The sequence below is a fragment of the Pantoea sp. B9002 genome (assembly GCF_013385945.1).
Lineage (GTDB): Bacteria > Pseudomonadota > Gammaproteobacteria > Enterobacterales > Enterobacteriaceae > Pantoea.
In genome coordinates, this window is sequence record NZ_JACAPA010000036.1 from 113,964 (window position 1) to 171,634 (window position 57,671).

The window sequence follows — 57,671 nt, forward strand, 5'->3', positions numbered from 1 at the left end:
ATGAACGCCACCACGCCCCAGAACAGCGCGAACTTCACGCCGAGCAGCAGCAGTGACAGCCAAACGGCCACGCCGGTAATCAAACTCACCAATGTTTTCAGTGCCAGATAGTGCGTCACACCTTTCAGCGCGCGGTGCAGACCGGCGATACGGATCTGCGGATTGACCATCGCATTGCGCATCTTGTACGGCAGATGACGCACCTCAAACAGCATAAACACCACGGTGAGAATCAGCAGCAGCACGTTGGTCATCGCGCCAGACAACTGTTTCAGTACCGATGTTGCCATGTCCATCACCACGTTGGGATCGAGGCGCGCCGCCAGCGCTTCGGTAGAGATGTTGATATGAAAACGCGCGGCAAAATGTTGCACCACCGCCAGTTTCTGCTCCAGCATGGCGCGGATTTGCGGATAGGTATCGCTGAAGTCACTGGCCGAGCTGGCGAGTACAGCAATGAGTAATAGCACGACGATAAAAATCACGGTGATCACCAGCGTAATCGCCAGGCCGCGCTTGACGCCGCGTCGCATCAGCATCGTGACCAGCGGATTGAGCACAATGGCTAAAAAGCTGGCGAGTAAGAAGGGCACCAGAATGTCCGAGGCGGCGCGAATGCCCGCCAGAATAATCACCAGCATCGCCAGTTTTACCAGGATGTTCTGGCCAATTTTTTCCTGAAGCAGGTTATTCATTCTCTCTCCTGAGACAAAATTTCTCAGGAGAGTGTAGCTGATGAAAATTAACCTTATGTTTTTTAAGATAAAGAGAAGTCCTGGTCGTAGGGTCGCCATTTATGGCGACCGTGATTATCATCACCGGGCCTGACGCCGCATCAGCGTGCTGGCCGCTAACATCAAACTCAAACTGGCGAGCAGCGTCAGCGTGGCCATCGCCATGCCTTGTCCCACCGAGCCCTGTTCGAACTGACGCCAGATAAAGATCGCCACGGTTTGCGTGCCTGCCGGAGCCAGCAGCAGCGATGTCACCAGCTCGCGCGACGCCACGGCAAACACCATCATCATCGCCGCCAGCAAGCTCGGTGCTACCAGCGGCAGCACAATCAGACGCAGCGCCTGCAAACGTGATGCGCCGTGCACGCGCGCTGCCGGTTCCAGCGTCGGTGCCAGCTGGCGCAGCGCGCTACTGACATAGCGCACCGGCCACGGCAGCAGCAAACAGCTGTACGACAACAGCAGAATAAACATCGTGTTATAGGGCGAAACCGGCCAGAAACCGCGATTCCACAGCAGAATTAATCCCACGCCCACCACCACGCCGGGCATCGCCGCAGGCAGCAGCGCCAGGCCATCCATCATCGCCAGCAAACGGGTTTTCCCTTCCGACACGCGCCAGGCAATCAGAAAACCCAGCGCGCCGGTCAGCAGCGCCGCACCGAGCGCCAGGCCAATGCTGGTGGAGAAAGCCGCCAGCGCATCGCCTTGCTGGCTGAACAGCGCGCCGAAGTGGCGTAGCGTCAGATTACTCAGATGCAATCCGCCGGAGAGCGTATTCAGCAAGCCGCTCAAGGTCATCGCACCCAGCGGCAGCACCACGGCCAGCAGCACGGTGAGAGCAAACGGCAGCAGCATCAGGTTTTGTAAGCGTCCGGCATGCGCCAGTTCCTGACTCACCGGTTTGCCACCAACCGCCGTCACATCGCTGCTGCCGGTCAGTTTGCGCTGCAGCAGCCATGCCGTGAGCGCCACCAGGCTCAGCATCAGTGACAGCGACGCTGCGCCAGGCAGATCGATCGGCCAGTCGGCGAGTTTGGTTTCAATGCCGACGGTCATCAGCGTCAGATTCGCCTGCGCACCGAGCGCCGCAGGCACGCCGTACTCCTCAATCGCCAGCGTAAACGCCAGCAGCACGCCACCCGCCAATGCCGGTAAGGTGAGCGGCAAGGTAATGTGCCAGAAACCGCGCCACGCCGATGCGCCATGCACGCGCGCCACCCAGGCAAGGCGTTGCCCGCTGGCCAGCAGCGAACGCGACACCGCGAAATAGACCACCGGGAAGATGTTCAGCGTCATCACGCCAATCATGCCGCTGCTGCTAAACAGCAGGCTGTCGAAGTTGATGCCGGTGAGTTGTTCGATATAGCCGTTGCGTTGCAGCGCCAGCGTCCATGACAGCGCCACAATATAGGGCGGCGTCAGGAAGGGGATCAGAAACAGCAGATCCCACAACGCCGCGCCCGGCAGGCGGAACAGGCCGCGCAGTGCGCCGAGAGGTAAGCCCAGCAGCAAACTGCACAGCGCCACGCCGCCGCCGATTTTCAGCGTGCCCAGCCACATCGCTGTCAGCTGCGGATCGTCCAGCAGCGCCGGGAAAGCACTAAAAGCGCCGCGCCAGCTGCCTTCGCCGAAGTAGGGAAACAGCGCTTGCAGCACGATAAACAGCAGCGGCAGCGCCACCAGCAGCAATAACGCCAGCAGAATCACGCCATTCAGGGCACGCGACATCGCTTACTGTCCGAACAGGGCGCCAAAGCGCTTCAGCACCGCCGAACGTTCGCTGCTGCCATCCTGATTAGTCGGCAATAGCTTGATCTCGGTGAACAGCGGGCGTTGCGCTTTGATATCGGTACGCGCTGGCATCAGCCAGGCTTTCGCCACTTGTTCCTGACCTTCATCCGACAGCACGTAATCGACGAATTTCTTCGCATCATCTGCGTGCTGGCTGCTTTTCAGGATCATCATCGGCCGCGGCGCGACCACGGTGCCGTTTTCCGGGAAGATCACCTTCACGCTCTCGCCCTGCGCGATGTTGTTATAGGTGACGTAATCGACCGCACCAAACACCGCCGCTTTCGCGCCCTGCAGCACCGGCGTCACCGCCTGCGCGTTGGGGCCGCTCATCACCATGCCGTTGGCTTTCAGCTGGTCAAACAGCTGCCAGGCTTTTTCGCCTTCGCTGTTTTGCAGGCCAATCAGCAGATCGAGTGACGCGCCAGACAGCGCCGGATCCGGCGTGGTGACTTTATCTTTGAAGGCGGGCGCGGTGAGATCCTGCCAGGTTTTTGGCTCTGGCGTGTTGCTTTGCGTATTCCACACGATGCCGAGTGCGGAAATACCCTGCGCGACATAGTTGGCGGTTTTGAACTGATCCGGCACCTTGGCAGCATTAGCACTTTCGAAAGGTTGCAACCAGCCGCGCTGTTGCAGATCTTCGGCGGTATCCCACGAAGCCGAGATCAGCACATCGGCCTGCGGATTGGCCTGTTCCGCTTCCAGACGCGCCATCACTTTGCCGGTGGTGGCCTGGAAAATATTCACTTTGATGCCGGTCTGTTTTTCAAATCCGGCGGCAAGACTTTTCGATAGCGAACCCGGACCGGCGGTGTACACCGTCAGCGCCTGGGCGTCGTTGATCATGATGGCGGAAGTCAAAATCATCGCGCTGATGGCTCCTGTTTTAACTGACTTGAGAGATGGCATTGCGGTCCCCTGAGAGGTGAGTAACGGAAACAATCTGGCCCTGCGCCAGGTGAATGATGCGGTCGGCCAGCGTGTTGGCTTCGTCGCGATCGTGCGTAACGTAAACAGCGGTGATGCCCGCCGCGCGCAGCAAATCCGCCATGGTGTGAACCAGGGTTTCACGCAGATCGCGGTCGAGGTTGGAGAGCGGTTCGTCGAACAGCAGAATGGCCGGTTTCGCCACCAGCGCCCGCGCCAGTGCTACGCGCTGCTGCTGGCCGCCGGAGAGCAATGCCGGTTTACGATTGCCAAAATCAGCCAGGCCAACTTGTGCCAGTGCCGCATCCGCTTGTTCACGAGCAGCGGCTTTTTTGACGCCGCGCATGCGCAGCGGGAAGGCGACGTTTTGCGCCACCGACATGTGCGGCCACAGCGCGTAATCCTGGAACACCATGCCGAGATTGCGTTTTTCAGGTGCGTCGCAATGGCGTGCCGATGCCACGCAGCGTTGGCCGATCCACAGTTCGCCTGCGGTTGGCTGCAGCAAACCCGCCAGCAGTTTCAGCAGCGTGCTTTTGCCACAGCCGCTCGGGCCGAGCAGCGCAAGGATTTCGCCTGCGGGAATGGTCAGGGAGAGATCGTGCAGAATAGTCAGGTTACCCACCGACCATCTGAGATTTTTCAGTTCAATAGGCAGCGCGGCATGCGTCATCGGCCACCTCCCGCGAAGGAGTGAGCGTTACGCACGCGCGCCTGAGAAATCAGGGGCGTCATCAGATTGTTATCCTCTTTGGGATTTGATTGTGGGCGAGTCTACGAGCGCGATATGACGAAATGATGACCGTAAAAATGGGCATTTCACTGATGCGGATAAAACCAAAAGGCGTATAGTTATCCTCTTGTTATAAAAATTCCGTCACCCACGAGCGCAATCACTCATGCCTGACTCGCCTGCCGCCGCACCTGAACACGGCCGTTTTCGCCTCAATTTACTGATCCTTTCCATCGTGAAGTTCAACTTTGCCAGCTATCTCACCATCGGCTTGCCGCTGGCGGTGCTGCCCGGCTATGTGCATGACGGATTGGGCTATAACGCTTTTTGGGCCGGATTGGTCATTAGCCTGCAATACATCGCCACGCTGCTGAGTCGTCCGCACGCCGGGCGTTATGCCGATGTGTGGGGACCGAAAAAAGTGGTGGTGCTTGGGCTAGTGGGCTGCTTGCTGAGCGGCATCTGTATTCTGCTGTCGGCGCTCAGCGATGGGCAGGGCGTGCTGAGTCTGGTGCTGCTGTGTCTGGGGCGCGTGATTCTCGGTGTTGGGCAGAGTTTCTCCGGCACCGGCACCTCGCTGTGGGGCGTGGCGCGCGTGGGGTCGCTGCATATTGGTCGGGTGATTTCATGGAACGGCATTGTGACCTACGGTGCGATGGCGATTGGTGCGCCACTCGGCGTAGTGATTTTCCGCAGCGGCGGCTTGCTGTTGCTCTCCAGCATCATCATCGCCATTTGTGTGCTGGCGATTGCGCTGGCACTGCCGCGCGCGCCAGTCAAAGGCAGTAAAGCCAAGCCGCTGCCGTTCCGTGATGTGCTGAGCAAGGTGTACGGTTTCGGCCTGATTCTGGCGATGGGTTCCGCCGGATTTGGCGTGATCGCCACCTTTATCACGCTGTTTTATCAGGATAAGGGTTGGGATGGCGCCGCCTTCGCGCTGACCATGTTCAGCGCCGCGTTCGTCGGCACGCGCCTGCTGTTCCCGAATGCCATCAATAAGCTTGGCGGTTTGCGCGTGGCGAGTATCTGCTTTGCGGTAGAAGCGATTGGCCTGTTTCTGGTGGCCGGTTCGTTCGATCCGTGGATGGCGAAGATGGGTGCGTTCCTTACCGGCGCGGGTTTCTCGCTGGTGTTCCCGGCGATTGGCGTGGTGGCGGTGAAAGTGGTGCCGCAGCAGAATCAGGGCAGTGCACTCGCGACTTATACCGCGTTTATGGATTTATCGCTGGGCATCACCGGGCCGATCGCCGGTTTCATCATGAGTTATGCCGGCGTGTCGCTGGTCTATTTCCTTACCGCGCTGCTGGTGTGTTTAGCGCTGTTCTGCACGCTGCGCATGATTAAGCGGATGCCGGACGATCCGGTGGTGGAGGTTAGGGAGAATGCGTAGTTGTTGGCGGTCGCCATAAATGGCGACCCTACGAATAAAAAAAGCCACGCGCCTGACGACGCGTGGCTTTTTCATTTATAGGGATGAAGATTAAATCAGTTCGGTTTTAACACCCTGCTGGACCAGCAGTTCAGCGTCTTCGCCGTGGCTGTAAACCTGATACTCCACGCCTGCAACCGTGACGGTGCCGTCCATATGTTGCCATTCGCTGATGTGGCCGCCTTCAGGCAGGATATCTGCCAGCTGCACCACGTCACCTTCGTTGCCTTTGACCACCATCTGCGTTTTACCGTCTTCGATAAACAGATCCTTCTCGCCGTGCTGTAACAGCGCGTTGAGATCGATACGCAGCGTGTTATCGCCGGTGCCAGTGAGGTCAATAATGTTGACGTCAGCAACCTTATTTTGAGCGAGGGTCACATCGATAATCTGATTTTTACCGGTAAGAGTTAAGGTATCGGCAAATTCTCCGGACTGGTTATTTTCCGATGAGATGTCAGCTTTGGTTTGGGTTAATTCATAACGTGAATCTGGATCATTCTCATCAATCATGAGTGAGGCTGTTTTTCCAGTACCATCAGCATTTACACTTTTATCCACCCAAGGTATCTGATATTCCGGAACGGTTGTACTGTAATGCATATAGCTAATGAAAGTGTTATGAGTAGCAGCCGCTGCAGGGGTTAAGCCCCAGCCAATAACGGTCTGGTTTCCAATTTTGAAGTCATTCAGTGGTGCTGATGAGGGAATTTGGTAGGTCCAATCCCCGTTGCCATTCGTTGTAACATACCCAAGATGGTGTGCTTCAGCGCCATTATTAGCGAAATGAATGTAGAAGCCTGAATTTGGGAGATATGTTCCTGCTAGTAGAGGTGTACTATCATTGGTCACGGTCTGTGAATTCCACACTTTCCAGCCGATGTTGGGACCGACACTGTCGTAATAACGCGTAGCCTGAACAGTAAGCGTGCCAACATAGTCAACCTTGAGGTTAAAGTCATCACCGAAGGAGTCTTTTGTTTCACCAACAGCAAATGTCCATTCTCCCTTAGCAAGCTGAGGTGGCGTCCAGCTCCATGTCCCGTCTGCTTTCGTTTTTAAACTGGCATTACTGTAATTGCCGCCGTCTAACTTGTAGCGGATGAAAATCAACGTGTCAGATGGACCGGAGCCCTGCAATGTTGGCGTCGTGTCGTCAGTAGTATCGCCGCTATGCAGCGGGTCACGCACCGTACCTACATTATCATCGGCATAATCAATCGTCGGTTTGCGGTCAAATTCCGAATCGATTATCAGATCAAAGCTGTTCCAGTCTGTTTGCCCCGCTTTTTGTACCTCAAAAGCCCATGATCCATTGGACAGTTCAGCATCCGGCGTCCAGCTCCAGTTTCCGCCGCTGTCGGCATCAATCTGCACTGAGTCATAGCTGCCACTATCAGTGCGATAGCGCAGAGTCAGCTGGCTGTTGGCTTCGGCCCGACCATATAGAGTGGGTGTGGTGTCATCGGTTGTGTCGCCGTTTGCCAGGTTCTGGGTTGTACCCACGTCATCGTAAGCATGGGTAATTATCGGAGCAAAGCCACCGCCAGCAGCATCAGCAATATTCAGGACAAAGTCGCTGGTCCAGCCGTCCTGGCCCTGTGCTTTAACCGCAAAGCCCCACGTGCCGCCCGGCAGGTCTGAACCCGGCGTCCAGCTCCACTTACCGGCGCTGTCGGCGTCAACCACTACCGAGGCGGCAACGTTGCCAACCTGAGTATAACGGATAACGACTTTACTGTTGGCTTCAGCGCTGCCGCGGAAGGTTGGCGTGGCATCGTCGGTAATCGCACCGCTTGCCAGCAAGCCGGTGGCGGTGCCGAAATCGTCTTCTACCGCATCAATGCGGGTACGGCTGATGATATCGGCCGCAGAGGCGATATCGAGGGTGAACAAGGCAGACGATTTGTCCGCGATAGCCGCCTGAAACTCATACACGCCAGTAGGAAGCGCGCTATCTGGCGTCCAGCTCCAGCTTTCGCCAGTCACGGTGGCGGTAGCGCTCCCGGCCCAGGTGTTACTGCCGGCCAGGCGATAGAAAACTGTGACCACGCTGTTAGCGGAGACGCTGCCACTCAGGGTTGGCGTGGTGTCATCTGTCAACGCACCATTGCTTAGCGGGCCGGTAGCCGTGCCGGCATCGTCAAACGCCTGCGTGATGGTGATGGTGTCAGGTGGCAGGACGCCAGCATCCGGCGCGACATTAATGACAAACTCCATCGGCGTGCCGACACGATCGGCTTTAGCGAAGTTTTCCACCGCCACCAGCGTCAGGTTGTTCTCACCATCTTTCAGCTCGACGGTTGGAGTTATCACCCATTCACCGGTCTCTTTATCGGCGACGGCTGAACCGATAGTCTCGCCTTTATCATTTTTCAGGTATACGGTGCTGCCCCGTTGAGCATTACCGGTCAGCGTCGGGGTTTTGTCATCGCTGGTGCCACCCGGTAGAAAGAGGCTTTCTTTTCCCTGGTCATCGTAGATGCTGTACAGCCTTGGCGCTTCTGGCGGCGTGGTATCAATAACAAAAGTCGCCAGGCCAGCCTGAGAGTGGTTGCCCGCGCGGTCAACGATAACCAGCGAGAAGCTGTAGCTGCCGTCTTCCACCGCTTCCGGTGCGGTCCAGTTGAGCGTGCCTGTAGCCGGGTCGAGTTCAACGCGGTAAGGCTTGCTGCCAAAAGTGATAAGTGCATAACTGCCTGCTTTGCCGATCTCTCCTTTATCGGTATAGGTAAAGGTTGGAATGCTGGTGTCAAACTCGTATATGGCGACTTTTTTAAAATCATTGATGTTCATCATTCTTTTTTTCCTGATGTAAAAGAGAGGGGGTTGTTTGTAGCAATGAGCACGAAAGTGGCACGCCCGGGCAACGGGCTGAGAAGTCAGATTTTTCTCGTCGCGGGAAAATACCTGAAACGCTAACGCGGGGGTCATAAGGCCTGTCCCAAACTCTTTGAGTAAAGGGATGGCGCAGATAGCGTGAGAAGTGATGAGGAAAGGGAATAAAAAAACCACGCTCCTTTCGAAGCGTAGTTTGTTGACTGAAAAGTGTGAAGATTTACACCAGTTCGGTTTTTACGCCTTGCTGGACCAGCAGTTCAGCGTCTTCGCCGTGGCTGTAAACCTGATACTCCACGCCTGCAACCGTGACGGTGCCGTCCATATGTTGCCATTCGCTGATGTGGCCGCCTTCAGGCAGGATATCTGCCAGCTGCACCACGTCACCTTCGTTGCCTTTGACCACCATCTGCGTTTTACCGTCTTCGATAAACAGATCTTTCTCGCCGTGCTGTAACAGCGCGTTGAGATCGATACGCAGCGTGTTATCACCGGTGCCAGTGAGATCGATAATTTCAATTGAGTCAATGTAATCAGGATTAGCCGACAGATCTAATAAATGCGCTTTGCCGGTGAGTTCCAGGGTATCAATTCGTTCTTCACTACCAACGAGCGCGTGAGATGCCAGATCTTCAACATCAGAGATAGCACGTATACTGTCATCTACAACCGAGAAGGGTTGAACATAGTCAGGTTGTTCATCTATGTAGCGGACGTTCAATGCCTTAACTCCAGTTTGATCTCCGCGTACTGAGGATGCATTGGTGTTGGTAACGATAAAATAGCTGATAGCTTCACCTTCAGGGGCAAAAAACGTTGTAACGTTCATACCATTATTACCGCGTCCTATTTCTACGCCATCTGCATTATAGAATGTGACAAAACTAGAGCTATTTAACTGGTGGGTTACAAGGTGAACGTAATTACTCTCTTTTGGCAGCGAGAACTGTAAGTTCTGCTCGCCATGCAGATAAATGAAATCATTAACTGTACTTCCACTGTAATACATTGCACCCAGATCTGATGTTAGCGTTACACCATCTAAAATTTTCTCGCGGTAGTAATGATTTTCTTCAAATTTGAGTTCGATACTGGTCTCTATTGTACGCAATGAGTCGGGGGCAGATTTCCACTTTAAATTATCCAAAAAGGCATGAGATTTTGTCCCAACGGCTACTCTTCCAATTATTTCACCATTCGACGCAGAGTAGGTGAATGTTTCACGCGTATTCTTTTTATCAATCGGATAAGCCACTTCTTCAATGAGATTATTGTGAACGTCATAAATTGCAACGTTGACAACAGTGCCAGCATCTTCATTACTTAAGTCAAATGAGAACTTCTCTGCGCCACGAAAATCAAATTCCAGGTTGGTATTACCGAATAAATTAAGAGATTGGCTCCCCATGCCAGAAGTCTTAGCATTACTAGTAGACACATCTATACTGGCGATCGCAGTTGCTCTATCACCAATGTCGGTCATGTAAGCACCAATTTGTTTACTGACCTGGGAATCAGCGACCTCTCCCCAGCTTCGCTCATTTTCCATTCCCGAATCTAAGCCTTTCCACTGCACGCGATTCAGGAAGATGCTATCCGAAAGGCCAATGTTGCTGGCGATTTTAAATCCACCAATTAAATCATCGCTGTTTGTTTTGTACACATATTTAAAGGATTGATCGACAATAACCTCTACGGTCTCCATCTCAACACCTGCCGTGTTATATACGGTAACAAAGAGGGTGCCCGTTTTCAATTGACGAATTAAATCCAGACTAAAGGATTCACTGGGTGGAATTTCAAATTGTGGCTTAGTGTTTTCGTAAATCCTTACATTACCATGACCGATTGATCCGGCCAGAAGACCATTAGAGTAATCATATATAATTTTTAAACCATTATCGGTAACGTAAGAACTGATTCCACCATTGGCTATTGAACCCTGCGCAAAATACACGTCAGAAAAATCTTCCTCTTTTTCCTGGAACTCATATTCCAACACATTCAGCGCATAAGTTTTACTCCACGCACCAGCGCTGCTGGTTTTAGCCTTGAATATCCAGCGCCCCAGCTCAAGTTCCGGTGGTGTGAATTCCCAGTTGCCGTCTTTACCGACCTGAACTGTGGCACTGTAATTTTTGCCCGCACTGCTATATTCCACAATCACATGGCTGTTAGCTTCTGCAATGCCGCGTAGGGTTGGTGTGGTGTCATCAGTGTAGCCATTTTTAATCAGTCCCTTATAGCTCCCGGCGTCATCCCATGCACCGGTTATAACCGGCACGTTGCTGCCTGGATCAATCAGCGTCAGTCCAAAGGTAGAGCCCGGCGCGTTCACATCGTTAGTCGCAGTTGCCTTAAATTCTACCTTGCCATTCGCCAGCTCATTTGGGGTGATTTTCCATTGACCATCAGCACCTGCGGTGGCTGTGCCCATAGCGGTCCAGATATCACTATTTGCGGCGCGATAAAACAGATACACCGTACCGTTCGCTTCGGCACGGCCATGCAGTTCTGGCGTGGAGTCATCGGTGATCGCGCCGTGGGCCAGTTCACCAATGTAGAGACCCGCATCATCGAAAGCGTGAGTGATGTTAACGAGGGTTTCTGGGGAACCGCTGATATTCAACGTGAAAAGTTCTGATGATTTACCATCAGCGAGAGCCCTGAACTCCCACTCACCTAATGCCAGCGCCTGGCTTGGCGTCCATGACCATGCTTTGCCGCTGGTGGTAGCGGTTGCAGTCATCCAGATGCTGGTGCCGGTCTGACGGTACTGAATAGTCACTTCCTGATCGGTACTTACCGTACCGCGCAGAGTTGGTGTGTCATCGTCAGTGGTAGCGCCGCTCTTCACGGAACCTTTGCTGTTACCGACGTTATCGTCGGCATCAACAATTTTCAGATCGACTGGAGTTTTATCCACATCCGCCGCCACGTTAATCACAAACGGCTGCGTGGGCACGCCTTCACGGAATGCACCGGCAAACTTTTCTACCGCCACCAGCGTCAGGCTGTTAGCGCCATCCTGCAGCTCAACGGTTGGGGTAATTTCCCACACGCCGGAATCTTTATCGGCTACAGCAGTGCCGATGGTTTCGCCTTTATCATTTTTTAGGAAAACGGTGCTGCCTTTCTGGGCAATACCGGTCAGCGTTGGGGTTTTGTCATCGCTGGTGCCGCCGGACTGGAAATAACTTTCTGTGCCTTCATTATCATGAATGCTGAGGATTTTTGGCGCTTCAGGTGGCGTGGTGTCGACAACAAAGGTCGCCAGGCCAGCCTGAGAGTGGTTACCCGCACGGTCGACGATAACCAGCGAGAAGCTGTAGCTACCGTCTTTTACCGCTTCGGGTGCGGTCCAGTTGAGCGTGCCTGTAGCCGGGTCGAGTTCAACACGGTAAGGTTTGCCGCCAAAGGTGATCAGGGCATAACTGCCTGCTTTGCCGATCTCTCCTTTATCGGTATAGGTAAAGGTTGGAATGCTGGTGTCAAACTCGTATATGGCGACTTTTTTAAAATCATTGATGTTCATCATTCAATTTTTCCTGATGTAAAAGAGAGGGTGTTGTTTGTAGCAATGAGCACGAAAGTGGCACGCCCAGGCAACGGGGTGAGAAGTCAGATTTTTCTCGTCGCGGGAAAATACCTGAAACGCTAACGCGGGGGTCATAAGGTCTGTCCCAAACTCTTTGAGCCGATGGGATTGTGCTTAAGCGGGGAATGTCGTCAGGAAAAAAGCATAAAAAAAGGCCTCCGACCGAGGCCCAACACTAACAAAAAGTGTCTTGTTTTAGACACAGATAAGGGTTCGTTTAGGCTTGCAGCAACGCAATGCTGTAGCGAATTTGGCGTTCAATCTCGGCTGTGTTCCACGTCTCCAGCGATGAAGCAAAGGGTTCAAATGCATAAACGCCTTTGTAGCCCAGCATCTCCAGACGTTTCACCTGCGCCACGCTGTTCAGCACATCGCGCTCGCTGAGCATGATGCGTTCTTCATCGGTCAGCTGCGCCGTCGGGCGGGTATCTTCCACGCCAGACAAATGCACCAAGCCAATATGGTTGATATCAATCTCCTGCGGGAACTCGTTTTCGGCGTTCTCATACAGATGATGATGGAAAGTATCGAGCAGCACTTTGAACGGCACGTTGGCTTGTTGAATCAGCTTTTGTGTTTGCACCGCCGATCGCAGCGAGCTGACCGGGAAGCCCAGCGGTTCCACCAATCCCTGAATGCCATATTCGGCAAAGCGTGGGGCCAGCACTTTTAGCGCGGCCAGCGTTTGCTCCGGCGTAATTTCAATGCCTTCATTCAGCGGACACATCACCAGCGCCTTTGCGCCAATCGCTTTTGCTTCCTGTAACAGCGCGTCAGCTTTAGCCAGTAGCGCCTCATCAATACGATTAAACGGATACAGCGCGTTAATCGTGACGATCTCAATATGGTACTTATCCGTTAGCGTCCGCAGTTCTGCCACGCTCAACTCATCGCGTACCTTGCCGCTCTGCATGTCATTACGCAGTTCAACCTTGCTCAATCCCAGACGCTGCACCAGCTGAAAGAAGGCTTCCAGCGACAGTCTGGGCGCAATTTTGCGGTTAATACAGAAACGGGTTGGATCGATGGCCATGTGCGGCTCCTGTAAACGGATACGGATGAGGTGCTGCAAAGAGAACATTTATTTCATTATTATTGAATTATGAAATATCAGATATTGGATCTGCCTCGCAAAAATTTCATATTTCGTTTCGCGTTGCATGTGGAAGCTGGATTTAAGACACAAATTCTGTGCTCGCAACGGCTTAGCGGCAGAGCAGTTTGGCAAGCCATTAGCGCCAGCAGTGAAGCGCTACGAGCTGATTTGCACCCGGCTGTCAGCGCAGGCGGAAAAAATGCGATCTATGCCGCTAAAAGGAAATTTTCTAAAAATAAGTATTTGAAAAATTTATTTCATTGCTATAGCTTCATAGCACGCTTTAAGTATTGCCTGCACACGCAGCGTCGCGGTTCGAACGGGCTATCTGCAGGGAACTTCACATCTAAGAGGCAACGACATGACTATCGTAGGAAACTTTATCGGCGGCAAAATTACTCACAGCGCCAGCAATGAAACCATTCCCGTGTACGATCCGGCGACCGGCAAAGTCGCGCGTGAGCTGACGCAGAGCACCGCTGCTGAAGTGGAAAAAGCGATTGAAGTCGCGCATGCCGCGTTCCCGGAATGGTCGAAAACCGCGCCGTTGCGTCGTGCCCGTGTGATGTTCAACTTTAAAGCGCTGATGGAAAAACACCGTGAAGAGCTGGCGGCACTGATCGTCTCTGAGCACGGTAAAGTGTGGTCCGATGCGCTGGGTGAACTGACGCGCGGTATCGAAGTGATCGAGTATGCCTGCGGTATTCCACATCTGATTAAAGGTGAAAACTCACCGAGCGTGGGCACCGGCGTTGACAGCTATTCGCTGATGCAGCCGGTCGGCGTGGTGGCGGGTATTACGCCATTCAACTTCCCAGCGATGGTGCCACTGTGGATGTTCCCTATCGCGCTGGCGTGCGGTAACACCTTTATCCTCAAGCCACCGGCGCTGGATCCTTCAGCCTCAGTGCGCATGGCCGAGTTGCTGAAAGAAGCGGGCCTGCCAGATGGCGTGTTCAACGTGGTGCACTCGTCTAATGAAGACGCTGAACAACTGTACAAAGATCCGCGTATTGCGGCGGTGAGTTTCGTCGGTTCTTCTGGCGTGGCAGAGCACATCTACAAAACGGCCAGCGCGCACGGCAAACGTGTTCAGGCGTTCGGCGCCGCGAAAAACCACGCCATCGTGATGCCCGATGCGGATCTCGATGCCACCGTGAACGCCATTATGGGCGGCGCGTTTGGTTCGGCGGGCGAGCGCTGCATGGCGCTGCCGGTGGTGGTTGCGGTCGGCGACGACACCGCAGATAAACTGATTGCCCGTCTGACGCCGCTGATCAAAGCGCTGCGTGTCGGTCCTGGCATCCAGAAAGGTGCGGAAGAGAATGAAATGGGGCCGGTGGTATCTGCCGCGCACCAGAAGAAAGTGCTGGGCTACATCGACAAAGGTGAGCAAGAAGGCGCGAAACTGGTGGTGGATGGTCGCGGCATTCAGGTGGCGGGCCATGCAGAAGGTTACTACGTCGGTGGTACGCTGTTCGACAACGTGACGTCAGACATGACCATCTGGCGCGAAGAGATCTTCGGACCGGTGCTGAGCATCATGCGTTCCAGCGATTACGACAGCGCACTGCAGCTGGTTAACAGCCACGAATTCGGTAACGGCAGCGCCATCTTCACCAGCAACGGCCACACCGCGCGTGAGTTCGTGCAGAACGTCGAAGCCGGCATGGTTGGCGTCAACGTGCCGGTTCCGGTTCCGATGGCGTTCCACAGCTTCGGCGGCTGGAAGCGTTCAGTGTTTGGTGCGTTGAACGTGCACGGTCCAGACGGCGTGCGTTTCTACACCCGCATGAAAACCGCCACAGTGCGTTGGCCGAGCGGCCAGCAGACCGTGTCTGAGTTCAGCATGCCGACGCTGGGCTAATTTCGCTCAACAAGGAGGAACAGGATGTCTCTGATTTCGAAAGCGCAAAAACCTGACAGCAAAGGCCGCATCCAGCACGTCACGCCGGAAAGCGCGGGCTGGGAATATGTCGGCTTCGACGCTTATCTGCTGAAAAAAGGGCAGAGTCTGAAGCTGAGCAGCGGCGACAAAGAGTTGTGTCTGGTGCTGGTGGCGGGCTTCGCTTCGGTGAAAACCCGTCATGCCGAGTTCCCGAATCTGGGTAAGCGTCTGTCGCCGTTTGAACGCACTCCACCTTACTCAGTCTACGTACCGCATAACGATGAAGTGGAAGTGTATGCGGATAGCGACCTAGAGCTGGCGGTGTGTAATGCACCGAGCAGCGGCAACCTGCCGGCGCGACTGATTGCGCCGGAAGATGTTGGCGTTGAGCAGCGTGGTAAAGGGCGTAATCAGCGTCTGGTGCACAACATTCTGCCGGACAACAAAGAGGCCGACAGCCTGCTGGTGGTGGAAGTGTATACCGACGAAGGCGCGACCAGTTCGTACCCCAGCCACAAGCACGACCAGAAAAACAGCCCGGACGAAACCTATCTGGAAGAGACTTACTATCACCGTTTCGATCCTGAGCCAGGTTTCGCCATGCAGCGCGTGTATACCGACGACCGTTCACTCGACGAGTGCATGGCGCCGTATAACCGCGATGTGGTGACGGTGCCGCGTGGCTATCATCCGGTGGCAACCATTGCCGGTTACGACAACTACTATCTCAACGTGATGGCGGGTCCAAAACGTCTGTGGAAATTTACCTGGGAGAAAGATCACGCCTGGGTAAACAGCGACCAATATCCGCGTAGTTAAAGGGTTTTGTAGGGTGGGCATTTATGCCCACCAACAAAAAGGGCAGCCAAGTGGCTGCCCTTTTTGCTTGCTGGTCGCCATGAATGGCGACCCTACGGAGTAGTTATTCGCTGGTGACGTTGTTGTTCAGCGCTAACGACACGGCGAGAGTCTGCGCCAGACACAGCGAAGCGACCTGCGAACGGAAGCCATCCACCTGCGCTTCACGCACCACAAAGCACACATCACTGAAAGCGGCCAGCGGGCTGACCTGGCTGTCGGTGATGGCGATTAGATGCGCACCACGTTTGGCACCCAGCTCAACCAACTCCACCGCTTCACGCGCGTATGGCGAATAGCTGATGGCGATCACCACATCTTTCGGGTTCACCATGCTCAGCTGCTCGGTGAACATGCCGCCGAGGCCGTCGATCAGGAACGCACGACGCTCCAGATGACGCAGCGCATACACCAGATACGACGCCACGCTGAATGAGCGACGCAGGCCGATGATGTAGATGTTCTCGGCTTCATCGAGCATTTTCACCGCGCGATTCAGCTGGTCCGGATTGACCTGCATCGCCAGCTGTTGCAGCGCCTGGCTGTTGACCATGGTGAAGACGTTGAGGATTTCAGCTGGGCTTTCAGGTGAAGTGGCGCTGTCGTCGGTGGCGGTCTGGCGGAACAGACGCGCGCGCTCGGTGTAGTTAACGGTCTCTTCCATCAGGTGCTGACGGAAAACCTGTTTCATTTCGTTGAAGCCGCTGAAGCCAAATGCATTGGCAAAGCGGATCAGCGTCGAGGGCGGCACATCGGCATGTTGCGCGATAGAGGCAACGGTATCGAAAGCGATGCTGTTACTGTTATCAAGGATATAACGAGCCACCTGCTTCAGGCGTTTGCTCAGCGTCTCATAGCGACGACGGATCTCGTCCTGTAACAAGGTTAATTGCGTTGGATTATTGGTCATTACTTCGGCCCGCTAGAAAAGAAAATATGGCTGGATAATGAGCGCTATAGTACCAGATGGATGGAAAATTTCATTTGTTTGACATCATCGTGACGCTTATTTCATCGGTTTATGAAATGCTTCACAAAAAGAGGGGCAAAGAGGGCGGGAGTTATACCTTTGCCCGGTCGCCATAAATGGCGACCCTACAAATACACACGTAGGGTCGCCATTTATGGCGACCTGGCCAGGATGCACATTTCAGAACAAAAAAACGGCCCATCCGGGCCGTTCCAACAACTTCTAACGCATCATTAACCGCGCACAGCGCGCCAGTAACCGATCAGTCGCAGGTAATTGCCTTTCACGGTTTCAATCAGCGCCTTGTCATCCAGCTCGCCTTGCAGCCACTGGCGTGACGGCTGGCCGAAGATGGTGCGGCCTACCGCGAAACCCTTCACCCACGGCGCTTGCGCTGCGGCGGCGAAACCGGCTTTCAGCGTCTCTTCCGGGGCATCGAGGCCAAGCAGCAGAATGCCGCGGCAGTGCGGATCGTTCTGCTCGATCAACCCGCTGATCGCCTGCCAGCTTTCGGCAGACAGCGGCGGCAGTTTCCACCAGTCTGGCTGAATGCCAAGGCTGTAGAAGTGGCTCAGCATGTCGTAATAGTAAGATTCGTTACGGTCCGGATTGCTCTCCGGCAGAATCAGTTCCAGCAGCAGTTCGTGCCCGCTCTTGTTACAGCCATTCCACACATCCAGCACCAAATCATCCTGCTCTTTACGCAGCTCGGCGCTGTCGTGCGGATGGTAGAACACCAGACATTTAACCACGTGCTCGGCCGGCCAGTCGACCAGCTGTGAGCCGATGTTGCCGTGCTCAAGGCGCAGCGGACGCGAACTTGGCAGTTCAATTGGACGGCCAATCCACCAGTTTTTGCCGGTAATCGCGTTCAGCGCTTTCTGGCCGTAAGTGGTATCCGCGAGGATGCCGCTCTTCTCATTCAGGCCGGCTTCGTTGGCCGCTTCTTCCGCGGCACGCAGCAGCAGCAGTTTCAATTCTGGGATGCGCTCTTCGCTGACGCCCGCTTCGCGCGCCATATCAGCCAGCTGTTTGCGATGGTCGAAGGCGAACACATTCAGCTCTGGCCACTGCTGTTTACGCGTGGTGACGCGATGCAGGTGATTGAGACGCGCATCGAGATCCGGACGTTTCACCTCATTATCGCGGCTGAGGAAATCATCCAGCTCTTCTTTGGTTGGCATCGCCGGTGCGCAGCCGTGGCGCGAAACCACCAGCGCGCCACAGGCGTTCGCGTAACGGCACGCTTGCTCCCAGCTTTCATCATTCAGCCAGCCGCGCAGCAGGCCAGACATAAAGGCATCGCCCGCGCCCAGCACGTTCAGCACTTCTACGCGCACGCCGCTCTGCAGTTTGGTCTGTTCCCAGCTATCCGGGATCTCGCCCTCAAACACCACGCAACCCAGCGGACCGCGTTTGCACACTAATGTGGCCTGGCTCGATTTACGCACATTTTTCAGCGCGGTCAGCGTGTCGGTGCTGCCACCGGCAATATGGAACTCTTCTTCCGTTCCGACCACCAAATCGAAATAGTGCAGCACTTCCTGCAGCTGTTGCGTCACTTCGCCCGATTCAATGAAACGCGTTTCGCCGTCGCCGAGTGAGGTCAATCCCCACAGCACCGGACGATAATCGATATCCAGCGCGGTGCGCAGGCCGTTGCGTTTGGCGATATCCAGCGCTTTCAGCACGGCGGCGCGGGTTTGTGGATGCGACAGGTGCGTGCCGGTGACGGCGACCGCACGTGAAGAGGTGATGAACGCTTCGTTAATATCTTCCGGCACCAGCCCCATATCGGCGCAGTTGTCGCGGTAGAAGATCAGCGGGAAGCTCTCTTCATCTTTGATCCCGAGGATCACCAGCCCGGTCAGGCGATGCTTATCGGTAATCAGGCCATCGGTATTGCAGCCCGCACGTTGCAGCTCTTCACGCAAAAAGCGGCCGTTATGCTCGTCACCTACGCGCGCCAGCATCGCCGACTTCAGGCCCTGAATCGCCGTACCATAGGCCACGTTGCCGGAAGATCCGCCGAGATATTTGTTGAAGCTGGTCATATCTTCCAGGCGTGATCCAATTTGCTGACCGTAGAGGTCGACGGCGATGCGTCCGATACAAATCACATCAAGCCGCTTCTGTTGTGTACTCATACCTATTGTTTCCTTCTGTGATAAGCAGACACTGCGGGCGCTGCCGCCCAACGTCGAGCGCTTTGCTTCCGGGTTCTCAAGGTGCCTGATTGGCTTTGGTCGCAGTATGAGGAATAAAAATTCCAAATTCAATATGAAATGAAACATCCATCACGATTTTGTGAGCCAGGTAAAACTCTGACCAGCGTGCCATAAAGGTGGGCTACGCTATCGCTGTTTCAGGGAGATTCAGCCTTGTGAGCCAGGTCTCAGGAAACCAGCCGCGAATAAAGGAAGCTACTGAAGTGAAATGAAATTTCGTTATGACGGATAAATGGTATTTCGCTGTTCCACTTTCCCCCGTTTCTCCGCTCTCTTCGCCCACGTTTCATCGCTGAATTTGATCTCCATCGCAAAATGAAATGTTTCTTCTGTAATCGTATTTAATGAAAAAAATATTTGTTTATAATCGCCTCACGTTTCACTTAATCCGCGGGCGCCGTGAGCGGCAGTTTTTACCCGAACCGCGTTGTACCTCACCGCAGGTACCAGCATGTAAAGGAAGAAGCATATGGGCACAATCAGACTTACTACGGCGCAGGCGCTGGTGAAATTTCTGGATAACCAGTATCTGAACGTTGACGGCGTTGAAACCAAATTTGTGAAAGGCATTTTTGCCATTTTCGGTCACGGCAACGTGCTGGGATTGGGGCAGGCGCTGGAACAAGACAGCGGCGATTTGGTGGTGCATCAGGGCCGTAACGAGCAGGGCATGGCGCATGCGGCCATTGGGTTTGCCAAGCAATCGCTGCGTCGTCAGATTATTGCCTGTACTTCTTCTGTCGGACCGGGCGCGGCCAACATGATCACCGCCGCCGCGACGGCCACCGCTAACCGCATTCCTTTACTGCTGCTGCCCGGCGATGTGTTCGCCACGCGCCAGCCCGATCCGGTATTGCAGCAGATCGAACAGAGCCACGATCTCAGCATCAGCACCAACGACGCTTTCCGTGCCGTCAGCAAATACTGGGATCGCGTCAGCCGCCCAGAACAGCTGATGACCGCCTGCATCAACGCATTGCGCGTCCTGACCGATCCGGCCGAAACCGGCGCAGTAACCATTGCGCTGCCGCAGGACGTGCAGGGCGAAGCCTGGGATTTCCCGGAATATTTCTTCCAGAAACGCGTACACCGTTTGGATCGCCGTTTGCCAACTGCCGCGCAGTTAGAAGATGCGCTGGCGCTGATTGCGCGTAAACACAAGCCGCTGATCATCGTCGGTGGCGGTTTGAAATATTCGGATGCTGGCGATGCGCTGCTGAAATTTGCCGAGCGCTTCAACATTCCGTTTGCCGAAACTCAGGCCGGCAAAGGCACCATCGTTTCCGACCATCCGCTGAACGTCGGCGGCGTGGGCGAAACCGGCTGTCTGGCGGCAAACCTGCTGGCGAAAGAGGCCGATCTGGTGATTGGTATCGGCACGCGTTACACCGATTTCACCACCGCGTCGAAATGGATTTTCCAGAACCCAGAGGTCAGCTATCTCAACCTTAACGTCAGCAATTTCGACAGCTACAAGCTGGATGCCGTGCAGTTGCTGGCCGATGCGCGTGAAGGTTTGACGGCGCTGGAAAGCGGGCTGAAAGGTTTCGAAAACCATTGGGGCGGCCAGATTGAGCTGTCGCAAAGCAAGCTGCTGAAAGAGACGCAGCGCGTGTATGCCGCGACCTATAACACCGACGACTTCATTCCAGAAATCGCCGACCACGCCGATCGTGAAGCGCTGTTTGCGGAGTTCGAGCGCCTGACCCAATCGGTGCTGACGCAAAGCAGCGTGCTGGGCACCTTAAACGAGCAGCTCCCAAAGGATGCGGTGATTGTCGCGGCAGCGGGCAGTCTGCCGGGCGACCTGCAACGCGTGTGGCGCACCAAAGATTACAACTCGTACCACGTTGAGTACGGCTATTCGTGTATGGGCTACGAAGTGAATGCCGCGCTGGGCGTGAAGCTGGCGCAGCCGCAGCGTGAAGTCTACGTGATGGTGGGCGACGGCTCGTTCATGATGCTGCACTCCGAGCTGGTCACCTCGATTCAGGAAGGGGCGAAAATCAACGTGGTGCTGCTGGATAACATGACCAACGGTTGTATCAACAACCTGCAGATGGAACACGGTATGGACAGCTTCACCACCGAGTTCCGCTTCCGTAATCCGGAGGGTGGCAAGCTGGATGGCGGCTTTGTGCCGGTGGACTTCGCGGCGATCGCCGGCGGTTACGGCTGCAAAACCTACCGCATCACCACGCTGGAGCAGCTGGAAGCCGCGCTGATCGATGCGCAGAAGCAGACCGTTTCCGTGCTGTTCGACATCAAAGTGCTGCCAAAAACCATGGTGCACAAATATTTCAGCTGGTGGCACGTCGGCGTGGCGCAAACCTCGACGTCCACGCGTACGCAGGAAGTGGCCGACAACCTTAACGTGCATATCGAACAAGCACGTAAGTATTAAAACCTCTTTTAGGCCGGAGCTTTCCGGCCTTGTTTAACCCTAACTTATCCGACTCTACAGATTCGACTCTACAGGTGTAATTATGACGCTCAAACTCGGTGTAATTGGTACCGGTGCAATTGGTCAGGAACATATTCGTCGCTGCAATAACGTCTTGCAGGGTGCGAAAGTGGTGGCGGTTTCTGATATCAACGTTGAAGGGGCGCGCGCGGCGCTGCAACGTTTGAATATTGAAGCCGAGGTGTATCAGGATGGTCATCAGGTGATCAACTCGCCGGAAGTCGATGCCATTCTGGTGACGTCTTGGGATCCGACCCACGAAGAGTTCACGCTGGCGGCCATCGCGGCTGGCAAACCGGTGTTCTGTGAAAAGCCGCTGGCGCTGAGCGCCGAAGGTTGCCGTCGCATTGTCGATGCCGAGATCAAACACGGTAAACGTCTGGTGCAGGTGGGCTTTATGCGCCCGTACGATTCCGGCTATCGCGCGTTGAAAAAAGTGATCACCGACGGTGAAATCGGCGAACCGCTGATGCTGCACTGCGCGCACCGCAACCAGAGCGTCGGCGAGAATTACACCACCGACATGGCGATCACCAACACCCTGATTCACGAGCTGGACGTGCTGCGCTGGCTGACCGAAGACGACTACAAAACCGTGCAGGTAGTGTTCCCGCGTACCACCTCGAAGTCTCATGCCAATTTGAAAGATCCGCAGATCGTGCTGTTCGAAACGCAGAAAGGCATCCGCATTGATGTGGAGATCTTCGTTAACTGCGCGTACGGCTACGACATTCAGTGTGAAGTGGTGGGCGAAGAGGGCATCGCTAAGCTGCCGGAGCCTTCGGCGATCCAAACGCGCAAAAACGCGCGTCTCGGCGTGCCGCTGCTGACCGACTGGAAAGACCGTTTCATCGATGCGTATGACGTTGAACTGCAAGCGTTTATTAATGACGTGAAAGACGGCCAACTGACCGGACCTTCTGCCTGGGATGGATTCGCTGCCTCTGTGGCCGCCGATGCCTGCCATAAAGCGCAGAACAGCGGCGCGATTGAGCCGGTAACCATGCCGCCGCGTCCGGATTTCTACGCCAAATAACTGAGCTGTGCGCTAAATACTCCTCGGCGGCTCAGCGGCCGCCTCTGTGAATCAGGGACAAAAAGATGAACAAAGACAACGTTAAACTGGCGATTGCGCCAATCGGCTGGACCAACGACGACATGCCAGAGCTGGGCAGCGAAAACACCTTCCAGCAAACCGTGAGTGAAATGGCACTGGCGGGTTTTACCGGCAGCGAAGTGGGCAGCAAATACCCGCGCGATCCGGCGATTCTCAAGCCGATGCTGGATATTCGTGGCATTCAGATCTGCAACGCATGGTTCAGCACCTTCTTCGCCAACGGCGACAAAGCGAAAACCATCGACGAATTCACCAATCACATGAATTTCCTGCATGCGATGGGCGCGCGCGTGATTGGCTGCTCCGAGCAGAGCAAAAGTATTCAGGGCACCACGCTGGCGGTGCTGGAGCAGAAGCCGATTTTCAGCGATGAAGAGTGGCGCTTGACCGCGGAAGGCTACAACGAGCTGGCGGAGATCGCCGCGAAAAAAGGCATGCGTTTGACGCTGCATCATCACATGGGCACCGGCATTCAGACGCCAGCCGAGATTGATCGCTTTATGGAATCGACCAATGAGAATGTTGGCCTGCTGTACGATACCGGCCACATCTACTATTCCGAAGGTTCACAGCAGGCGATGTTGGATGTGCTGACCAAATATCTGCCGCGTATTTTCCACGTGCATCTGAAAGACGTGCGCGACAGCGTGGTAGCCGAAGTGCGCGAGAAATCGCTGTCGTTTCTTGATGGCGTGAAGAAGGGCACCTTCACCGTGCCGGGCGATGGCGTGATCGATTTCAAACCGGTGTTCAAAATCCTCGACGATTACGGCTATAAAGGCTGGATGGTGGTGGAAGCGGAACAGGATCCGGCGCTGGCCAATCCGTTCGAATATGCGGTGAAAGCGCGTAAGTACATCCGTGAGAATGCGGGGTTATAAGGTCAAATTCGCGCAATAAATTGCGCCGCTACAGTGTGTGCACGCATTCGTAGCGGCGCGATTTATCGCGCTGTTTTCCATTAAAAAGGCCGTTATCCAATCGAGATAACGGCCTTTTATTTGGCTGGGATTATGACGCTAACGACAGCGCCGGTTTCTGTGCGTTAACCGCCAGCCACTCGGCAATGCGCGCCTGCTCGGCTTCGCTCAGCCACATACCTTGTTTGGTACGACGCCAAATCGCATCATCCAGCTCGCGTACCCATTCGTTTTTCACCAGGTAACGCAGCTCGGCTTCGTAGAACTCGTGACCGAAGTTCTCACCCAGATCGTCAATGCTCTTCGCGCCTGCCAGCAGCTCTTCGGTGCGGCTGCCGTAAGTCCGCGCAAAGTGACGCGCCATACCTTCGCTGATAAACGGATAACGACGACGCAGGCTGGCGGTGTAATCATCGCGTGAACCGGAGAAATCCCCGCCCGGCAATACCGCGTTCTTCGTCCACGCCGGGCCGATATTCGGGTAATACTTGGTCAGTTTCTCCAGCGCATGTTCCGCCAGTTTGCGATAGGTGGTCAGCTTGCCGCCGAACACTGACAGCAGCGGCGCCTGGCCGTTGTCGTCATGCACATCCAGCGTGTAATCGCGGGTGATGGCCTGCGGCGAATCCGATTCGTCATCGCACAGCGGACGCACGCCCGAGTAAGTCCAGACGATGTCATCTTTGCTCAGCTGCTGTTTGAAGTGTCCGTTGAACACCTTCAGCAGGTAGCTGATTTCGTTGTCATCGATCTTCACGTCTTTCGGATCGCCTTTGTACTCCACGTCGGTGGTGCCGATGATGGAGAACTCATCCATCCACGGAATCACAAACACGATACGGTTATCTTCGTTCTGCAGGATATACGCCTGCTTTTCGCGATGGACGCGCGGCACCACGATGTGGCTGCCTTTGATCAGACGAATGCCGTACGGCGATTTCAGCTTCAGGCCATCGTCGAAGAACTCTTTTACCCACGGACCGGCCGCATTGACCAGACCTTTAGCACGCCAGGTGTAGGTTTTGCCGCTGTCGATATCTTCGGCTTCCACCATCCACAAACCGGCTTCACGCCAGGCGCGGGTCACGCGAGTGCGGGTGCGTACTTCGCCGCCCTGTTTTTCCACTTCCTGCGCGTTGAGTACCACCATGCGCGCATCATCAACCCAGCAGTCAGAATATTCGAATCCGCGCGTGATCTCCGGCTTGAGGGCCGAATCCGCGCCAAAACGCAGGCTCTTACTGCCCGGCAGCGTGGTGCGTTTGCCAAGGCGATCGTACATAAACAGGCCCATGCGGATCATCCACGCCGGACGCAGATGCGGGCGGTGCGGCAGACGGAAGCGCATCGGGAAGGCGATATGCGGCGCCATTTTCAGCAGCACTTCACGTTCTGCTAACGCTTCGCCCACCAGGCGGAATTCATAGTGTTCAAGGTAGCGCAGGCCGCCGTGAATCAATTTCGAGCTGTTGGAGGAGGTTGCACAGGCCAAATCCCGCGCCTCCAGCATTAGCACCGACAGTCCGCGTCCTGCAGCGTCCACTGCAATGCCGGCTCCGTTAATGCCGCCGCCGATCACGATCAGGTCTTTGGTTTCCACGTCATCTCCTCCGATGTTCGGAATAGTTCTAAAATGTTCGTTTTCGAGCGTAATAATAATCGGAAACCAACATCGATGCCAGCGGTTAACTGAATAAAAACATTTTTGCGTGATATAGCTAACATTCCGACAGGAAAAAAAACACATAGCCCTAAAATCTGTCAGGTTATTGCGGCGGGTTATCAAGGTAAACTAGGCGCAAATTGTGACGAAGTAATGAGAGACACCATGGAAAACTTTGAGTGTATTAATGTCCTGCAGGCGCAAGAGCATCTGGCACAAGGTGCGCAGCTGGTTGATATCCGCGATCCGCAGAGCTTTATGATGGGCCACGCCGCGGGCGCGCAGCATCTGACCAATGACAACCTGGCGGATTTCATCGCCAACGCGAATCAGGCATTGCCGGTGCTGGTGATGTGCTATCACGGCAACAGCAGCAAAGGCGCGGCGCAGTTCCTGTTGGGTCAGGGATTCAGCGCGGCGTACAGCATTGACGGCGGATTTGACGCCTGGCGCGCGGCATTCCCGGCGCAGGTTGCCCTCGGCGACGCCTAAGCCCATCGCATAAGGAAGGAGAGCACCGCATGATGCGCATCACCCAGTTCAACAATCCGCGCATGGCGCAGGCGTTTGTCGACTACATGGCGACACGCGGCGTGACGCTACGCATTGAGCGCGAAAGCCACTTTGTCATTATGTTGGATGACGAAAGTAAGCTGGAGATGGTCGAAAACGAACTCGCGCAGTTCGTGCGCGATCCCAACCATCCGCGCTATCAGGCGGCCAGCTGGCATAGCGGTAGCACCGAAAGTGGCTTGCGCTACGAGCGCACCAACATCTGGGCGAGCATTCGCGAACGCGCAGGTCCGCTCACCATGACCATCATGATCGCCTGCATCGCGGTGTTTATCCTGATGCAGATCGTCGGTGATGATGTGGCGCTGGATTGGCTGGCGTGGCCGGCGGATTCCTCGCAATATTTCCAGGTGTGGCGCTGGTTTAGCCATGCGCTGCTGCACTTCTCGCTGCTGCACATCCTGTTTAACCTGATGTGGTGGTGGTATCTCGGCGGTGCCGTCGAGAAACGTCTCGGCAGCGGCAAGCTGTTTGTGATTATGCTGATCTCGGCGCTGCTGACCGGCTGGATGCAAGCCAAGTTCAGCGGCGTGCTGTTTGGCGGCTTGTCGGGTGTAGTCTACGCGTTGATGGGATACTGCTGGCTGCGCGGCGAGCGCGATCCCGAAAGTGGTATTTATCTCGAGCGCGGCCTGATTGGTTTCGCGGTCGTATGGTTGGTGATTGGCTGGTACGGCGCATTTGGCTTGTCGATCGCCAACGCCGCGCACGTCACCGGCTTGCTGGTGGGTTTAGCGATGGCATTTGTTGATACGCGTAAGATTACGCGTCGTTAGCAGCACCAATAAAAGAAGCGGCTACGAGCCGAGGAGAGAGATGTGAAGCAGACGCAACGTCATGACGCCATTATCGATCTGGTCCGGCGTCAGGGATATGTCAGTACCGAAGAGCTGGTGGATCACTTTGAAGTCAGCCCGCAAACCATTCGGCGTGACCTGAACGACCTGGCCGATCAGAACAAAATCATGCGCCATCACGGCGGGGCGGCGCTGCCGTCCAGCTCAGAAAACACCGCATGGCAGGATCGTAAGATGATGTGGTCGGCGGAGAAAGCGCGCATCGCCGAGCGCGTGGCGAGCCAGATCCCCGATGGCGCCACGCTGTTTATTGATATCGGCACCACGCCGGAAGCGGTGGCGCATGCGCTGCTCAATCACAACAATCTGCGTGTGGTGACCAACAACCTCAACGTGGCGATTCTGCTGATGGCGAAACCGGATTTCCGAGTGATTATCGCCGGCGGCGAAGTGCGCACGCGCGATGGCGGCATCATGGGCGAAGCGACGCTGGACTTCATTTCGCAGTTCCGCCTCGATTACGGCATTCTCGGCATCAGCGGCATTGATATGGATGGTTCACTGCTGGAGTTCGATTATCACGAAGTGCGCACCAAACGCGCCATTATCGAAAATTCGCGCTGCGTGATGCTGGTGGTGGATCACTCGAAGTTTGGCCGTAATGCGATGGTCAACCTCGGCAATATGAGCCTGATTGATTACATGTATACCGATCAAAGCCCGCCGGCCAGCGTGCTGAAAGTGATTGAACAGCACGAAGTTCACCTCGAACTTTGCTAATGCCGTAGCGGCGCAATTTATTGCGCGATAAATCGCGCCGCTACAAAAATCAGCACCAATTTTTTTCACCGCACCTGCATTTCCCTGTCGCTTTTTTCTGCGCCCCCAGCTTTACTTATCCATTCACCTCTTGCGCTCGCCCGGCTTTACCGTTAACGGACTCGAAGGGATTGATATGTCGCAGCAAAAATTCAATAAAACACGTTTCGACGCCGCGCTCACCCGCCAATGGCAGCATCTTGGACTCACTTCCGCCCAGCAAATGACACCGCACCAATGGTGGCAAGCGCTGAGCAGCGTGCTGGCAGAAATGCTGGCGACGCAGCCACCTGCGCTGCCCAAACAAGGGCAGCGCCACGTCAACTATCTGTCGATGGAGTTTCTGCTGGGGCGTTTGACCGGCAACAATCTGCTCAATCTTGGCTGGTACAACGAGGTGCAAGCCGCGCTGGCGGAACATCAGGTTGAGCTGAGCGAACTGCTGGAAGAGGAAGTTGATCCGGCACTCGGCAACGGCGGATTGGGGCGCCTGGCCGCCTGCTATATGGATTCGATGGCGACCGTTGGCCAGGCTGCGATGGGCCACGGCCTCAACTATCAATACGGCCTGTTTCGCCAGACGTTTGCCGACGGACAGCAGCAGGAAGCGCCGGATGACTGGCAGCGCGATTGCTATCCGTGGTTCCGCCATAACGCCGCGCTGGATGTGCAGGTTGGCCTCGGCGGCAAGGTAAAAGAGAACCACGATGGCAGCCTTAGCTGGCGACCTAAAATTCACCTCAAAGGTGAAGCCTGGGATCTGCCGGTGGTGGGCTATCGCAATGGCATCACGCTGCCGCTGCGCCTGTGGAAAGCCAGCAGCGCGCAGCCGTTCGATCTCACCGCGTTTAACAACGGCCAGTTCCTGCAGGCCGAGCAGCAAGGCATTGCAGCCGACAAACTGACCAAAGTGCTCTATCCCAATGATAATCATGCCGAAGGTAAGCGGCTGCGCCTGATGCAGCAGTATTTCCAGTGCGCCTGCGCGGTCGGCGATATTCTGCGGCGTCATCATCTCGCTGGTCGCGCCATCCGCACCTTGCCTGATTTCGAAGTGATCCAGCTTAACGACACGCATCCGACCATCGCCATTCCGGAGATGCTGCGCGTGCTGCTGGATGAGCATCAATTGAGTTGGGACGATGCGTGGCACATCACCAGCCGCACCTTTGCCTACACCAATCACACGCTGATGCCGGAAGCGCTGGAGCGCTGGGATGAGAAGCTGGTGCGCGAGCTGCTGCCGCGCCATATGTTGATCATCCGTGAGATTAATCGCCGCCTGAAAAAGGTTGTGAAGCAGCAGTGGCCAGACGATAAAGCGACCTGGCACAAGCTGGCGGTGGTGGCTGATGGTCAGGTGCGCATGGCGAATCTGTGCGTGGTGAGCTGTTTTGCCGTCAACGGCGTGGCGGCGCTGCACTCCGAGCTGGTGGTGAAAGATCTGTTCCCGGAATATCACCTGCTGTGGCCGAACAAATTCCATAACGTCACCAACGGCATTACGCCGCGCCGCTGGTTGAAACAGTGTAATCCGCTGCTGTCGACGCTAATTGATGACAGCCTGCAGGTTGAGTGGGCCAACGATCTCGATGCGCTGGCGTGGCTGGCGCCTTTCGCCCGTAAGAAGGCGTTTCGTCAGCAGTTCCGCGACATCAAGCAGCAGAACAAGCAGCGCTTAACGCTCTACATCAAGCGCGTCACCGGCATTGATATCAATCCCGATGCGCTGTTTGACGTGCAGATTAAGCGGCTGCACGAGTACAAACGTCAGCACCTTAGCTTGCTGCATATGCTGCACTGCTATCGCCAGCTGCGCGACAACCCGGATAACCCCGACTTTGTGCCGCGCGTGTTCCTGTTTGGTGCCAAAGCCGCGCCCGGCTATTACCTCGCCAAAAACATCATCTATGCCATCAACAAAGTGGCGGAGGTGATCAACAACGATCCCCTCGTCGGCGATCGCCTCAAAGTGGTGTTTATCCCGGATTATCGCATCACCGCCGCAGAGCTGATGATTCCGGCCGCCGATCTCTCCGAGCAGATTTCCACCGCCGGTTATGAGGCTTCCGGCACCGGCAATATGAAGCTGGCGCTGAACGGCGCGCTCACCATTGGCACGCTGGACGGCGCCAATGTGGAGATTGCCGAAGCGGTGGGCGCGAAGAACATCTTTATCTTCGGCAACAGCGTGGACGAGGTCAAAGCGCTGAAGGCGGGCGGCTACAGCCCGAAAAAGCTGCGCAAACAGAATCCTTATCTGGATGGTTTGCTGAAGGAGCTGGAGAAGGGCAAGTTCAGCGATGGCGATAAGCACGCGTTTGATTTGATGCTGCAAAGCCTGACCAAAAATGGCGATCCCTGGCTGGTGCTGGCCGACTTTGATGCCTACATCGCCGCGCAGCAGCAGGTGGAAGCGTTGTGGAAAAATCAGGACGCCTGGACGCGCGCAGCGATCCTCAATACCGCCCACACCGGGCGCTTCAGTTCTGACCGTTCGATTCGCGATTATCAGCAGCGGATTTGGCAGGCGGCCCGATAAAGACACGATTGATGATTTTGGAGACACGATGACGCTTAACAAGCTGGATCAGGCGGCACAGGATGCCGGCATTTCGCTGCGCTTTATTAATGCTCACGGCGAGCCGGAAACCATCAGCGATGACACCAAACGCGCGTTGCTGGCGGTCATGGAAACGCCCACCGGCAAAGCGCCACCGCTGCCGCCGGTGCAGGTATTTGCCGCTCGCAGCAAGCGCCAACTGACGCCACAAGGCAGCGGCACCTTTTCCTGGCAGCTACAAACCGAACAGGGCAAAAGCTTCAGCGGCGAAGTGCCGGGAGGCGAACTGCTTACGCTGCCGCCGCGTTTGTCGCAGGGTTATCACCAGCTTACGCTGCGTAAAGGTCGTCAGCAGTGGCAAACGCGCATCATCATTGCGCCACGTCGCTGTTTTATCCCTGAGTCTGTCGAGCAAGGAGAGAAACTGTGGGGCGCGTTGGTGCAGCTTTACACGCTGCGATCGGATGACAATTGGGGCATCGGTGACTTCGGCGATTTAGCGCAAATGCTGGAGAATGTGGCCGATAATGGCGGTGATTTCGTTGGCCTCAATCCGTTGCATGCGCTTTATCCGGCACAGCCAGAAAATGCCAGTCCTTACAGCCCAACCTCGCGCCGCTGGCTCAACGTGCTGTATATCGACGTTAATCGGCTGGAGGATTTTCAGCGCAGCGAAGCAGCGCAGCGTTGGTGGCAAAGTGCGAAAACACGTAAAGCGCTGGAGCAAGCGCGCGCGGCCGAGTTTGTCGATTACCGCGCGGTGGCCGAACTGAAATTAGCCGCGCTGCGCTTTGCCTGGCAGCGCTTTCAGCCGCGCGCCGCTGAAGATGCCGGGTTCCAGCAATTTATCGTTGAGGGCGGCGATCATCTGCGTTATCAGGCGGCGTTTGATGGCATCCTCGCCGAACGCAGCCAGCAGCATCCCGATGAATGGGGTTGGAGCAACTGGCCGGAAGGCTGGCGCAACGCCTTGCTGCCGGAGGTACAGCAATGGTGTGCGGAACACGAAGATGAGATTCAGTTCTGGAGTTGGTTGCAGTGGGTAGCGCAAGAGCAGTTTGCTATCTGCTGTCAAATCAGCCAGCAGCTTGGCATGGAAATCGGATTATATCGCGACTTAGCGGTCGGCGTGGCGCAGGGCAGCGCGGAAACCTGGCAGGATCCGGAACTGTATAAACTCGGTGCATCCGTTGGCGCGCCGCCTGATCGTCTCGGGCCGCAGGGACAAAACTGGAGCTTGCCGCCGCTCGATCCACATGTGATGCGCGCACGTGGCTATCAGCCGTTTATCGAGCTGCTGCGCGCCAATATGCGCGATTGCGGCGCACTGCGTATCGATCACGTCATGGCGCTGCTGCGCTTGTGGTGGATTCCCTACGGCGAAAGCGCGGGTAAAGGCGCTTACGTGGCATATCCGGTGCAGGATCTGCTGGCGATCCTCGCGCTGGAGAGTCAACGCCATCGCTGCATGGTGATCGGCGAAGATCTGGGGACGGTGCCGAAAGAGATCGTCAGCCTGCTGCGCAACAGCGGTATTTTCTCGTGGAAAGTGTTGTTCTTCGAGCAGCACGGCGATGGCAGCTATCGTCAGCCGCACGAGTATCCCGCGCAGTCGATTGCCAGCGCCAGTACGCATGATTTGCCGACGCTGGCGGGATTCTGGGGATTTAAGGATCTTTCTCTGGGGCACAAACTGGGTTTGTACCAAGAGAGCGTGTTGTTGCCCTTGCTGGGACAAAGGGATAAGCAAAAACAGGCGCTATTGGATGCGCTGCATCAGATGAATACGTTGCCTACGCGCCACAGCAAAGTGGCCAGCCGATTGTCCTTCACGCCGGTGCTCAATCGCGGCTTCCACCGCTATCTGGCGCGGACTAACAGCGCCTTGCTGGGGCTGCAACCGGAAGATTGGCTTGCTATGTCTTCACCGGTCAACGTGCCGGGCACGGTAGATGAATATCCAAACTGGCGGCGCAAGTTAAGCGTCACAATCGAAGAGATGTTTAGGGGAAAAGTGCAGCACTTGTTGAATGCGGTTAATACCGGGCGCAGGAAGCGTTAGAGAACGCGCGGCAGCGTCGGGTCGCTGCCGCGTGCTTAATCAGTAGTACGAGTGTTCGCCGCGCTGATGCTCGGTCAAATCACGCACGCCTTTCAGCTCAGGGAAGGCTGCCAGCAGCTCTTTCTCGATGCCATCTTTCAGTGTGACGTCGATCATCGAACAACCGTTACAGCCACCGCCGAATTGCAGAATGGCAATGCCGTCATCGGTGATTTCCATCAGCGATACACGACCGCCGTGGCCAGCCAGCTGCGGGTTGATCTGCGCTTGCAGCAGATATTCCACGCGTTCCACCATCGGCGCATCGTCAGAGACTTTACGCATTTTGGCGTTTGGCGCTTTCAGCGTCAGCTGCGAACCGAGGTTGTCGGTAACAAAGTCGATTTCCGCGTCATCGAGGTACGGTGCGCTCAGCTCATCAACAAAGGCTGACAGTTTTTCGAACTTAAATTCGGTATCAGTCGCTTCTACTGCATCAGGTGGGCAGTAAGAAACACCGCATTCTGCGGTTGGCGTACCCGGATTAATGACGAATACGCGAATCTGAGTGCCATCTTCTTGTTTGGACAGCAATTTTGAGAAGTGCTCTTGCGCAGCATCAGTAATAACGATCATGGCGATTGCTCAATAGTTGACTAATTTACTTGGTTATAATACGCCCAACACCGACGCTCTACAAGGTACGGCACAGGCAACCAATGTGTACGCTGGCCGCGCCTTGCGCCAGCAGGATGCGGCTAATTTCCGCCACGGTACTTCCGGTCGTCACAACATCGTCGATAAGCAGGATATGGCGTCCGCGCACCGGCATTTCAAGGCGAAACGCGCCGCGCAGGTTCTTTTTGCGCGCGCTGGCGCTCAATGAATGCTGAACCGCGCCCTGTCGCACACGCTTTACCCCTTCGCGATATTCACAGCCCAGCCAGCGAGCCAGCGGTTTTGCCAGTAGCGCCGCCTGATTATAGCCGCGTTGCCAGGCGCGCCGACGATGCAGCGGTACGCTCAGCACCAAATCTACACGCGGCAGCCGGTAATCACGACGCATTGTTAATAATTTTAACAAAATCAGCCGCGCCAGCATCACCCTGAGTGCGGTTACGCGAGAAAACTTCAGCTGCTGCACCCAATCGCTCAGCGGCGGCAGGTAATCGCTTACGCAGCTCAGGCTCTGCCACGGCGGCGGGCGGCGCAGGCAGCGCCCGCAGGGTTGCGTTCCGCTGGCCGGTAAACCGCAGCACGGACAGAGTTCCGGCAGGCGCGGAATTTGCTGCACGCAGCGGCTGCACAAACCGTGGCTGGCAATCTGCAACGGCAGGCGGCATAGCCAACACAGTGCCGGGATTGGTAGCATAGCGACCTCCTTTTCACTTTTCCGGAGTGTAACCGATGAGTTCGCTTTACTGGCACACCACAGGCACGGGGGATCGCGATCTTGTGCTGCTGCACGGCTGGGGTTTGAACGCCGAAGTGTGGCAAAACATCGTTCCGCGACTCAGCTCGCATTTTCGCCTGCATCTGGTGGATCTGCCGGGCTTTGGCCGCAGCCAGGGTTTTGCGCCGCTGACCTTAGCGGAAATGGCGCAACAGTTGTTGCCGCAGTTACCCGATCGCGCAGTGTTGCTCGGCTGGTCGCTGGGTGGGTTAGTGGCTAGCCAGCTGGCGTTAACTCAGCCAGAGCGCGTTGCAGCGCTGATCACCGTCGCCTCATCGCCGTGTTTTACCGCGCGTGATCAATGGCCGGGCATCAAGCCCGAAACGCTGCAAAATTTTCAGCAGCAGCTGAGCACGGATTTCCAGCGCACCGTGGAGCGCTTTTTGGCGCTGCAAACCATGGGCACGGAGAATGCGCGACAGGATGCACGTCAGTTGAAAGAGGTGGTTTTATCCCAGCCGATGCCGTCGGTTGCGGTGCTGGAAGGTGGATTAGAGATTTTGCGTCAGGATGATCTGCGTGCCGCACTCGACGATCTGCCGCTGCCGTTCCTGCGTATTTACGGCTATCTCGATGGGCTGGTGCCGCGTCGTATCGCAGAAGAACTGGATGCACGCTGGCCAGCTTCATCCTCGGTGGTGATGGAGAAAGCCGCGCATGCGCCTTTCATCTCTCACCCGGATGAATTTACGCAGCTGATCATCAAGTTTACCGCAGCCACATAAACTGCCACGCAGCCAGCGTTAACGGCTGGCTGCCATCCAGCTTCACACCGCTAATCACATCCTGCATATGCCGCGCCAGCGGTAACTGCGTCGTCACCTCATGATGGCTGAGATTAAACACGCACAGCAAACCCTCTTCGCTATCCGGCTGATGGCGACGCAACACCAGCAAGGTATTTTCGCTCTCCATCAGCGTCATCGGGTTATCAGGATGGAATGCGGATTGTCGCGTACGCAGCTGAATCAGCGCGCTGAGGCGTTCATACACCTGCTGACGTAGCGGATTGCCGCCGCTGATCCACTGCTCCATCTCATGCAGATCGTACTTCTGACGATTGATGGCGCGGTTATGACCGGCCGCGCGCACGCCTTCGTTATCGTTGCGCGAGCCGAGGATGCTTTGAATGTAGATCGCCGGTACGCCGGGAAACGACAGCAGAATCGCGTGCGCCAGCAGGAAGCGGCGCAAACGCGTGTCATCGTCGTCGTCCTGCTGATTGAGCGCATCGAAATAGGTGACGTTGATTTCATATGGGCTGGTGGTGCCATCGGCATTGTTCTTGTACGAGACCAGCGCGCCTTCCAGCGCCAAATCACGAACCAGCGCCACAATCTCCACTTCCGACAAAATGCCGCGCGCCGGATTGAGTCCAATGCCGTCGTGCGAGGCGAGAAAGTTAAAGAAAGTGGTGGTGCCGCCGCCTAAATCCAGCGTGCTGGCCCACTGGCGCAGCGCACGCGCTGATCCGGAATGAATGGCGTGCAGCACCAGCGGCGGCAGCGAAAACTGATATACCATTTGCGCTTCATCTTTGCCGTTGCCGAAATAGCTGATGTTGTCTTTGTGCGGCACGTTGGTTTCGGTGACGATCACCGTACCGGGCGCCACTTCATTGGCAATGGCGCGAAACAGCTTCACCAACTGATGCGTTTTTGGCAGGTGAATGCAGTTGGTGCCCGGCGTTTTCCACATGTAGCCCACCGCGTCGAGCCGCACATAATCCGCGCCTTTGTTCAGGTAGTCGAGCAGCACATCCACCATGCGAATCAGTACTTCCGGATTGCCAAAGTTGAGGTCGATTTGGTCGGCGCTGAAGGTGGTCCAGATATAGCGCGTTTCGCCATCGGCCATTGCAAACGGCGTGAGCAGCGGCGAGGTGCGAGGACGCGTCACTGCGCTGAGATCGGTAGCCGGCGGCATGCTGATAAAGAAATCATCCCAACCGGGATCCTGCGCCAGAAAGTGCTGAAACCAGCGGCTGTGCGCCGACATGTGGTTGCAGACAAAATCAAACATCAGCCGCGTTTCGCTGTGCAGCGCGCTGATTTGCTGCCAGTCGCCGCAGATCGGATTGACCTGGTGATAGTCGATAACAGAAAAGCCATCGTCGGAAGAGTAGGGAAAGAACGGCAACAGATGCACCAGGCTGAAAGTGGATTGCAGATGCTGCTGATAAAAACGCGAGAAGCTGGCAAGGGTTGGCTGTTCGGGTTCGCGGAACTGATCGGCGTAGCTAATCAGCACCACATCTTTCTCGTCCCAGTGCGCCTTGCGCGGCAGTTTTACCGTATCGCGCGCGGCACGAATGTGTGAAAGCAGGCGTTCACGCGCCGCGACCGGAAAGCTGCCGTGATAAATCTCATCGATTAAGGCGTTGATAATATCCATTGGATCGCAGGGCCACGCGGCAGGTCATTTTTTCAAAGCGTAGATGGACGAGCAGATTTATCAAGGCGGTATGCGCGCGGAGACGGAATGTCTCCGCGCGTGTTTAAGGCAGGAACTTAACGTTTTTTGAAGGCGGCGGCGAGCGCATCACCCATCGCGCTGTTGCCTGCCGGAGCGCTGGCGGGTTTGCCGCGACCTTTATTATTGGCCGCCGGGCGGGCGTTTTCTTTGCCTGCGCTACGGTTGCTGCCGCGGGCATTGCTTTCACCGGGCTGCTCGTCCAGACGCATGGTGAGCGCAATACGTTTACGCTGCATATCCACTTCCATCACCTTCACTTTGACGATATCGCCGGCCTTCACCACCTGATGGGGATCTTCAACGAACTTGTCGGAAAGGGAAGAGATGTGTACCAAACCGTCCTGATGCACGCCGATATCGACGAAAGCACCGAAGTTGGTGACGTTGGTTACGGCGCCTTCCAGCACCATGCCCGGCAGCAGATCGTTGAGCGTTTCCACGCCTTCAGCAAATTGCGCGGTTTTAAACTCCGGACGTGGATCGCGGCCCGGTTTTTCCAGCTCTTTGATGATGTCTGTGACCGTTGGCAAGCCGAAGCGCTCATCGGTGAAGTCGCGAGCATTCAGATCGCGCAGACCGCCAGGATTACCCATCAGCTCATTCAGCGCCTGCTCGGTGGCGGCCAGAATGCGCTCGACCAGCGGATAGGCTTCCGGGTGCACGGTTGAAGCATCCAGCGGGTTGTCGCCGTGATTGATGCGCAGGAAGCCCGCGCACTGCTCAAAGGCTTTCGGCCCGAGGCGGCTCACCTTCAGCAGTTGCTGACGGTTCTGGAAGCGGCCATTTTCATCGCGCCAGCTAACAATATTCTGCGCCATCATGCGGGTTAAACCGGCGACGCGGGTCAGCAGCGCCACTGACGCGGTGTTGAGATCGACACCCACGGCGTTTACGCAGTCTTCCACCACCGCATCCAGCTTCTTCGCCAGCTGGCTTTGGCTGACGTCGTGCTGATATTGGCCTACGCCGATCGATTTCGGATCGATTTTCACCAGCTCGGCGAGCGGGTCCTGCAGGCGACGCGCGATGGAAACCGCGCCACGAATGGAAACGTCGAGATCCGGGAACTCCAGCGCCGCCAGCTCGGAGGCGGAATAGACCGATGCACCGGCTTCGCTGACGATCACTTTCTGCGCGTTGATTTGCGGGAACTGCTTCTGCACGTCGAGGAAGAAACGCTCGGTTTCGCGCGAGGCGGTGCCGTTACCAATCGCCACCAGTTCAACCTGATGTTTAGCGCACAGCGCCGCCACAGCCGTGGCCGCTTTCGCCGCCTGGCCGGTGTGCGGATAAATGGTATCGGTGGCGACCAGCTTGCCGGTGGCATCCACCACCGCAACTTTCACGCCGGTACGCAAGCCCGGATCGAGGCCCATGGTGGCGCGCATGCCGGCAGGCGCGGCCATCAGCAGATCGTGCAGGTTACGGGCAAACACGTTGATGGCTTCATCTTCGGCGCGTTCACGAATGGTGCCCATCAATTCGGTTTCGAGGTGCAGCAGCACTTTGATGCGCCAGGTCCAGCTCACCACCGCTTTACGCCAGCTATCCGCCGGCGCGTTATTCAGGCGCAGCTTTAGGTGTTCGGCGATCAGCGTTTCGCCATAGCTTTCACGCGGGGCTTCGTCGAACTGCGGATCGGCATTCAGCGACAGCTGCAGCACGCCTTCGTTGCGACCGCGGAACATCGCCAGCGCACGGTGCGACGGGACGCCGCTCAGCGCTTCGTGGTGATCGAAGTAGTCGCGGAATTTCGCGCCTTCTTCCTCTTTACCTTCCACCACGCGCGCCACGACATGCGCGTTCTTCCACAGATATTCACGCACTTTCGCCAGCAGCGTAGCGTCTTCGGCAAAGCGCTCCATCAGGATGTAGCGCGCGCCATCCAGCGCAGCGCGCACGTCGGCGACACCTTTGTCGGCATCAACGTAGCTGGCGGCCAGCTGCTCGGGATCCTGCGATGGGTCCTGCCACAGCGTGTCGGCCAGCGGTTCCAGACCGGCTTCAATAGCGATCTGTCCGCGCGTGCGACGCTTCTGTTTGTACGGCAGGTAAAGGTCTTCCAGCTCGGTTTTATTCAGCGTGCTGTTGATGGCGGTGGCGAGTTCAGGCGTGAGTTTGCCCTGTTCGTCGATGGATTTCAGAATCGACTGGCGACGATCGTCCAGCTCGCGCAGGTAACTCAGACGGCTCTCCAGCAAACGCAGCTGGGTGTCGTCGAGTCCACCGGTCACTTCCTTACGATAACGTGCGATAAACGGCACGGTGTTCCCTTCATCAAGTAAGCGAACGGCAGCATCAACCTGGTCGGCGCGTGCCTTCAGCTCACCTGCGATAATCTGGCTCAGTGAATCTTTCATCATCATTAACAATGCTTACACAGGGTTGGAAATAGCGGACAGTTATACGGAATGAGGCCGAAAATTGCCAGCCGGTGGCCTGCGAATCCGTCTTTTTCTGAATGCAGCGCGCGCAATCTTGCTGATGGTCAATCGGTCGCTTATTGTTAGCCTCTTTGCTGCGAAGAACCGCCGTCACCACGAGTTGAAGTCATGAAAACCCAACTGATTACCCGCGAAGGCTATAACAAGCTGCGTGCCGAACACGACCATTTGTGGAACGAAAAGCGTCCTGAAATAACCAAAATCGTCTCATGGGCGGCCAGCCTCGGCGATCGTTCGGAAAACGCCGATTACACCTACAACAAGCGTCTGCTGCGCCAGATCGATCGCCGGGTGCGCTATCTGCGCAAATGCCTCGCCGATCTGAAAATCGTCGATTACGCGCCGCAGCAGGAGGGCAAAGTGTTTTTCGGTGCCTGGGTGCAAGTGGAGAATGAGCAGGGCGATGTGAAGCGTTTCCGCATTGTTGGCCCGGATGAAATTTATGGCGAGACGATGAAAGAGTACATCTCGATCGACTCGCCGATGGCGCGCGCGCTGATCAAGAAAGAAGTGGATGACGAAGTGGTGGTCAACACGCCGGAAGGGCAGAAGTTGTGGTTCGTCAACAGCATCGAATATGTGAAAGAGACGCCTTAAAAAGGGCAATCGCCGTTGGTGTAGTACTCAACAATATTTCGCAAAACGCACACATCGTAGCGGCGCAATTTATTGCGCGATAAATCGCGCCGCTGCGAAATGTGCGGTATTGGATAGCAGAGATTAACGGAACGGCCGTGATGCGTTATTTGCCTGGCGTGGTTGCGGTGGTGGTTGATGTGCTGCTGCCACCTTTGTCGCCGCCGCCCATGGTTGCCAGCGCCACGCCGAGCAGTGCGCCTACTGCGCCAACACCGATCGCGTCTGAGTTACCCTTCGCCGTGGTGGATGCCTGCGCGCCCGCCGCTTCGCCCGCGCTGGTGGCCGCCTGAACCTGAGTGAAACTGGTCAGTACCAGAGCGCTCAGCAGAATTACGGTTTTTTTCATCTTTTTCTCTCCACATGAACTCAATAACCGCAGTGTCAGAGATTGCGTGGTGAGAAGAAAGGGCTGTTTATTGCCTGATTTATCAGCCTTTATTTAATGCTGGCCTTGTTTGTTTTCGTCGTGGAATTGTTCCGAGAGCAGTTGCGTGGCCGAAAGCGAAATCACGGGATTTTATACTGCCCATCACGCGCTGAAAGCGTATTCCGCACCGCATCCTTAAGCCAAATTGCGCTGCGCGCCGGTCTGCGCGTGAAAATTTCTGTCATGAACCAGTAACAGAAAGAAAACGCGCCAAATTTTCAGATAAGCGCTAAGCGGCTTGAAAGCACAGATAAAAAACGCGAAGCGAAGCGCATTTCAGGGCTAAAAATAAATATAAGCTGCTGTTTAATATGCTTTGTAACAATTTCGGCTAGAATATAAACCATTAATGACTGTCACACTGAGGCCTCTTTTTTTAACAATAATGGCTCAGGCAATGGCGCCTTTGGGAGTTGAACATGCAAGAGAACTACAAAATTCTGGTCGTCGATGATGATATGCGTTTGCGTGCGTTGCTGGAGCGCTATCTCACCGAGCAGGGCTTTCAGGTGCGTAGCGTTGCCAACGCCGAGCAAATGGATCGACTGTTAACCCGCGAATCCTTCCACTTGATGGTGCTCGACTTGATGTTGCCGGGCGAAGATGGTTTGTCTATCTGCCGCCGTTTGCGCAGTCAAAGCAACCCGATGCCGATCATCATGGTCACCGCGAAAGGCGAAGAAGTGGATCGTATCGTCGGTCTGGAAATCGGCGCGGATGACTACATTCCAAAACCGTTTAACCCGCGTGAATTGCTGGCACGTATCCGTGCGGTGCTGCGTCGTCAGGCCAATGAACTGCCAGGCGCGCCTTCGCAGGAAGAAGCGGTTATCGCTTTCGGTAAGTTCAAGCTGAACCTCGGCACCCGCGAGATGTTCCGTGAAGATGAGCCGATGCCGCTGACCAGCGGTGAGTTTGCCGTGCTGAAAGCGCTGGTTAGCCATCCGCGTGAGCCGCTGTCACGCGATAAGCTGATGAACCTGGCGCGTGGCCGTGAATACAGCGCCATGGAACGCTCCATCGACGTGCAGATTTCGCGTCTGCGCCGCATGGTGGAAGAAGATCCGGCGCATCCACGTTACATTCAGACCGTTTGGGGTCTTGGCTACGTATTCGTTCCGGACGGCAGCAAAGCATGAGGCGATTGCGCTTCTCACCCCGCAGTTCGTTTGCCCGCACCTTGTTATTGATTGTTACCTTGCTGTTCGTCAGCCTGGTAACAACCTATTTGGTGGTGCTCAATTTCGCCATTCTTCCCAGCTTGCAGCAGTTCAATAAGGTCCTCGCGTACGAAGTGCGTATGTTGATGACCGATCGGCTGCAGCTGGAAGATGGAACTCAGTTGGAAGTGCCACCGGCCTTCCGACGCGAAATTTATCGTGAGCTGGGCATCTCGTTGTATACCAACGCGGCGGCGGAAGAGAGCGGTTTGCGCTGGGCGCAACATTACGAATTCCTCAGTGAGCAGATGGGCCAGCAGCTGGGCGGTCCCACCGATGTCCGTGTCGAGGTGAATAAAAACTCGCCGGTGGTGTGGCTGAAAACCTGGCTGTCGCCGGATATCTGGGTGCGCGTGCCGCTCACCGAAATCCATCAGGGCGACTTCTCACCGCTGTTCCGCTACACGCTGGCGATTATGCTGCTGGCGATTGGCGGCGCCTGGCTGTTTATCCGCATCCAGAACCGACCCTTAGTGGATCTGGAGCATGCGGCGTTGCAGGTCGGTAAAGGCATCATTCCACCGCCGCTGCGTGAATACGGCGCGTCGGAAGTGCGTTCGGTGACGCGGGCGTTTAACCAAATGGCGGCCGGTGTGAAGCAGTTGGCCGACGATCGTACCTTGTTGATGGCGGGTGTCAGTCATGACTTGCGTACGCCGCTAACGCGTATTCGTCTCGCCACCGAGATGATGGGCGAGCAGGATGGTTATCTGGCGGAGTCGATCAACAAAGATATCGAAGAGTGCAATGCGATTATCGAGCAGTTCATCGACTATCTGCGTACCGGTCAGGAGATGCAGACCGAACGCGCCGACCTGAACAGCGTGTTGGGCGAAGTGGTGGCGGCAGAGAGCGGCTACGAGCGCGAGATTGAGAACGCGGTGATGTCCGAGGATTTGATGCTGGATATCAACCCGCTGTCGATCAAGCGCGCGCTGGCGAATCTGGTGGTCAACGCAGCGCGTTATGGCAACGGATGGATTAAGGTCAGCAGCGGCAAGGAGCTGAACCGCGCGTGGTTCCAGGTGGAAGATGATGGTCCGGGCATCAAGCCGGATCAGCTACAGCATCTGTTCCAGCCGTTTGTGCGCGGCGACAGCGCACGCAGCACCAGCGGCACCGGTCTCGGTTTGGCGATTGTGCAGCGTATTATTGATGCGCATGAAGGCTCGCTGGAGATTGGTGACAGTGACCGCGGCGGATTGCGTATTCGCGCGTGGTTGCCGATTCCGGAAGGCAGCGGCAGTACAGCGGTGGTGAGTATTAATCACAGCGCGTGATTGCAGGTTTTATTGCGGTTGATAACCAGGTGGGCATAAATGCCCACCTTACAAATGTTAGGTGCGGTTTTGTAGGGTGGGCATTTATGCCCACCTGGTTTTCACATCACAACTGCGGACCCGCCTGCACCAACGCTTTACCGGCGTCGTTATCCGTATACTTCTCGAAATTAGTAATAAAGCGCTGCGCCAGATCCTGTGCAGCTTGCTGCCAGGCCGCTTCTGTCGGCCAGCTGCGGCGCGGATCGAGAATCGCGCTATCCACCTGCGGCAGAACTTTAGGCATCTGCAGGTTGAACACCGGCAAAGTTTCAGTCTCAACCTCATCCAGCTCACCGGCCAGAATCGCATTGATGATGGCGCGCGTGTCTTTCAACGAAATGCGCTTGCCGCTCCCGTTCCAGCCGGTATTCACCAGATACGCCTGCGCACCTGCCGCTTCCATCCGCTTCACCAGCACGTCGGAATATTGCGTTGGGTGCAGCGTCAGGAATGCCGCGCCAAAACAGGCGGAGAAGGTGGGCGTCGGCTGCGTGACGCCGCGCTCGGTGCCGGCCAGTTTGGCAGTAAAGCCAGAAAGGAAGTGATATTGCGTCTGTTCCGGCGTTAAGCGTGAAACCGGCGGCAGCACGCCAAAGGCATCGGCGGTAAGGAAAATCACTCGCTTCGCGTGGCCCGCTTTCGAAACCGGCTGCACGATGTTCTCGATATGCTCGATCGGATAAGAGACGCGGGTGTTCTCGGTCTTGCTGCCGTCGGCATAATCAACAGTGCCGTCGGCGCGGACCACCACGTTTTCCAGCAGCGCATCGCGGCGAATCGCACGGTAGATTTCCGGCTCCGCCTGCTCAGACAGATTGATGGTTTTGGCGTAGCAGCCACCTTCAAAGTTGAACACGCCATCGTCATCCCAGCCGTGTTCGTCATCGCCAATCAGCTGGCGATCCGGATCGGTGGACAACGTGGTTTTGCCGGTGCCGGACAAGCCAAAGAATACCGCCACATCGCCCGCTTTGCCGACGTTAGCCGAACAGTGCATTGAAGCGATGCCTTTCAGCGGCAGCAGGTAGTTCATGATGGCGAACAGACCTTTCTTCATCTCGCCGCCGTACCAGGTTCCTCCAATCAACTGCATGCGTTCGGTCAGGTTGAAGGCGACGAAGTTCTCGGAGTGCAAACCTTGCGCCTGCCAGTCTGGATTGGTGCACTGCGCGGCGTTCATCACCACGAAATCCGGTTTGAAGTCAGCCAGTTCGGCTTCGCTCGGACGGATAAACATGTTTTTGACGAAGTGCGCCTGCCAGGCCACTTCCATCACGAAGCGCACGCTGAGGCGCGTGTCGGGATTGGCACCGCAGAACGCATCAATTACAAACAGACGTTTGCCGGAAAGCTGCTGAGTGCAGCGATCTTTCAACGCCTGCCAGGTTTCCTGTGACAGCGGCTGGTTATCATTTTTGCCGTTGCCGACATCGTTCCACCACAGCGTGTCGCGCGTGGTGTCATCCCGAACGATGTACTTATCTTTTGGCGAGCGACCCGTGAAGATGCCGGTATCCACGGCAATAGCACCGCTCTGCGTCAGAATGCCTCGCGCATAACCTTCCAGCTCTGGGCGAGTTTCTTCCTGAAACAGGGTGTCGAAATCAGGGTTGTACACCACTTCGGTGGTGCCGCTGATGCCCATAGAGGCGAGGTCTTGCGATGTCAGGCCGTTAACGCGCATGTGACTGCTCCTTTAATCGGTATCTGTTACTGCATATTTTTTATGGGGTGATTCTGCCGCCTGCCTGCATAGCCACGCAGGGCAGATCGCGCGCAGTGTACTCTTCTGAGCACAGCGGAAAAGAGAAGATAGTCAGAAATGCGAGCTGGAACGTGACAAGTAGAGAAATCTGCCACTTATGAAACTAAAGTCAGCGTTATTTAGCTAATAACCGTGATAAATGATAGGGATACGTTCAGCAGGAATGCGGGCGGAGGAGCCGCCCGGCAGGTAATTAATGCACTTGATCGCTGTTGTTGGTTGGCGCATTACGAATGGCGGCAATATCCACGGCATCGTAAACATAGTGCGAACCGCAATAGTCGCAATGCATGTCGATTTTGCCATCTTCTTCGAGGATTTCGTCCACTTCTTCAATTGGCAGCGTAGTCAGCACTTCGCCACAGCGCTCACGTGAGCAGGTGCACTTGAAGCTGACTGGCGACGGTTCGAACACAGTGGCTTCTTCCTGATGATACAGGCGCCACAGAACGTCGGTGGCCGGCAGCTCAATCAGCTCTTCGCTTTTCACGGTTTCGGTCAGAGTGGCGAGGTGATTGAAATCATCCAGGCTCGGCTCTTGCGCTGGCAGCACCTGCAGCAGAATACCGGCTGCGCCTTTGTCGCTGGTGCGGATAAACAGGCGCGTTGGCAGCTGCTCAGAACGCATGAAGTAATCTTCCAGACAACCCGCCAGCGTATCCGCTTCCAGGCCAACCACGCCCTGATAGCGCTCGCCTTTCTCTGGCGAGATGGTGATCACCAGATAGCCGTTACCGACCATCTCTTTCAGGCTGCTGCCCGGTGCGATCTCCGCGTCTTCTTTCACGCGCGCCACGCCACGCAACTCCTGACGGTTGTTACCGTTGATCACCGCCAGCGTCAGCGGACCGTCGCCCTGCAACTGCACCGTGATTTCGCCATCAAACTTCAGCGTCGCCGTCAGCAGGCTGGTGGCCACCAGCAGCTCGCCCAGCAAGGTTTTTACCGGCTCAACGTAATCGTGATTTTTGACGATTTCACGCCAGGTTTCGGTCACATTTACCAGCTCGCCGCGCACAGCGACGTTTTCGAACAGGTAACGGTGCAGTTGATCGTTTGCAGACATAGTGTTTCTCTCGTTGGGGGCGCGTTATTTATCGCCCGACAATTTAAATTTCATCAGATCGCGGCGCTCTTTCTTATCCGGGCGGCGATCGGGGTGCGGCATGGTTAAGGAATTCATCTTGCGTGCCAGCGCGGTTTTCTCGCGTTTGTCGATGCTGGCGGCGGTTTCGGCATACAGCGCCTGCGCTTCGCTGGCCGGACGCCGCTGATCGGTCACGGCGGTGATCACCACGGTGCGCTCATCGTTGCCCTGACGCAGCGTCAGTTCGGCATTCAGCTCCACCAGTTTGCTCGGCTTGCTGCGCTGGCCGTTGTAATGCACTTTGCCGCCTTCGACCATTTCGCGTGCCAGCGCACGCGTTTTGTAGAAGCGCGCGGCCCACAGCCATTTGTCGAGGCGCACGCCTTCGCTCACTTTCTCTTTCATGGTATTGCGGCTCCTGCTTTAACGCAGCGTCTCACACAATTGACGATAATCGCGTACCGCCGGATGACGCTGGAAAGTTTGATCGGGCCGACCGGAATCCGGATTGCTGACGCCTAAGCACCAGCGAATGCCCCAGCGTGTGGCTGCATCCAGAATCGCTTCGCTGTCATCAATGAATAGCGTGCGTGCGCTGTCAAACGCAGTGTGTTGCTGAACGGCCTGCCAGAGACGCGGATCCTCTTTCGGATATCCAAAGGTATGGGTGGAAAGTAATAAATCAAGGTGGGCAGCTAATCCGGTCTGCTCCAGTTTCACATCCAGATTGTAAGGATGCGCATTGGTCAGCAGAATCGTGCGTTTACCTGCGGCACGCAGCGCCTGCAGCAGCGGCAGCGTATCTTCCCGCATTGCCGCACGGTGGCGCTTCTCCCACGTCATGGCGCGAATATCCAGCGCCAGCTCCTGCGACCAGTAATCGAGACAATACCAGTTTAGCGTATGCACCACGGCCTGATACTTCTGCTCAATCAGCTGATGCGCTTCGCCCAGCGTGATGGCGCGTTCGCGGCTCAAAGTTTCCGGAACGTGTTCCAGCCAGAAGTGACGGTCGAAGGCGAGATCGAGCAAGGTGCCGTCCATATCCAGCAGTACGGTATCAATCTCTGACCAGTTAAGCGTAACCTGCATTTTCTTTCTCGCCGCAAAAAAGTGGGCGACAGGGTAGCACAGAAGGAGAGGGCTCAGAACAGCGAGCGCACGCTCTGCATAGTGTTCAGATTGTGGTTGAAGCACTTATCGTAATACTGCTGAATTTCCGCCATGCGCAGGCGATTACGATGAATACGACGCAGCGCCAGCAAGCCGTTGATCACCGCGCTGGCAATCAGCACCAGCATCAACAGCGCGGTGCCCAAATAGCGCCATTGCGCCATGGCATCCGGCTCGTTATGCAGCGCGATATGGCGTGTGCCGTTAGCATCGGTGGTAATGCTGGTGATGATGCCGCTGGCGGCGAACGGCGTATGCAGCAGCATGCCGGACATGCGTTGCAGTTCGCGCCATTGTGAAGGTGCATCAAGATCGAACAGCGGTACTGACGGCTGCGGCTGCGTTACCATCTGTCGCCCTTCATCACTGATAATCAGGAAGCCACCCGGCGGCGGGCTATTGAGGTTTTCCGCCGCGCGACGCGTTTCACGCGCGAAGAAGCTGGAGGTGGCGGTGTTAACCAGGTTTTCCAGCGCTTCCGCACTCACCGGACGCAGCAGCACGTTCATGCCATTCAGCTTGCCGGAATCCGCGCGATGGATCAGCGAATCCCAATCCTTGGCATTGCCCAGATTCACTAGCGCATTTTTCAGGCGCACACAATCTTGCTGCTGGCTGCACAGCTCCTGAGTTTTCAGCACCAGATCGGAAAAGTCATCCAGCAGAATCATACCGGATTTTTGAATCGCCGAGGCCAGCTGCGGGTTGAGCTTGGGATCGGTATTGGTTTCCGGATGCAGCTGGCGCGTGGTGGTATCAAGTAACGCCGAGGCTTTATCGATGATGTCCGATTGCGGCAGCGGCAGCGGCACCGCGTTGTTCCAGTAAATGGCTGAGCAATCGAACGGCATATAAGCGTAGCTGCGATTACTTTGGTAATTGCCGGGCACCGAACACATGCCGGTACCGGCGACTTTCAAACTGTCGCCGATGTGCAGCGGCAGCGTATTCAATTTATCAACGCTATTCACTTCAATACTTTCAGTGCCTTTCACCCACGCCAGGCTGAGTTTGATCGGCATGCTGAGGGGAATCCAGGTGAACAGCATCACCAGCACCAGTAGCGAACCGCACGCCAGCACCAGATTTTTGCGCCAGCGTTGCACCGGGAAATTACGCACTTCGTCCTGCAACGACAGGAAACGACCCTGACGCACCACCTGACGATTGAGGTACATATCGACATCGGTGGTTTGGCCTAAATCGTGCGCCACATACGGCTGCCAGTGCGCGGGGTAGATTAAATCGATAATGCCCAGCGAGATGTTGCTCTGCTCCTGATTGGATTCACCAAACAGGCCCCAGCGCTTGGGCGCACCGCGCAGGCAATGCACATCGCGCAAGCCTTTGGCGCCAGGGAAGCGATAGAGGAACCACAGGCTAACGGCGATCATCAGACAGCCGAGCAGCGCAATCCAGCCCATCAGGCTGCCGGGCAGCACCAGACTCAGGAAGAACAGCAGGAAAGCGAAACAGATGGCGACCGCTTCACGCGTGCCGTCGGCGCGAGACAGTTGATATTCTTCCGAGGTCTCTTTGCGTACCTGCAGCAGCTCAACGTTTTCGCTCTCTTCTTTGCGAATCGACGCGTTGGTGGACATCGGACGCACCAGCGGTGGCAGCGCCGGTTGTTCCACCGCGTAATTCACCAGCGAATGGCCGTTGAGCGAAATCACCAGCGGCAGCGTTTGCGTGCGGATCAGCTCTACGTAGTTCTCTTCGGCGATGTACTGTTCCCACAGCGGCGGCAAATGCACTTCGACTTCATCGAGATAGTAGCGCCACTTCTGCGGATCGTCGGTCGAGAGGCCATAGCGGGTGATGGAACGGGTGACAGGATAAACATTGTTGCTTTGTGCGGTGAGCGTCAGCGCTTCAGGCTCGCGCGGCTTCTTTGCGGATCGCGCGCTGCTGTTTTGCTGCTGTTTCGCCAGTAGCGCGATGTACTTTTCAACGGCAGCGCGTTCTTCGTCGGTGAGCTTTCTATTAGGCGGACTGATAAACGGCAGTGGTTTCGCCAACGGCGGACGATGCCGCATAGCGTACCAATAGCCGATACCTGCTAATAAGGAACAGGCGAGCATGACAGCCAGAATGACAATATAAGTGCTCATGCTTTGCTCAATCCAGCCAAAAAACTGCCTTCACGTTAACGAATTACTCCCGGTGAATCCATCAATACAAGTCAATTTTGGCGAGCAGATGTCATTCTGACAAGGGAAAAGTCAGATAAAATAACGCGCAAAATCATTTAATTATAGTTTGTTAGATTATTCCTTAACGGGATGTTAACCAGACATAACTCAATTAAATATCGGTATTTTCTGAATTTACCCCAACCCCGTTGACTTATTGTGAATTTTTAACTGCATAGATAACAAGAAGTTGTTAGCAGCCGTAAGTGAATGTGTGTCACCATAGTTTACTTACGCTGCGTGTCGCACAATAGTTCTGGCTTCGGTATGCTGGCGTCATCACGTTTCACAGGGTTGTGCTAAGTTTGAGGCTGATATGAAAACCCCAATGAAAAAACCTGACATCCTCAATGTGGCAGCGGTGGCCCGCTCCCGCCTGTTCACCATCGAAGCGGTCGATCTCGCTTTCAGCAATGGCGCGCGCCGCGTCTATGAGCGCATGAAACCTTCCGATCGTGAAGCGGTGATGATTGTGCCGATTATTGGCGATGACGTGATCCTGATTCAGGAGTACGCCGTCGGTCTGGAAAGCTACGAACTCGGCTTTCCGAAAGGTCTGATCGATCCTGGCGAAAGCGCCTTTGAAGCGGCCGATCGCGAACTGAAAGAAGAAGCGGGATTTGGTGCCACCAAACTCGAAGCGCTGGGCAAGCTGACCATGGCGCCCTCATATTTCTCCAGCAAGATGAATATCGTGGTGGCGGAAGGTTTGTATGAAGAGAAGCTGGAAGGTGATGAGCCGGAGCCGCTGATTGTCCATCGCTGGCCGCTGAATAATCTGCTGGCGCTGCTGGATGAACCCGACTTCCGCGAAGCGCGTAACGTCAGCGCGCTGTTTATGGTGCGCGAGTGGCTGGTGAAACAGGGCCGTTTAAGCTACTAAATCGCCTGTGTATGCAGGTGCGCATGAATGCGCACCCTACGAAAACCTCGCCATTCATGGCGACCGATTCACGCTAACTGACAAAAAAGCCGGCACATTTGCCGGCTTTTTTGATCAGAACAGTTCGTGGCTTTGGCCGTTGTCCATGATGGTGGTGCCCACATCATGCACCGAATACTCGGTCGGCTGGGTGCCGTTGATGAAGTACTCCTGACGCGAGTTGCCGCCGTTGGCCAACTTGCCGGTGCCGCGATCGATATTGACGGTGACCACGCCATCTGGCGGTGTCAGCGGCTGTACCGGCACGCCTTCCAGCGCGGATTTCATGTAGTCATCCCACGCTGGCTGGGCACTCTTCGCGCCGCCTTCGTAACCGGAGATTTGATCCGGAATCGCGCCTGACATGGTGGAGCGACCCAGCGCGCGTGAATCATCGAAACCAATCCACACCGACGTCACCACGCCCGGACCGTAACCGGAGAACCACGCATCTTTCGAGCTGTTGGTGGTACCGGTTTTGCCGCCGATATCGTTACGCTTCAGGTCACGACCGGCACGCCAGCCCGTTCCCATCCAGCCCGGCTCGCCGAAGATGTTGGTGTTCAGCGCGCTCTTGATCAGGAATGACAGCGGCGTGTTGATCACGTGCGGAGCATACTGTTGCTCGCCACCCGGCTGCGCAGGCACCTGCTCCAGCTCTGGCTGCGGCACGGTTTGGTTCTGCGATTGATCGGAGGTCGCGACATTCTCGACGCTCTCTTCGTTCAGCGCGACCGACTTTTTGGTATCGCCATAGATCACCGGCAAGTTGCACTGCGGGCAGGCAATTTTCGGTTTCTCTTCAAAGATCACGCCGCCTTGTTCGTTCTCAATCCTGGTGATGAAGTACGGATCAACCAGGAAGCCGCCGTTCGCCATCACCGCGTAGCCACGAACCACCTGCATTGGGGTAAAGGACGCCGCGCCTAACGCTAACGATTCGGTATGCACGATGTTCTGTGCCGGGAAGCCGAAACGCTGCAGATATTCCGCCGCGTAATCCACGCCCATCGCACGCATCGCACGCACCATCACCACGTTTTTCGACTCGCCTAAGCCCTGACGCAAACGGATTGGACCCGCATAGGTTGGCGGTGAGTTCTTCGGACGCCAGTCAGCACCCGCACCGGCATCCCAGCGCGAAATCGGCACGTCGTTGAGAATCGATGCCAGCGTTAAACCGCGATCCATCGCTGCGGTATACAGGAAGGGTTTGATGTTGGAGCCGACCTGACGCAGCGCCTGGGTTGCACGGTTGAACATGCTCTGGTTGAAGTCGAAACCGCCGACCAGTGCGCGAACCGCACCATCTTCTGGATTGAGTGACACCAGCGCCGAGTTCACCGCCGGAACCTGGCCGAGCCACCAGTCGTCATTCACTTTACGCACCCAAATCTGCTGGCCGGTTTGCAGTACCTGCGTCACGCTGCGCGGCGTTGGGCCTTGCAGGGTGTCAGATTTGTAAGCACGCGCCCAGCGTACGCCGGCCATATTCAATGTGACGCTGCTGCCATCTTTCAGCATCGCCGTGGCTTGATCGGCGCTGGCGCTGGTGATTACCGCAGCATTCAGCGGTCCGTAAGTCGGCAGATTTTTCAGCGCATTCTGGATGCGGGTTTGATCCCAGCTCGCTTCGCCCACTTTCCACAGCACGTTGGTTGGACCGCGATAGCCGTGGCGCATGTCGTACGCCATCACATTGTTACGCACCGCCTGCTGTGCGGCTTCCTGCAGATGGCGAGTGACGGTGGTGTAAACCTTGTAACCATCTTCATACGCTTTATCGCCATAACGCTTCACCATCTCCTGACGCACCATTTCACTTAAGTAAGGTGCAGAGAAGGCGATTTCCGGGCCGTGATAGCTGGCCGTCAGCGGCGTGTTACGCGCTTCGTTATATTGCTGCTGCGTGATGTAGTTTTGATCCAGCATGCGCGCCAGCACCACATTACGACGCGCCAGCGCACGCGTGTGCGAATAGAGCGGGTTGAACGTCGAAGGGGCTTTTGGCAACCCAGCAATCATCGCCATTTCACTCAGCGACAGTTGATCAATAGGTTTACCAAAGTAGACCTGCGCCGCCGCGCCCACGCCGTATGCGCGATAGCCGAGATAAATCTTGTTGAGATAGAGCTCAAGAATTTCATCTTTGCTCAGCAGCTGTTCGATACGGATCGCGAGGAACGCTTCCTTAATCTTACGCATCAAGGTGCGTTCCGGGCTGAGGAAGAAGTTACGCGCCAGCTGCTGAGTAATGGTACTGGCGCCCTGCGAGGCGTGACCGGACATCAGCGCAATGCTGGCTGCACGGAAAATCCCCACCGGGTCGACACCGTGATGCTCGTAGAAACGGCTATCTTCGGTGGCAATAAACGCTTTGATTAACTCAGGCGGCATCTGTTGTAGGGTCAGCGGGACACGGCGTTTCTCGCCGTATTGGGCGATCAAATCGCCATCCGCGCTGTAAACCTGCATAGGAGTTTGCAGGCGCACATCTTTCAATGTGTTCACATCAGGCAGCTGCGGCTCTATGTATTTGTACAAACCATAAACCGTGCCGGCTCCCAGCAAAATGCAACACACTGCAAGGATCAATAAATACTTTACGAACTTCACCTGAGAATTCCCATCTGTTGTCGTTTGAGCAGTTTATAAGCAACCGCGCGGTAGTATAAAGACAAGCCTGACGCATTCATATACCCGCCATAATTGAAGTTGCCGGGGTAACAGCACTCTTACCTTTTAATGATAAGGAGATCGCGCGTATGGCTTTTCAGCGCTGGCAAATTGGACTGGATATCCAAAACGGGCAACTGTGTGCCCTTGGCATCGAACGCCGACGTCATGGTTGGCAATTGCGACACTGGTGGCAACAAACGCTGCCGCAAGATACGTTAAGAAACGGCGTGCTGCAAACCACGCCTGCGTTACTGGATATGTTAGGGCGCTGGCAGCGCCATCTGCCGAAGCGCTATTCACTGCGTGTTGGCCTGCCGCCGCAGTTGGTATTGCAACGCACTTTGCCGCTGCCGGAAACCTCGCTGCGTGAGCCCGCGCTGGGCCGCTATGTGGCGGCTTCCGCGCAGCGTTTGTTTCCCGTCGAGCCCGCTTCGCTGTCGCTGGATTATCGCTCACCGGGCAAGGATGCAACGCTGTACGTCACCGCGGCACGGCGCGAGGTGATTGCGCAATGGCTGACGCCGCTCAAGCAGGCAGGTCTGCGGCCGGACGTGTTCGAACTGAGTAGCCTGGCACTGACGCAGATCGCCATGCGCCTGCCGTTACGTCACAACCACTTATTGATTCATCCGCTTAGCGATCATTGGCTGTGGACGCTGGCGGGCGAAAGCACCACTTCAGGCGCGGCCACTGAACCTCTCACCCTCGCGCAGCTACGTGAAACCTTCCCGCAGATGGAAAGCGTATTCTGCACCTCACCCCAGGTTCTGCCTGAGGAGCAGGTTAAACGCTGCAAGCCGTTTTCGCTGCTGCACTATCTGCAGCCGCCGTTGCCTGCGCAGGAAGGTGTTTTCGCCATCGCGCTTGGGCTGGCGCTGCGTCCGGAGGATGTCTGATGCTGGCGGTCAACCTGCTTCCCTGGCGCCTCCAGCAATCGCAGCGGCGGCGCCAGCAGAGCCTCTCGCTGCTATCGCTTACGGTGGCCTGCACCTTGCTGATCCTCTCATTACTGTGGTGGCGCGGCGTCATTGCGCGGCAGCAACAGACGGACGCGCTGATGGATATCACCTCTCTTCTCAGCACACTGCAGCAACAGCTGGAGCAGCAGCAATTGCTGTTGAAGCTGCGTGAATCACTGCTTCAGGCGCAGCAGGAACGGCGGCAACGGCAAGATCAGCATCAGCGCTGGCAGCATTTTTGGCAGCAACTGCCGGAGTTGATGCCTGACACCTTGTGGCTGAATCGCCTCGAACGTCGGCAAGGGCAACTGGTGCTGGAAGGGCAGGCGCAGAGCATGGCGGCTGTCAGTGATTTTCGTCATCAGCTAATGACTCAGCCGCTGTTCAGCAGCGTAAAGCAGGGCGGTGTGAAGCGCGAAGCGGGCGGCGACTATCGTTTTGCTTTGCATGCGCGCGTGCAGGAGGTAGCAGATGAATGAACTCCTGCAGCGCTGGCTGATGCTAACGCTACCGCTGCGCATACTGTGGCTGCTGATGTTATCGCTGGGGCTGTTTGCGCTGACGTGGATCGTGCTGCTTCGTCCGCAGCAGCAGATGCGTGAAGCGCAAGCGCGGCAGCTGGAACAGATGCGGCAACTGCAGCAACAGCGGCTGCAACAGCTGGCTTCACTTCCGGCGATTGATGTGTTGCAGAGCGAGATTAGCCTGCTGCAGCAACCCACGAAAGATGCCGGCACTCAGCAAACGCTGGAGCGAATCGTGGCGGCGCGCGGCAGTCAGCTGGAAGCCTGGCATCCGGATAGCCAGCCGCAGCAACTGCAGTTAAGGCTTGCCTGGCCACAATTTCTGCCGCTGTTTAGTGAACTAGCCAGCACCCGATTACCGGTGCCACAACGCTTTCAGCTGCACGCCGAGCAGGGCGTATTGAACACGCAACTGTGGCTGGAGAGTGACGATGCGGAGTAGCGCCTTGCTGTTGTTGCTCTGTAGCTCGCTGGCGCTGGCGCGCGATCCTTTCCAGCCGCTGGCAGCAACGCAGTGCCAGGCGCAGGTCGCTGCGCCAGAAGGCTGGCGCTTGCAGGGCATTATTGGCACGGCGCCGCACTACGTGGCGTGGCTGGTGTCACCTCAAGGCAAAAGTCATCGGCTGGATGATCAAGCGCCTTTCCCCCAGCCGCCCTGGCAAGTCGTGCAACTTACGTCGCGCATGCTGGTGTTGAGTGCAGAACAAAGCTGCACGCCACAGCAAATCACATGGGTAATAAAAGGAGGTTTTTATGAAATGGATGACGTTACTGATGCTGCTGTGTCTGAGCATGCCGCTGCGCGCCAATGACGATCGGTTAAGCCTGACGTTTGATGATGCTCCGGTTGAACGCATTTTGCAGGCGCTGGCAGATTATCAACAGACCAACCTGCTGATTGCGCCGGGCGTTGAAGGTCGGCTGTCGTTGCGTTTAGACAATGTTGGCTGGGAGCGCGCGCTCGCGCTGGTAACGCAGCTGGCAAAACTCACCGTGGTGCAGGAAGAGGGCGTTTTGCTGGTCTATCCGGAAAGCTGGCAGCAGCTGCAGGCGCAACAGGAAAAAGTGGAGCGTGAGGAGGAGAAGCAGCAAACGCCGCTGGAACAGCAAACCGTGACGCTGCATTACGCCAGCGCCAGCGATATCTACCGGAGCCTGCAAGCCGAGCGTTCGTTGATGACACCGCGCGGTAGCGTTACGGTCGACAGCCGCACTAACAGTTTGCTGCTGCGCGATACGGCTGAGGCGTTGCGTGACACCGAGCGCTGGGTAAAAGCGCTGGATTTGCCGCTCGAGCAGGTTGAGCTCGCTGCGCACATTGTCACCATCAATGAAGAGCATCTGCGTGAGTTGGGTGTTAATTGGGGCACGTCACCGGCAGAAGTGGTAACGCAGGCGCTGCGCAATCCGCTGCTCGAGATTCCTCTGGCGGTGAGTAATCCGGCGTTTCGTGCGGGCGTGACGCTGGGCCAGGTCAGCGGCGAGTTGCTCAACCTCGAACTGAGTGCGCTGGAGCAGGAGAACCAAATCGAAATCATTGCCAGCCCGCGCTTGTTTACCTCGCATCAGCAAACCGCCAGCATCAAGCAGGGCACGGAAATCCCTTATGAGGTGAAATCGGGCAACAGCGGCGCGACGGCCATTGAATTTAAGGAAGCGGTTCTGGGCATGGAAGTGACGCCGGTGGTGCTGGGAAATGGCCGCATCCAGCTCAAACTGCGGCTGAGCCAGAACTTGCCGGGACGCAGTCTTAACATTGGCGACAATCAGGTGCTGAGTATCGATAAGCAGGAGATCGAGACTCAGGTGACGCTGCGCGATGGCGAAACCTTAGCGTTGGGCGGCATTTTCCAGCAGCAGCGCACACAGAGCGAAAAACGCGTGCCCTGGCTGGGCGATATGCCGTTACTGGGGAATTTGTTCCGTCAGCAAACTGATGAGCAGAAGAAAAAGGAGCTGGTGATCTTTATTACTCCCAGACTGGTCAGGGAAGCAGCGCTTACTGCCGGATAAAGCGGAAAATTCGTTCTGTGAGGCCAACTGCGTTGACGCAGGGCTGGAATTAGCTTACAAGGTTTAGCGATTTTCAAAACGGTGTAACGGAACGCGGCAGAATAACCTTCCGAATGACGTTGGTCACAAGCGATACTGACGTCAAAAGAAATATCTCCAAAATAATTCGAGCTCCAGTAAGACGTTAAATGAGTGATTGCACTGTGCTTACATCGGTAAGCGATTACAGTGGATGACCCCGGCCAGCGTGCCTGTAGCACGAAATATAGCGGATTAGCGGAGGTGCGTTACCGTCTCGCGAACCACAGACCGGTCCTGTTAAGAGGTCGCCGGGGGCAATTTATTCGGTTGCCAAACGGCCATGAGTGTTGAGATAATTTTCCGTCTGACTCTTGTTAACGCTCATGAGGTCTCAGTTCCTGTCCCGCCAGCTACGCTGAACGCGGGGTATCATCAACGAATTCTTAGTAATACCGATAAAATGGCAGAGAAACGCAATATCTTTCTGGTTGGGCCGATGGGTGCCGGCAAAAGCACTATTGGTCGTCAGTTGGCTCAGCAACTCAATATGGAATTTTTCGATTCCGATCAGGAAATTGAGCGACGCACCGGAGCGGATGTAGGCTGGGTATTTGATGTGGAAGGCGAAGAAGGCTTCCGCGATCGTGAAGAAAAGATCATTAATGAGCTGACCGAGAAGCAAGGCATTGTCCTCGCGACCGGTGGCGGCTCAGTCAAATCCCGCGAGACCCGTAATCGTCTCTCCGCCCGCGGTGTGGTCGTATACCTTGAAACCACCATCGAAAAGCAACTTGCTCGAACCCAGCGTGATAAAAAGCGTCCGCTGTTGCAGGTTGAATCACCGCCGCGCGAAGTACTGGAAGCGCTAGCTGGTGAACGTAATCCGCTTTATGAAGAGATCGCTGATGTCACTATTCGCACTGACGATCAGAGTGCAAAAGTGGTGGCCAATCAGATCATCAACATGCTGGAAAAGAACTAATCCAGCGCCCTGAGGGCTCAGCAATAGGTATCGGTCATCATGGAGAAGATCACTGTCTCACTCGGGGATCGCAGTTACCCCATCACCATCGCTGCCGGACTGTTTAACGATCCGGCTTCTTTTTGGCCGCTCAAAGCAGGCGACAATGCCATGCTGGTGACAAACCAGACACTGGCGCCGATCTATCTTGAATCCCTGTCAGCGCTGCTCAGCAATGCCGGCATTAAGGTAGATCAGGTAATTTTGCCTGATGGTGAGCAGTACAAAACGCTGGCGGTCATGGACGAGGTATTCACCGCGCTGCTGAAAAAGCCGCACGGTCGTGATACCACGTTGATTGCACTCGGTGGTGGCGTGATTGGTGACTTGACCGGATTTGCTGCAGCCAGCTATCAGCGTGGCGTGCGCTTTATTCAGGTGCCGACCACGTTGTTGTCTCAGGTTGACTCCTCCGTCGGTGGAAAAACCGCGGTAAACCATCCACTCGGCAAAAACATGATTGGGGCGTTTTATCAGCCCGCGTCTGTCGTGGTGGATACTCATTGCCTGGCCACTCTGCCACCGCGCGAATTAGCGTCCGGTCTGGCGGAAGTGATCAAATACGGCATTATCCTTGATGGCGAATTCTTCCAGTGGCTGGAGCAGAACCTTGATGCTCTGCTGGCGCTGGATGAAAAAGCCCTGGCTTATTGCATCCGTCGCTGCTGCGAGCTTAAAGCTGAAGTGGTTGCGGCTGATGAGCGCGAAACCGGCGTACGTGCACTGCTCAATCTGGGCCATACTTTTGGCCATGCGATTGAAGCGCACATGGGTTACGGCAACTGGCTGCACGGCGAAGCGGTGTCGGCTGGCATGGTGATGGCCGCACGTACCGCTGAACGTTTAGGGCAGTTCACCTCGGTTGAAACCGATCGCATTATCGCGCTGCTGCTGCGTGCTGGTTTGCCTGTACACGGCCCGGCGAACATGGCGGCGGAAGATTATTTGCCACACATGATGCGCGATAAGAAAGTGCTGGCGGGCGAGCTGCGTCTGGTGCTGCCTCTCGCTATTGGCCGCTCTGAAGTGCGTGGCGGTGTGGCACATGATATGGTGCTGGCAGCAATTAACGATTGCCAGAAACCCTGATTATTAGAAGTGATGAGTGGTGATGCGGCGTGTGGGAAGCGCGTCGTTTTACGGAGGAGGCTAAATGGATGAGTTCAAACCGGAAGACGAGTTAAAACCTGACGCCAGTGACCGCCGTCCGACGCGGCCACGCAAATCGTCTTCTGCGCCGAAAGTGAAAGTACCGGTTTCTCGTCAACATATGATGATG

The 57,671-nt window shown here is 55.9% G+C and carries 45 protein-coding genes (2 of these 45 cut by a window edge); 24 read left to right on the forward strand and 21 right to left on the reverse strand.

Annotated elements, in window-relative coordinates:
* From HX773_RS17735 to HX773_RS17750, 4 genes are all read right to left on the reverse strand, one after another.
* Positions 1 to 695, reverse strand: the 5' portion of a protein-coding gene (locus tag HX773_RS17735; RefSeq protein ID WP_101762704.1) for an AI-2E family transporter. 352 nt of this gene lie to the left of the window's left edge; 695 of the gene's 1,047 nt are visible here — the first part of the coding sequence; the start codon lies at positions 693 to 695; its stop codon lies beyond the left edge, outside the window.
* 120 nt (positions 696 to 815) lie between these two features.
* A complete protein-coding gene (locus tag HX773_RS17740) occupies positions 816 to 2,465 on the reverse strand; it encodes an iron ABC transporter permease (RefSeq protein ID WP_176972627.1) in 1,650 nt (549 codons plus the stop codon).
* Positions 2,466 to 2,468: 3 nt separating this feature from the next.
* Positions 2,469 to 3,440 carry an ABC transporter substrate-binding protein gene (locus HX773_RS17745; RefSeq protein WP_176972628.1) on the reverse strand — a complete coding sequence of 324 codons (972 nt, stop codon included), beginning with the start codon at positions 3,438 to 3,440 and terminating at the stop codon, positions 2,469 to 2,471.
* Entirely contained in the window at positions 3,418 to 4,131 is a 714-nt protein-coding gene (locus HX773_RS17750; protein WP_176972629.1) for an ABC transporter ATP-binding protein, read from the reverse strand. The genes HX773_RS17745 and HX773_RS17750 overlap by 23 nt, the downstream gene beginning before the upstream one ends.
* A 226-nt stretch (positions 4,132 to 4,357) precedes the next feature.
* Here HX773_RS17750 and HX773_RS17755 point away from each other — a divergent pair, with 226 nt between their 5' ends.
* On the forward strand, positions 4,358 to 5,581 hold the full coding sequence (locus HX773_RS17755; protein ID WP_176972630.1) for an MFS transporter: 1,224 nt from the start codon (positions 4,358 to 4,360) through the stop codon (positions 5,579 to 5,581).
* 90 nt (positions 5,582 to 5,671) lie between these two features.
* On the opposite strand, the gene HX773_RS17760 is transcribed toward HX773_RS17755, so the two are convergent.
* The 3 genes from HX773_RS17760 to HX773_RS17770 all read right to left on the reverse strand — a co-directional run bounded on the left by HX773_RS17760 (position 5,672) and on the right by HX773_RS17770 (position 13,089).
* Complete coding sequence (locus HX773_RS17760; protein WP_176972631.1) at positions 5,672 to 8,419, reverse strand: Ig-like domain-containing protein; 2,748 nt, start codon at positions 8,417 to 8,419, stop codon at positions 5,672 to 5,674.
* Between the two features lie 259 nt (positions 8,420 to 8,678).
* Entirely contained in the window at positions 8,679 to 11,996 is a 3,318-nt protein-coding gene (locus tag HX773_RS17765) for an Ig-like domain-containing protein (RefSeq protein ID WP_176972632.1), read from the reverse strand.
* 277 nt (positions 11,997 to 12,273) lie between these two features.
* On the reverse strand, positions 12,274 to 13,089 hold the full coding sequence (locus tag HX773_RS17770; RefSeq protein WP_176972633.1) for a TIM barrel protein: 816 nt from the start codon (positions 13,087 to 13,089) through the stop codon (positions 12,274 to 12,276).
* Between the two features lie 424 nt (positions 13,090 to 13,513).
* On the opposite strand from HX773_RS17770, the gene HX773_RS17775 reads away from it, so the two are divergent.
* Positions 13,514 to 15,019, forward strand: coding sequence for a CoA-acylating methylmalonate-semialdehyde dehydrogenase (locus tag HX773_RS17775; RefSeq protein WP_176972634.1), 1,506 nt, complete (start codon positions 13,514 to 13,516; stop codon positions 15,017 to 15,019).
* A gap of 24 nt (positions 15,020 to 15,043) precedes the next feature.
* Positions 15,044 to 15,859 carry a 5-deoxy-glucuronate isomerase gene (gene iolB / locus HX773_RS17780; RefSeq protein WP_176972635.1) on the forward strand — a complete coding sequence of 272 codons (816 nt, stop codon included), beginning with the start codon at positions 15,044 to 15,046 and terminating at the stop codon, positions 15,857 to 15,859.
* A 103-nt stretch (positions 15,860 to 15,962) separates the two neighbouring features.
* Here iolB and HX773_RS17785 read toward each other — a convergent pair whose 3' ends face one another.
* The gene (locus tag HX773_RS17785; RefSeq protein ID WP_008107943.1) at positions 15,963 to 16,808 is read right to left on the reverse strand and encodes a MurR/RpiR family transcriptional regulator; all 846 of its coding nucleotides are present in this window, start codon (positions 16,806 to 16,808) and stop codon (positions 15,963 to 15,965) included.
* Positions 16,809 to 17,101: 293 nt separating this feature from the next.
* Entirely contained in the window at positions 17,102 to 19,015 is a 1,914-nt protein-coding gene (gene iolC / locus HX773_RS17790; RefSeq protein ID WP_176972636.1) for a 5-dehydro-2-deoxygluconokinase, read from the reverse strand.
* A gap of 550 nt (positions 19,016 to 19,565) precedes the next feature.
* On the opposite strand from iolC, the gene iolD reads away from it, so the two are divergent.
* The 3 genes from iolD (at position 19,566) to iolE (ending at position 23,558) form a co-directional block, all read left to right on the forward strand.
* Complete coding sequence (gene iolD, locus HX773_RS17795; RefSeq protein ID WP_176972637.1) at positions 19,566 to 21,500, forward strand: 3D-(3,5/4)-trihydroxycyclohexane-1,2-dione acylhydrolase (decyclizing); 1,935 nt, start codon at positions 19,566 to 19,568, stop codon at positions 21,498 to 21,500.
* A gap of 82 nt (positions 21,501 to 21,582) precedes the next feature.
* Positions 21,583 to 22,596 (forward strand): Gfo/Idh/MocA family protein, encoded by a 1,014-nt coding sequence (locus HX773_RS17800; protein ID WP_176972638.1) that lies wholly within the window; start codon positions 21,583 to 21,585, stop codon positions 22,594 to 22,596.
* Positions 22,597 to 22,661: 65 nt separating this feature from the next.
* Positions 22,662 to 23,558 (forward strand): myo-inosose-2 dehydratase, encoded by an 897-nt coding sequence (gene iolE, locus HX773_RS17805; protein WP_008107936.1) that lies wholly within the window; start codon positions 22,662 to 22,664, stop codon positions 23,556 to 23,558.
* Between the two features lie 130 nt (positions 23,559 to 23,688).
* Here the strand turns inward: iolE and glpD are convergent, their stop codons facing one another.
* On the reverse strand, positions 23,689 to 25,197 hold the full coding sequence (glpD, locus tag HX773_RS17810; protein WP_176972639.1) for a glycerol-3-phosphate dehydrogenase: 1,509 nt from the start codon (positions 25,195 to 25,197) through the stop codon (positions 23,689 to 23,691).
* A 228-nt stretch (positions 25,198 to 25,425) separates the two neighbouring features.
* Here glpD and glpE point away from each other — a divergent pair, with 228 nt between their 5' ends.
* The 5 genes from glpE (at position 25,426) to malQ (ending at position 32,074) form a co-directional block, all read left to right on the forward strand.
* Entirely contained in the window at positions 25,426 to 25,752 is a 327-nt protein-coding gene (glpE, locus tag HX773_RS17815) for a thiosulfate sulfurtransferase GlpE (RefSeq protein WP_176972640.1), read from the forward strand.
* A 32-nt stretch (positions 25,753 to 25,784) separates the two neighbouring features.
* Positions 25,785 to 26,609 carry a rhomboid family intramembrane serine protease GlpG gene (gene glpG / locus HX773_RS17820; RefSeq protein ID WP_176972692.1) on the forward strand — a complete coding sequence of 275 codons (825 nt, stop codon included), beginning with the start codon at positions 25,785 to 25,787 and terminating at the stop codon, positions 26,607 to 26,609.
* A gap of 42 nt (positions 26,610 to 26,651) precedes the next feature.
* Positions 26,652 to 27,410 (forward strand): DeoR/GlpR family transcriptional regulator, encoded by a 759-nt coding sequence (locus HX773_RS17825; protein WP_008107931.1) that lies wholly within the window; start codon positions 26,652 to 26,654, stop codon positions 27,408 to 27,410.
* A gap of 175 nt (positions 27,411 to 27,585) precedes the next feature.
* Positions 27,586 to 29,991 (forward strand): maltodextrin phosphorylase, encoded by a 2,406-nt coding sequence (malP, locus tag HX773_RS17830; RefSeq protein WP_176972641.1) that lies wholly within the window; start codon positions 27,586 to 27,588, stop codon positions 29,989 to 29,991.
* 28 nt (positions 29,992 to 30,019) lie between these two features.
* Entirely contained in the window at positions 30,020 to 32,074 is a 2,055-nt protein-coding gene (malQ, locus tag HX773_RS17835) for a 4-alpha-glucanotransferase (RefSeq protein WP_176972642.1), read from the forward strand.
* 39 nt (positions 32,075 to 32,113) lie between these two features.
* Here malQ and nfuA read toward each other — a convergent pair whose 3' ends face one another.
* Positions 32,114 to 32,689: a Fe-S biogenesis protein NfuA gene (nfuA, locus tag HX773_RS17840; RefSeq protein WP_064741235.1), complete on the reverse strand. Its 576-nt coding sequence runs from the start codon at positions 32,687 to 32,689 to the stop codon at positions 32,114 to 32,116.
* A gap of 58 nt (positions 32,690 to 32,747) precedes the next feature.
* Entirely contained in the window at positions 32,748 to 33,425 is a 678-nt protein-coding gene (gene gntX, locus HX773_RS17845) for a DNA utilization protein GntX (RefSeq protein ID WP_176972643.1), read from the reverse strand.
* Positions 33,426 to 33,460: 35 nt separating this feature from the next.
* On the opposite strand from gntX, the gene bioH reads away from it, so the two are divergent.
* A complete protein-coding gene (bioH, locus tag HX773_RS17850) occupies positions 33,461 to 34,231 on the forward strand; it encodes a pimeloyl-ACP methyl ester esterase BioH (protein WP_176972644.1) in 771 nt (256 codons plus the stop codon).
* Here bioH and HX773_RS17855 read toward each other — a convergent pair.
* Together HX773_RS17855 and HX773_RS17860 are read right to left on the reverse strand one after the other, a co-directional pair.
* Complete coding sequence (locus HX773_RS17855) at positions 34,215 to 35,900, reverse strand: alpha-amylase family glycosyl hydrolase (RefSeq protein WP_176972645.1); 1,686 nt, start codon at positions 35,898 to 35,900, stop codon at positions 34,215 to 34,217. The genes bioH and HX773_RS17855 overlap by 17 nt on opposite strands.
* Before the next feature lie 116 nt (positions 35,901 to 36,016).
* Complete coding sequence (locus HX773_RS17860; protein WP_370463616.1) at positions 36,017 to 38,341, reverse strand: Tex family protein; 2,325 nt, start codon at positions 38,339 to 38,341, stop codon at positions 36,017 to 36,019.
* A 192-nt stretch (positions 38,342 to 38,533) separates the two neighbouring features.
* On the opposite strand from HX773_RS17860, the gene greB reads away from it, so the two are divergent.
* A complete protein-coding gene (gene greB / locus HX773_RS17865; RefSeq protein ID WP_176972646.1) occupies positions 38,534 to 39,022 on the forward strand; it encodes a transcription elongation factor GreB in 489 nt (162 codons plus the stop codon).
* A gap of 145 nt (positions 39,023 to 39,167) precedes the next feature.
* Here greB and yjbE read toward each other — a convergent pair whose 3' ends face one another.
* On the reverse strand, positions 39,168 to 39,410 hold the full coding sequence (gene yjbE / locus HX773_RS17870; RefSeq protein WP_176972647.1) for an exopolysaccharide production protein YjbE: 243 nt from the start codon (positions 39,408 to 39,410) through the stop codon (positions 39,168 to 39,170).
* A 500-nt stretch (positions 39,411 to 39,910) separates the two neighbouring features.
* Here yjbE and ompR point away from each other — a divergent pair, with 500 nt between their 5' ends.
* Together ompR and envZ are read left to right on the forward strand one after the other, a co-directional pair.
* Complete coding sequence (gene ompR / locus HX773_RS17875; RefSeq protein WP_001157751.1) at positions 39,911 to 40,630, forward strand: two-component system response regulator OmpR; 720 nt, start codon at positions 39,911 to 39,913, stop codon at positions 40,628 to 40,630.
* On the forward strand, positions 40,627 to 41,991 hold the full coding sequence (gene envZ, locus HX773_RS17880) for a two-component system sensor histidine kinase EnvZ (RefSeq protein ID WP_176972648.1): 1,365 nt from the start codon (positions 40,627 to 40,629) through the stop codon (positions 41,989 to 41,991). The genes ompR and envZ overlap by 4 nt, the downstream gene beginning before the upstream one ends.
* A 106-nt stretch (positions 41,992 to 42,097) precedes the next feature.
* Here the strand turns inward: envZ and pckA are convergent, their stop codons facing one another.
* From pckA to HX773_RS17905, 5 genes are all read right to left on the reverse strand, one after another.
* Positions 42,098 to 43,717: a phosphoenolpyruvate carboxykinase (ATP) gene (gene pckA / locus HX773_RS17885; protein WP_154157224.1), complete on the reverse strand. Its 1,620-nt coding sequence runs from the start codon at positions 43,715 to 43,717 to the stop codon at positions 42,098 to 42,100.
* A 274-nt stretch (positions 43,718 to 43,991) separates the two neighbouring features.
* Positions 43,992 to 44,864, reverse strand: a complete 873-nt coding sequence (hslO, locus tag HX773_RS17890) for an Hsp33 family molecular chaperone HslO (RefSeq protein WP_176972649.1) — start codon at positions 44,862 to 44,864, stop codon at positions 43,992 to 43,994.
* A gap of 24 nt (positions 44,865 to 44,888) precedes the next feature.
* Positions 44,889 to 45,290, reverse strand: a complete 402-nt coding sequence (gene hslR, locus HX773_RS17895; RefSeq protein ID WP_008107905.1) for a ribosome-associated heat shock protein Hsp15 — start codon at positions 45,288 to 45,290, stop codon at positions 44,889 to 44,891.
* Between the two features lie 18 nt (positions 45,291 to 45,308).
* On the reverse strand, positions 45,309 to 45,977 hold the full coding sequence (yrfG, locus tag HX773_RS17900) for a GMP/IMP nucleotidase (protein ID WP_176972650.1): 669 nt from the start codon (positions 45,975 to 45,977) through the stop codon (positions 45,309 to 45,311).
* Positions 45,978 to 46,030: 53 nt separating this feature from the next.
* Complete coding sequence (locus HX773_RS17905; protein ID WP_176972651.1) at positions 46,031 to 48,172, reverse strand: intracellular growth attenuator family protein; 2,142 nt, start codon at positions 48,170 to 48,172, stop codon at positions 46,031 to 46,033.
* 397 nt (positions 48,173 to 48,569) lie between these two features.
* Between HX773_RS17905 and nudE the strand changes: the two genes are divergently transcribed.
* Positions 48,570 to 49,136, forward strand: coding sequence for an ADP compounds hydrolase NudE (gene nudE, locus HX773_RS17910; RefSeq protein ID WP_101762674.1), 567 nt, complete (start codon positions 48,570 to 48,572; stop codon positions 49,134 to 49,136).
* A gap of 114 nt (positions 49,137 to 49,250) precedes the next feature.
* On the opposite strand, the gene mrcA is transcribed toward nudE, so the two are convergent.
* Positions 49,251 to 51,791 (reverse strand): peptidoglycan glycosyltransferase/peptidoglycan DD-transpeptidase MrcA, encoded by a 2,541-nt coding sequence (gene mrcA / locus HX773_RS17915; RefSeq protein WP_176972652.1) that lies wholly within the window; start codon positions 51,789 to 51,791, stop codon positions 49,251 to 49,253.
* A gap of 149 nt (positions 51,792 to 51,940) precedes the next feature.
* On the opposite strand from mrcA, the gene pilM reads away from it, so the two are divergent.
* From pilM to HX773_RS17955, 8 genes are all read left to right on the forward strand, one after another.
* Positions 51,941 to 52,750, forward strand: coding sequence for a pilus assembly protein PilM (gene pilM / locus HX773_RS17920; protein ID WP_176972653.1), 810 nt, complete (start codon positions 51,941 to 51,943; stop codon positions 52,748 to 52,750).
* The gene (locus HX773_RS17925; protein ID WP_176972654.1) at positions 52,750 to 53,292 is read left to right on the forward strand and encodes a PilN domain-containing protein; all 543 of its coding nucleotides are present in this window, start codon (positions 52,750 to 52,752) and stop codon (positions 53,290 to 53,292) included. Before pilM ends, HX773_RS17925 begins: the two co-directional genes overlap by 1 nt.
* The gene (locus HX773_RS17930; protein ID WP_176972655.1) at positions 53,285 to 53,779 is read left to right on the forward strand and encodes a hypothetical protein; all 495 of its coding nucleotides are present in this window, start codon (positions 53,285 to 53,287) and stop codon (positions 53,777 to 53,779) included. Before HX773_RS17925 ends, HX773_RS17930 begins: the two co-directional genes overlap by 8 nt.
* Entirely contained in the window at positions 53,769 to 54,149 is a 381-nt protein-coding gene (locus HX773_RS17935) for a HofP DNA utilization family protein (protein ID WP_176972656.1), read from the forward strand. The genes HX773_RS17930 and HX773_RS17935 overlap by 11 nt, the downstream gene beginning before the upstream one ends.
* Entirely contained in the window at positions 54,091 to 55,350 is a 1,260-nt protein-coding gene (gene hofQ / locus HX773_RS17940; protein WP_176972657.1) for a DNA uptake porin HofQ, read from the forward strand. Before HX773_RS17935 ends, hofQ begins: the two co-directional genes overlap by 59 nt.
* Before the next feature lie 481 nt (positions 55,351 to 55,831).
* Positions 55,832 to 56,353, forward strand: a complete 522-nt coding sequence (gene aroK, locus HX773_RS17945; protein ID WP_008107887.1) for a shikimate kinase AroK — start codon at positions 55,832 to 55,834, stop codon at positions 56,351 to 56,353.
* 39 nt (positions 56,354 to 56,392) lie between these two features.
* Positions 56,393 to 57,481 (forward strand): 3-dehydroquinate synthase, encoded by a 1,089-nt coding sequence (gene aroB, locus HX773_RS17950; RefSeq protein ID WP_176972658.1) that lies wholly within the window; start codon positions 56,393 to 56,395, stop codon positions 57,479 to 57,481.
* Between the two features lie 64 nt (positions 57,482 to 57,545).
* Positions 57,546 to 57,671, forward strand: the start of a protein-coding gene (locus HX773_RS17955; protein WP_176972659.1) for an SPOR domain-containing protein. 912 nt of this gene lie beyond the right edge of the window; the window shows 126 of its 1,038 coding nt (coding positions 1-126); its start codon is at positions 57,546 to 57,548; the stop codon falls past the right edge of the window.

Bases quoted from the DNA above. Each gene is read 5' to 3' on its own strand.
- pilM (WP_176972653.1), top strand. From the start codon at position 51,941: ATGGCTTTTCAGCGCTGGCAAATTGGACTGGATATCCAAAACGGGCAA.
- malP (WP_176972641.1), top strand. From the start codon at position 27,586: ATGTCGCAGCAAAAATTCAATAAAACACGTTTCGACGCCGCGCTCACC.
- HX773_RS17760 (WP_176972631.1), bottom strand. From the start codon at position 8,419: ATGATGAACATCAATGATTTTAAAAAAGTCGCCATATACGAGTTTGAC.
- HX773_RS17770 (WP_176972633.1), bottom strand. From the start codon at position 13,089: ATGGCCATCGATCCAACCCGTTTCTGTATTAACCGCAAAATTGCGCCC.
- hofQ (WP_176972657.1), top strand. From the start codon at position 54,091: ATGAAATGGATGACGTTACTGATGCTGCTGTGTCTGAGCATGCCGCTG.
- HX773_RS17745 (WP_176972628.1), bottom strand. From the start codon at position 3,440: ATGCCATCTCTCAAGTCAGTTAAAACAGGAGCCATCAGCGCGATGATT.
- HX773_RS17930 (WP_176972655.1), top strand. From the start codon at position 53,285: ATGAATGAACTCCTGCAGCGCTGGCTGATGCTAACGCTACCGCTGCGC.
- bioH (WP_176972644.1), top strand. From the start codon at position 33,461: ATGAGTTCGCTTTACTGGCACACCACAGGCACGGGGGATCGCGATCTT.
- glpG (WP_176972692.1), top strand. From the start codon at position 25,785: ATGCGCATCACCCAGTTCAACAATCCGCGCATGGCGCAGGCGTTTGTC.
- gntX (WP_176972643.1), bottom strand. From the start codon at position 33,425: ATGCTACCAATCCCGGCACTGTGTTGGCTATGCCGCCTGCCGTTGCAG.
- HX773_RS17785 (WP_008107943.1), bottom strand. From the start codon at position 16,808: ATGACCAATAATCCAACGCAATTAACCTTGTTACAGGACGAGATCCGT.
- HX773_RS17905 (WP_176972651.1), bottom strand. From the start codon at position 48,172: ATGAGCACTTATATTGTCATTCTGGCTGTCATGCTCGCCTGTTCCTTA.
- yjbE (WP_176972647.1), bottom strand. From the start codon at position 39,410: ATGAAAAAAACCGTAATTCTGCTGAGCGCTCTGGTACTGACCAGTTTC.
- hslO (WP_176972649.1), bottom strand. From the start codon at position 44,864: ATGTCTGCAAACGATCAACTGCACCGTTACCTGTTCGAAAACGTCGCT.
- HX773_RS17750 (WP_176972629.1), bottom strand. From the start codon at position 4,131: ATGACGCATGCCGCGCTGCCTATTGAACTGAAAAATCTCAGATGGTCG.
- HX773_RS17755 (WP_176972630.1), top strand. From the start codon at position 4,358: ATGCCTGACTCGCCTGCCGCCGCACCTGAACACGGCCGTTTTCGCCTC.
- aroK (WP_008107887.1), top strand. From the start codon at position 55,832: ATGGCAGAGAAACGCAATATCTTTCTGGTTGGGCCGATGGGTGCCGGC.
- HX773_RS17800 (WP_176972638.1), top strand. From the start codon at position 21,583: ATGACGCTCAAACTCGGTGTAATTGGTACCGGTGCAATTGGTCAGGAA.
- aroB (WP_176972658.1), top strand. From the start codon at position 56,393: ATGGAGAAGATCACTGTCTCACTCGGGGATCGCAGTTACCCCATCACC.
- HX773_RS17925 (WP_176972654.1), top strand. From the start codon at position 52,750: ATGCTGGCGGTCAACCTGCTTCCCTGGCGCCTCCAGCAATCGCAGCGG.
- greB (WP_176972646.1), top strand. From the start codon at position 38,534: ATGAAAACCCAACTGATTACCCGCGAAGGCTATAACAAGCTGCGTGCC.
- HX773_RS17855 (WP_176972645.1), bottom strand. From the start codon at position 35,900: ATGGATATTATCAACGCCTTAATCGATGAGATTTATCACGGCAGCTTT.
- HX773_RS17860 (WP_370463616.1), bottom strand. From the start codon at position 38,341: ATGAAAGATTCACTGAGCCAGATTATCGCAGGTGAGCTGAAGGCACGC.
- HX773_RS17740 (WP_176972627.1), bottom strand. From the start codon at position 2,465: ATGTCGCGTGCCCTGAATGGCGTGATTCTGCTGGCGTTATTGCTGCTG.
- glpE (WP_176972640.1), top strand. From the start codon at position 25,426: ATGGAAAACTTTGAGTGTATTAATGTCCTGCAGGCGCAAGAGCATCTG.
- envZ (WP_176972648.1), top strand. From the start codon at position 40,627: ATGAGGCGATTGCGCTTCTCACCCCGCAGTTCGTTTGCCCGCACCTTG.
- pckA (WP_154157224.1), bottom strand. From the start codon at position 43,717: ATGCGCGTTAACGGCCTGACATCGCAAGACCTCGCCTCTATGGGCATC.
- yrfG (WP_176972650.1), bottom strand. From the start codon at position 45,977: ATGCAGGTTACGCTTAACTGGTCAGAGATTGATACCGTACTGCTGGAT.
- hslR (WP_008107905.1), bottom strand. From the start codon at position 45,290: ATGAAAGAGAAAGTGAGCGAAGGCGTGCGCCTCGACAAATGGCTGTGG.
- HX773_RS17765 (WP_176972632.1), bottom strand. From the start codon at position 11,996: ATGATGAACATCAATGATTTTAAAAAAGTCGCCATATACGAGTTTGAC.
- iolE (WP_008107936.1), top strand. From the start codon at position 22,662: ATGAACAAAGACAACGTTAAACTGGCGATTGCGCCAATCGGCTGGACC.
- ompR (WP_001157751.1), top strand. From the start codon at position 39,911: ATGCAAGAGAACTACAAAATTCTGGTCGTCGATGATGATATGCGTTTG.
- iolB (WP_176972635.1), top strand. From the start codon at position 15,044: ATGTCTCTGATTTCGAAAGCGCAAAAACCTGACAGCAAAGGCCGCATC.
- nfuA (WP_064741235.1), bottom strand. From the start codon at position 32,689: ATGATCGTTATTACTGATGCTGCGCAAGAGCACTTCTCAAAATTGCTG.
- HX773_RS17775 (WP_176972634.1), top strand. From the start codon at position 13,514: ATGACTATCGTAGGAAACTTTATCGGCGGCAAAATTACTCACAGCGCC.
- malQ (WP_176972642.1), top strand. From the start codon at position 30,020: ATGACGCTTAACAAGCTGGATCAGGCGGCACAGGATGCCGGCATTTCG.
- nudE (WP_101762674.1), top strand. From the start codon at position 48,570: ATGAAAACCCCAATGAAAAAACCTGACATCCTCAATGTGGCAGCGGTG.
- iolC (WP_176972636.1), bottom strand. From the start codon at position 19,015: ATGAGTACACAACAGAAGCGGCTTGATGTGATTTGTATCGGACGCATC.
- iolD (WP_176972637.1), top strand. From the start codon at position 19,566: ATGGGCACAATCAGACTTACTACGGCGCAGGCGCTGGTGAAATTTCTG.
- HX773_RS17935 (WP_176972656.1), top strand. From the start codon at position 53,769: ATGCGGAGTAGCGCCTTGCTGTTGTTGCTCTGTAGCTCGCTGGCGCTG.